Here is a 57,671-nt window from a genome sequence, read left to right on the forward strand (position 1 = left end):
ATACGTGAGCAAAACGGCCTGAAAACCGTTGTTTGCAACCATAGAATCTCCCACAGGTCAGGCGTCTGGCCGAAGCCCGGTGACGTCCGCAGGTTTGCTTGTTGGAGCGAGCTTGCTCGCGAGGAGGTCGGTACCTCCAACACATAGTTGTCGCCTGTACCCGAGGGTCGCGAGCAAGCTCCACCTGTTTCGCGGGCTGACACACTCTGGCGAAACACCACAAAACGGGTGGGAGCGAGCTTGCTCGCGATGGCTGATGACGCTGCAACTCCATAGCCTGTACCGGTTTTCCCCGGCTAAAGCCGGTCCTACAAATGCTGCAAGTTTGTCGTAGGACCGGCTTTAGCCGGGAAGGCGTCGGATGTTATGCCGTTGATCGCAGGTGGGTTTATAGAAAGTTGGCTCACGTCTCCAGGTCAGACGTCTTACCGGAGCCGCGTGTGAGTACTGCATTTGTGGCTGGTTTGAATCAGTGGCTCTGGACCTTCTGCAGGGCCTGTTGGGTCAACGAAACACATTCCCTGGCGCCGTCATCGTTATGCCGGGCGAGCGCGGATTCGGCGCGGTGCACAGTGGTGTCGACGTCGCTTTTCACGGCATCGCTCAGGTTCGGATTGGCGACTTTGGCGTCCCGGATTTTGCTCAGGTTAATCTGGCACAGGCTGTTGTCATCGTTGGCAGACGCCGCGAAGGGCAGGGCGAATGCAGTCAGGAGCAGGCCGGTGAGCAGGGCGTGTTTCATGTTGTTTTCCGCAGAAAGTAGGTAAGGGGTTCGTGGTCTGTACGAACTTGCTGCATCAGACAGCAGATTTCGGATTTCTGCCATCTCATCCCGATCACCTGCCGCTCCTCCCACAGGCATTTTGCGCACGCGCCGTTCAGGGCGTGCGTTACCATGGCGCAGCCCCCACACCGCCAGAAGCCGAAACGCACCGATGGACATCGATCTCGCCCGTACCTTCCTCGAAATCGTTCGCCTGGGCAGCCTCATGGCGGCCGCCGAAAAGCTCCACGTCACCCAGACCGCCATCACCGCGCGGGTGCAAAAACTCGAAGGCCATCTGAACTGCAAGTTGTTCATCCGCAATCGCACAGGCGCCCGCCTGACCTCCGATGGCGAAGCTTTCGTGGTTTTTGCCAATCAGTTGGTGCAGACCTGGGACGCTGCGAGACGAGACCTGCCGTTGCCCGACGGCTATCGGCATGTGCTGCGCATTGGCGCGGAAATGAGCCTGTGCAACCCGCTGATGTTGAGCTGGGTGAGGGAGATCAGAGCGTCGATTCCAGACTACGCGCTGCATTCCGAAGTCCGCGAGGGCGAAGCGCTGATGAAGGATGTCGAGCGGGGCGTGCTGGACGCCGCGCTGGTCTACCAGCCCGCCTACTGGCCGGGCCTGCAGGTGGAGGAGTTGCTGGAGGAAAAGCTGATCCTGATCCGCGTGGTCGACAAGCCCGAGCCTTACGTTTACATCGATTGGGGCCCGGCCTTTCGTCAGCAACACGACGCCGCGATGCCAGAAAAATCCAAGGCGGCTGTCGCCTTTAACCTCGGCCCGCTGGCGCTGCAATACATTCTGGACAACGGCGGCTCCGGTTACTTTCGCACGCGGGTGGTGCAGTCCTACCTTGATCGCGGAATCATCGAACGAGTGCCAATGGCGCCGGAATTCAGCTATCCGACGTATCTGGTTTACGCGCGGGACAATCCCTCGCCGACACTGCCTCGGGCGTTCGAGCTGTTGCGCACGATCGCCCGGGAGAGCGAAGACTGGTCGCAGCGCTGGGATCCGTTGATCTGAGACGGCGCACCTGCGTCAGTTCACCAGACTGATGATGCCGATGACCTTGCGATCAGCGTCCAGCACCGGCAGGTGTTTGCTTCCTTGCGCGGCAAGCAGCTTCATGGCGTCTGCCATTGAATGCTCGAGGGACAGGCTGTGCGTGCTGCGGGAAATCACCTGTGCCGTGTCGATATCATCCCGGTTGCGCCGCAGCGCGTTGGCCTCGGTCTTATGCAGAATGGCCTGAAGATCGTCACGGGAAACGTCGACGAACGCTCCGATTTCATCCAGCGCTTTGTCGAGATCCGCCGCGATGAAACCTTCGACCGCCTGTGGGCCAGAAATCGACGCCGCTTTGGCCTGCGCTTTGGGATACCGCACCCGCGTCAGGTTGTTGTAGACCAGCGCGGTCAATAACAGGCAGCCCGCGTTGAGCATGACCGGCGCCAATACGTGCATGCCCATCGCTGACAGCTCGTGTTTCGAGGTGACGATGCAAATGGCGATGGCCGCGCCCGGCGGATGCAGGCAGCGACACACGCAGGTGAGCAAAATAGCCGAACACACCGCGATGCTCGCCGCGGTAATCGTGTTGCCGAACAGATGAATACATGCCAGCGCAGCGAGCGCAGAAATCAGATAACTGCCAAGAATCGACCACGGCTGGGCGAGCGCGCCGGTCGACACTGCAAACAGCAGCACTGCCGATGCACCGACGGGGCCGAGCAGATGCAGCGCCACGTCAACGCCGAACACCTGTTGGCAGACCAACGCACTGATAAAAAGGCCAAGACACGCGCCAATCGCCGCGCGCGACCATTCCGCCGGGTGAGTGTTGAGCGAGTGGGGGATGAAGCTGCGCAGAAGCGTTTTCAAACGAGACTTTCCAGGGGTGAAAAACGGAGCCCGTCCATGTGGACAAGCTCCTGCACAAGGGGCGAGTGCCAGATATTTCAAAGGTATTACGAACGGGAAGGCTGTTGCGGCAGCTTCCCATCGTGGCAAAGCTCGCCAATTGTGGTGAGAAATACGCAGGCAGGCAAATTCGAAATTTTGCAGATTCAGTGCAAAATTTTTGAGTTAAATGCCGGGGAGTCGCCGCGGCTTGTCGAGAAGATCAACCGCCGTGAATTGAGAGCGCTCGATTGAGCTGGGAAAGAGCAACAGGCCATTAACGCAGCGGGGGATCGAGCACTGGCTCGCGCTGCGTCAATGGCCTGTGATTACAGGCTGCGCGACTGACCCATTTGACGAGCTCGCTGAGCAGGTCGCGCTTCTTCAACTTCCAGCAGATGCATGGCCAACACATCAGTCAAAAAGCGGAACTGATCGTTGAAGCCCACCACCTCGTTACTGAAGTGGTTACCCGCCGACGGCATCATGAAGGCGTCGAAACGCGTGTCTTCAATCAGGCTGTGGCGAGCTTTGCGGGTGATGACATGTTGTGAGTAATAGTTATTACCAAATTTGGGAAAACTAACGTGCAAAGTGACGTCTCGGGTCATGTCGATTACTCCGCATCAAACAGAAAGTTGAACATTAAAAGATGCTGATAAGTGTCAGCTACTTGGCCTTAGTTGGCCCGTGCCATAACACGACTATCGTTTTCGTCTGCGGTAACAGGTACCGACTCCAGATCGAAAAGTTTGAGGGCGACGACGTAGCTGGTGAAAGCTGTCAGCGTCAAGCAAGTAAGGATATGTACGATCATTTTCCTGCCCTCGGTTCGTGTTTGGGTGTGAGGCGATATTACGCTCCTGAATTTTGAGCGAAAGGCAAAAGCAGGAATGTTGGATATCGACAGGAATGATGATTAGCCGCGGAACGTTTCATTCGGGCCGTCTGGCAGCACGCCAGACCGTGATGATGCGGGCATGGCGCCTGACGCGGCGCCATGCCGATAGCGCGTCTGGGTTACGCGCGGATGGTTTCGCCGTAGCGATAAGTCGCCAGGCACGCCAGCAAAAGGCCGCTGATGGCGACCAGCCCGCCCACCAGTCCGACGTTGGCGATGCCCAACTGGCTGATGACCATGCTGCCCAGCAACGCACCGCCGCCAATGCCGATATTGTAGATGCCCGAGTGCAGCGACATCGCAACGTCCGTCGCATCCGGCGCCATCGCCAACACTTTGGCTTGCATCACTAGGCCAAAGCACATGATCGCCATGCCCCAGACAATGCTCAGCGTGGCGATCCAGGATGCCTTTCCGGACAGCGGCAGCAACAGAATCAGACACAGCGCCAGCGCGCCGACGGCGGTAATCAGCAGCCCGCGCGGATAACGGTTGTTGTAACGGCTGAACACGATCGAGCCCAGAATCCCGGCGCCGCCGAACAGCAGCAGCACGATGGTGGTCATCTCGCCGCTCATCTTCGCGACGACCTGCGCAAACGGTTCGATGTAGCTGTAAGCCGTGAACTGCGCGGTGATCACCAGCGCCGTCAGGACATACAGCGACACCAACGCCGGACGCTTGAACAGAATCGGCAGACTGCGCAGCGAACCCGAGTTCTGGCTGGGCAGCAGCGGCAGGGACTTGATCAGCACCAGCACGGTCAGGCCCGAGGCCACCGCAATTGCCAGAAACGTCGTGCGCCAGCCCAGAGCCTCGCCCAACACGCGACCCAGCGGAATGCCCAACACCATCGCCAGCGACGTGCCGGTCGCCAGCAATCCCAGCGCCTGAACCTGCTTGCCCGCCGGTGCGACACGCACCGCCAGCGACGCCGTGATCGACCAGAACACTGCATGCGCCAGCGCGATACCGACCCGGCTGACCAGCAGCATCCCGAAACTCGACGCCATGCTGGACATCACATGGCTGACAATGAACAGCAGGAACACGAACGTCAGCAACTTGCGCCGCTCGATATTGCGCGTCATCAGCATCATCGGCAGCGACGTCAGCGACACGATCCACGCATACACCGTCAGCATCAGACCGACCTGCGCCGTGGTCATGTCGAAGCTGTGCCCGATGGCGCTCAGCAGCCCCACAGGCACGAACTCGGTGGTGTTGAAAATGAAGGCCGCCAGGGCCAGCGCAATGACGCTGAGCCAACTACCAGTGCGAGCATCGGTTGTGTTCATTGAATGACGCATCAGCCTCAAAAGGAGATAAAGCGGTAAGAGCCACGCCTTCCCCATAAAACGCCGACAAGCAGAAACGCCGCACAAGGCTCGGCGCCAGGGCGGTGCATGCGATCAGCAAACTATTATGAGTATGGGGAGGTACGGCCAGATGCCGCGGATTCTACGCCGCTGATAACGTTGTGACAACCGAGGTCAAGGGGGGCGCATGCCCTCAAAAACACCTCATCGGCTTTCTGGTCTGGGCATCGTGCTTGATACCAATGGGCGCGCAGTTAACTTGTCCTTGAAAGGCGGTTATTCGACGGCTGTCTCCGAGCGTTGGTCTTCGTCCGCGACGTTGGCGCCGGCGTGGGGTGGCAGGAGTTTTTGAGAGCTTCAGCCTTTTCCTGGAGGCCGATTACGACATCCACCTCGACAGCGAACCGCTCGAAGGCCGCCGTGGCACGGTCGGGGTTCGGGAGAGCTGCTTACTCGCCGTCCGTCTGGTCCCGGGCACTCACCACCCGCCATGGCTTCGAACCTCCATCAGCAGGTATTTTTTTGTTTGAGAATGGAGGTTAATCCCATGGCAACTGATCCATCAACCACTGAAAAACCAACGCCCGAGAACGAAGATGAGCTGGGCTTTGATCCGGATTCACCCGATCTTGACGACCCACAAGTCGACCCGACCCATCCAGCCCGCACCAGCAACGATCCCGAGCCCACGCCGCAGATCAGGGGTGGGGAGAATGATGTGACTAAGCGGGGGAATGGGGTGGTTTAGTTGGCAGGAATTTAGGGGGCGTTTTGGACCGCAGAGAGTGTGATACACAATTCCAGCCGCAAAAAAGAAGACGTTCTAGGACGTCTTTTTTTGTGAGCGTCGGCCGGGATAATTGAATTGGTAGGCTAAGCCTCGCTTTTGGCTGAAAAGTTTTTTCGAAAAGTAATTGTGGAATACCAAATGGAATTCCGAAAGCCAGATTTCACGACATGCGGGCTCATCTAAGGCTGTGATGATGATATTTCACCTTGAAGCTTTGAGTCTCAGATGCTGTGCCACAAGGTGCTGACGGTCAGGATCAGAGAATATGCTGCCTAGTGTTGAGTGCTGGTAAAGACGCAGTTACACACTGCGGAACTCGCATGAACTGTCTCGACCTCAGCGAACCTATTCCTGCCGGACGGCGTAACCCTCTTGCAATAGACACGTTCAGTGAGAATCGGGTAGAGTCGCAGGCGAATTTGCTGCCGCGTTTGATCGAGCAACAATGGCAGCTCATCTCCACGCTGAAAGCCTCAGCCTAGATACGGATAGCCAAAGGAACAAGGAATGTTATATACCACGTCCGCCTGGAAAGTTGTGCACCACTTAATGTATATCAAGAGTTACCTGTTCATGAAAAGTAAGGAGCATTGATGGATATCTTATGGTGGGAAAAGACAGTTGAGTACTTTTTCGTTCAAAAGTATGTGGATCTCAATATGTTTATTGCGCCATTGGACGGGGATCACGAAAAAGCTGGTGATGCTATCTTCGCTAACGTAAATAAATGGGTTTTGATAGAGTTTAAGCGTGACAAAAGCACCATTGCGGATGAAGTTGGGAAATTTACAAATTATGAGTCAGCTAAGAGTGCGTTGGAGTCAATTGGAAGTCATCATTTAATTATTTATGGTGTTGCCGAAAACAATAATTTCCTTTTGAGGTGTAGGCAGTATTTTTCTGGAAAGGACGTGGCGATTGAGCAAGCTCTTGTTTCAGGAGCAACAAAAGATAGCTTTATTAACTATCTTAGAAAATTTGTGGAGTTTAAAAAAACGTCAAAATCTGGTGCGGGTGGCTATTCGTTCGTTGCTGGTATAAGTCGTGATGGGACTGTGACAAAATGTATGAAGGTATCTGAGTTTGCGGAGGCCTTGCAGCTTGAAAAAGCTTTACAGCAAAAACTTCAACAAAAGCAGGGGCAAAGCTATTCGGGCCCCAGCAGGGGCATGTAAAACAGCAAGCAAGCTGTTGCGCGCAAAAAAAATTACTCGTTGCATTAATAATTTGCCGATAAGTAAGGCCCTGTAGTAATTAATCGGACTTCGGTGAAGCGGCTTGACTATATGTGTTGTAATTATGCTAATCCTGTCAATCGCTAGTGGGTTTATTTCCGCGGGAAGTTGGTTGTACGCAAGCATTGTAAAAGTCAGCCATGAAAAAGAGCTGGAGCGCCGTCGGAGAAAAGCTGAAAGGAAAGGCGTAAAACCAAATTATGCCTCCGTAAGCTTGGATGGGTGGGATATGTCTGCAACTTTTTCTGCGCAATCTCGATGGAATGCGATCGGCGCTATATTTGCTGCTATTTCAATATTGCTGCAAACACTAATTCAGTTCCTTGATTTTCTATAACAATTTGGTTGAAATCGTCGCTTCGCTCACTTCGATGGGCTAAAGCCCGCCCCTTAACCAAACATTAGGCCTCCTTCACATGACCGCATTCATATTCGCACTTCAACCCGATCAAGTTTGCGTCGCGATGGACACTTTGGTGGTCGGAGCTGATGACCGCATGCCACTGGCCTTTCAACGTAAGTTCCTGTCCGTCCCGGACTCTGATCTGTTGGTCGCGGGAACCGGCCACGCCGAGTTCGTAACTGGATGGTTGATTACCTGAAAACCCTGACATGTTTAGAAGATGGTGATAACGTCGGATCCATCGCGCCAATTGTGCTCAATGCATCAGCAGATGCATCTGTCGTACTCGGCTCCATTACCACAACGATCTATCACTTTGGCTACTCACGAGCAGAGGGGCAATACGTTGGATATGCTTATAGATCAATCGCCAACTTCCAACCGGAGCGTCTTCCTTACGCGCTTGGATATCTGGGTTGGCGTTAGGCGTCGGTTGTTCTCGGAACGTGTGTTGGGCGTAGCGACTGACTGCTGCAAAGCTCTTATGCTTCTTAGTGCTAAGGATGGCGTACATTTCAATTCCAGCTCATACCATCATAGTCTTTACAGGCTTTTCGATTTACTGATGTGCTGGAGTGTGGGTTGGGGAGTGAGTAGTTTTATTGGTGCCTCTAACATGGCTAATATTAGGTCAAACAGCGATGCGTTTATTAGTATGGCTGAATCGTCCGCCTCTAATTCCGCCATCCTCCAGTCTTTGATGCCTGTTATGCTATTCCATATGTTCTCGGAGGGGGTATTTCTTAGCACTCTATAATATTCGCCTTTGCCATCCAGTGGAGGGGCGAATTTTATAATCTGATCAATCTCGTCTTTCAGTTCGATATTTGATGGGAGTGAGTCAAGCGAATTGAGAAATTTTAGTTTGGGGGGCAGGCAGGTCAATATTTTGTACTTCACACGCTCTCCAATGATTCCGTATTTATATTTTGGCTTTGGAGACGAACGGTGTGCAAGGTTGTTAATGAATAGTCTTAGAGGTGTAACTCACTACACATTGTTCCAATGTTACTTTCGCTAGCACGCTGGCAAGATCAAAATCGCGCCCCTCCGGCGCCCCACGCCTAGGGATCGCCCTAGATGCGAAGGGCATGGTAGTCCGCTTGGTTGTGCGCGAGTGCGTTGGAACTGACCCTGAATTGACCCAATTGTCGAGATGGCTCTGACCAGCCTGACTGGAGTTGCGCCAGTTAGAGGAGGGGCTGTTTTGAGCCGGCGAGCGGCTCAATTCGACATAGGCCTCAACAGCCGTCGATCATTTGGTGTTGAAATGAGCGTGCAAGTTTTCGAGCGAACCCGCTGCGATTCACTCCGTTATGTATCGAATCGTATATTTTTTCGATGGGCGCGTAGACAGGGCAATCTAGGGAGTAACTTAGATAGCTCCTCCGGATCAGACCAAGCAGCCTCGTTATTGCAGCCTCATAGCGGTAAAGATTACACCACCTTAATGCCGCGTCGATCGGACGGTAAAAAATTTTGGACTGAGCGTTGAAAGTACCAGACATTTGGCGTTGGACCTCCATTCCTTATGAGTAGGCAGCCTCTAGCTTTGCATGCGGATTTCTACGTGATTTACAGCCGATAACTCTAACTCGGCCGTACTATAAAATAGGGTTAGCTTCCATCTGAAGTATCTTGCAAGGCATGAGGGCTACCATAAAGGAACGAGTCGATCAGCCGCTCTATTAGCCCATCAATATCATCGGTAATGGGAAGGTCATAAATCCATTTCCTAACGCCGATATAAAAAATGCTTGCGTGAAGACTCCAAATCAATTCGAGATCAGTCTCACGGTTCGCCGCGTCGTTCGCGGGGGGAAGACCATGGGAGTGTCTAATCTCGTCGATGACCGGAAGGAACACGCGTTCGCGAAGTTTAGCCAGGTATTTGTTATTGATACCCTCACGCGTAAGACCGGCGAAGATGAAGATCCGGATCCACTCGCGACGCAAGATGACCGATGCGTAGGATGTGTAGAAGCTCACCAGTCTGGGCTTCAGTTCTATGGAACGGTCCTTGATCAGCTCTTCCCATCTCGAGTCCCACTGATAAACTTCATCATACACGCGGTCGATTAACGCTTCCTTGTTGGGGAAATATCGATAAAGCAATGGCTGGGTCACACCTAACTGGCGTGCGAGTTCCCTCGTGCTCCCTGAAAACCCATGGGTGGCGAAATGCTGTATCGCCTTAATCACGATCTGTTTTTCACGGGCCTGCGGTGTTAATCGTTTACCGGGGGTCTCAAGGGATTCGGTTTCCGCGGCTACGTCATTGGGAGCAGCAGTTCTCGGACTCGTTTTCATCGCTTTTGAAGTGGGCATGATTGATCGCAGGGTCATCAGGGAGCTCATCATACAAAACCTGGGGGCACCTGGCGAACCGGCCTCCAATGACACCGGATTGGTCACCATGCGATAACTGCGAGAATCTTAGGCATCTTGGCGACTAGCAATCACGCGTCCTGATGCAACCCAGTTCTGGTGCCCTGGATCCTGCTTTTGTGGCTGACCTTCCACTTCACCAATATGGAGACAGCAGGAATGACGATGGGTACTGTCAGCATGCCTGTCACCTGCAGCAGGTTCCAGCCGGAGCCAAGCAATTGTGCACCGACGAATCCGCTAAGGATGGCACCGAATCTGCCGACTCCACTCATCCAACTTATGCCTGTCGCGCGCATCGCTGTTGGGTAACTCATGGCCGCCAGCGCGAATATCCCTGAGTTGGCTCCCGCGATGCAAAAACCTGCAAGACCGGCGTAGGCCATAAGCAATATGAGATGGCTGCCGGCTCCTCCCAACAGGAAGATCAGCAGGGCGCTGCCAATATACGCTCCCGCCAGCACGCAGTGGGCGTTCCACCGATCCATCGCACGACCTTGCAGGATTACCCCGATAGCGCCGCCCGTTTGGAACACACCCGCCGTCATCGCTGCATCAGCGACGTTGAATCCTGCATCGGTGACTAGCATTGGCAGCCAACCGATCAAGATATAAACCGCGAAAGAAGCCATGAAGAACGCGCACCACAGTGCAATGGTCGACAGTCGATACGTGGTCGAGATGATTGCCGCCACCGGATTACTGGATAGAGCGAATTGATAACTGTCTGACTTGATCTGCTGCGTCGCAACCTCTGGAGCAAAACGCCCGAGAATAGAGCGGATGCGCGTGGCTGAGTTGCCTTTTTTGATGAGGAAATGCAGTGACTCCGGCATTTGTGCCATGAGTAGTGGTACCAACAGTAACGCAGCGCCGCCGCAGGTGAACAGGACGCCTTGCCACCCCCAATAGCGGAGTACCCAGGACGAGGCGAACCCACCCGCTGCCGAACCAATCGTGAAGCCACACAATACCGTAGTGACGATCGCCGCCCGATGTTTGTGGGGGGCGTACTCCGAGGCTAGCGTGCAGGCATTGGGGATAGTCGCCCCTAGACCCAGACCTGTTAACAGCCTGAGTACGCTCATCCAGTAAAGGTCCGCAGCGAATGGGGTTGCCAGCGTCATGACTGCGAACAACAGGACTCCTCCGACCAACACCACTTTGCGACCATAACGATCGGCGATGGGGCCGGCGGCAAATGATCCGAGAGCGATGCCCAGCAGGGCAGCGCTGACTACGGGGCCAAGAGCGTGGCGATCAATATGCCAGTCCAAAACCAGGGCTGGTGCGATAAAACCGATTAGCGTGGTATCGAAGCCATCGAGAAAGATGATCAGAAAACACAAGGCAATCACTTTGAGGTGGAATCTGCCTATGGGTTTAGCCTCGATCAGGTCGGTCAGTTGTATGGGGTTTCCGGATCGTTGGCTGGAAATGGATACGCTCATTTATTTTCCCCCGGATAGGGTGTCGGGCTGGGAAAGGCTCGGCACCCAATTCCTGTTTTTGTTGTTCTGGCTTGCTATCGCGCTGTTCGCTGATTATTGTTTATCGATCGATAATTAACAAGCCCGGCTTAGCGTTCACTAGCCGATCGATCAACAGGGAGCCCGCATGACTATAAAAACCAAGAATGTTCAGCTCAGCGATTCAGCTGCGTCGCAGATGCTGATCGAATGGGATGTTCCCATCGAGATGGACGACGGTGTCGTGCTTAGGGCAGATATTTTTCGCCCGGCAGGTGACGGGCCATTCCCGATCATTCTCAGCTATGGCCCGTACGGGAAGGGGTTGGCGTTTCAAGATGGCTACCCGAGTGCGTGGAAGATTTTGGAAGAAAAATTTCCTGATGCAGTGGCCGGCTCCTCAAACAGTTATCAGTGTTGGGAGGTGGTCGACCCCGAGAAATGGATTCCTAAAGGGTATTCTTGCATCCGTGTGGATTCTCGTGGTGCAGGACGTTCCGAGGGACTTGTAGATTTGCATGCTCCACGCGAAACCCAAGACCTGTATGAATGCGTCGAGTGGGCGGGGAGCCTCGCTTGGAGCAACGGCAAAGTCGGATTGGCCGGAGTTTCTTATTTTGCGACCAATCAATGGCGTGTGGCCGGAATGCAACCTCCATCCTTAGCGGCCATTTGCGTGTGGGAGGGCTATGCGGATCGCTACCGTGATTCCAGTTACCACGGTGGCATTCGCTGTACGTTCACGCGCAATTGGCAGGACATGCAGGTTAAGACCGTGCAGAACGGCCGGGGAGAGCGAGGGCCCCGAAGCCCGTTCAATGGCCTGCTGATCTGTGGAGACGATACCTTGAGTGATGACGAACTGGCAGATCGTCGTGTCGATATCTGGTCGACGATCAGCTCAACGCCACTGGACGGTCCTTATTATCGGGAACGCTCACCAGACTTCTCCCGGATCCAGGTTCCCCTGCTGTCTTGCGGGAATTGGGGAGGGCACGGCCTTCATCTGCGTGGGAATATCGAAGGTTATATGCGGGCTGCGTCCAGCCATAAGTGGTTGGAAGTGCACGATGGTGAACATTGGGCTGAGTTCTACACCGACTACGGTGTGCAATTGCAGCAGGCGTTCTTTGGGCGTTTCCTCAGGGGGGAGGAGAACGGTTGGGACGCCAGAGCTAATGTGCAAGTGCGTGTGCGCCATCTTGATGGCACAACTAGCGTTCGCTCTGACTCGCACTGGCCACTCAGTACAACCGAATGGACATTGCTTTATCTTGATCTGGAAAATGGCAGTCTTGTGGATCACGACCCCGCACAAAAAGCAGAATGTTCTTTCGACGCGCTGGGTGAAGGCCTTGATTTTCTAAGCGCGCCGTTGTCCTCCCCTATCGAACTGACAGGGCCTCTTGCTGTTTCGCTCAGCGTGTCATCGTCTACAGAAGATGCCGATCTATTCGTGGTGATTCGGGTTTATGATCCTGATGGCGAAGAAGTGACCTTTCAGGGTGCGCTTGATCCACGCATGCCGCTTGCATTCGGTTGGCTGCGCGCCTCTCACCGCCACATAGATGAGACATTGAGTACACCCTACAGGCCCTATCATTCACATGATCGCAAGCAACTGCTCACACCCGGTATTCCTGTAAAGGTGCAAATAGAAATATGGCCGACCTCAATGGTCATTCCTGCAGGGTATCGGCTCGGCTTAACCGTACGGGGGCGGGACTATGAGCACAGTGGGGAAGCGGCCAGTCTGTCGAACATGAAAAACCCCATGCGAGGTTGCGGACCTTTTGTGCACGACGATGAGACGGACCGGCCACGATCGGTATTTGGCGGTAAGACCACCTTGCATGCCGACAACGGAAGTGTTCCACAACTGCTGTTACCGCTTCAGCGCGGTCTACTTGAGGATAGATAATCCTCTTGAGAAATGACGATGCCGCTGGAAAAAATCCAGCGGTATCGCACTGGGCAGAGGCTGATGGCATCAGAACAGAGCGAGCTGATAGCTCAGGATAACGCGGTATTCGTCCTGCTCCCGCACAGTCGGCAGGTTACTGTTGCGCACCATCGCATTGCGTAGCATCAGTCCGACACCTTTTAACGGTCCTCCCTGGACCACATAGGCGAGAGTGATGTCGCGCTCCCATTCGCTGGCATTGCTGGTGTCCGGCGTGTTGATACCGTCACCCTTCAAATACACGACGCTTGCTGTCGCTCCCGGCAGGCCCATGGCAGCAAAGTCATAGGCGTATCGAGCTTGCCAGGTTTTTTCTCCCGGGCGGCCAAACTTCTGAATCAGGCTATCGGTGATGAGATAAGTTGAGCCACCATCCCCCTGATTCAACCATGGAAAGTCGCTGTCCCCGTGACTCGCTTGATAACCCGCTCCCAGCGTATGCCCCCCCCAGAGTGTACAGAAACATGCTGCTATAGAGATTGTTGTCCACTTTGCCTTTGGTGGTTGTACCACCGTAGTAGCCGGTCGTGAAATAGGCGGGGTCGTTGGAATTGCGACCATCGTCTCGGCTGTTGAAATAGCGAAAATCGCTTTTCAATACGCCAGGGCCAACTGCCCAATTATAAGTAAGTCCCAAAAAGTGCTGTGCGTAAAAGTTTTCCAGATTCCCGTAGTAGTATTGAGCTGTCAGATCTTTGGTCAGCCTGTAGTCACCACCTGCATAAAGAAATTTATTACTGAAACGGCCGGTTTGAGGATTATTGGCGCCGGTGATAGACATGTTTTCATTGTTGCTTGAGTTGCGGCCTTTGACTTGGTCTATCTGGCCCGCTACAAGAGCCAGGTCCTTGATCTCGGCTGACGTGATCTGCCCACCTTGCCACGTTTGTGGCAGCAGCCGACCGTCATTGGAGAAGATAACGGGCAATTTCGGTATCAACGTTCCTAATTTCAGCTCTGTCGCGGACAGTTTGACTTTGGCGGTTAGACCCAGGCTGGAAAAATCATCCACTGCGTGGTCGCCTTCGCTCGGGAACATGATCCCTCCGTAAGCGCCGCCTGTAGGATTTCCATGTTTGATACTGCTGGAGTCAAGCCTCACACCTAACATGCCGATGGCATCAATGCCAACGCCGATGACGCCCTCGGTATAACCGGAAGTGAAGTCCAGGATAAATCCCTGGCCCCATTCCGCTTGGTAGTTATTGTTATTGGGCGCACCGCTGTCTCTGTTATCTTGATTGATGTAAAAGTTACGGGCTTTTAGTGTGGCTTTGCTGTCCTCAATAAAACCCGCCGCACAGACGTAGGGATTCAGCATGGCGATTGCTACCGCCAGGGTTGTTTTGTGCATGGCGTTATCTCTGCCTTTGAGTCGTTGTTATTATGTGGGCTGCCGTGCAGCCATTTTTTGAACGCATGAACCTGCTACGATGGACAAGACGCCGCGAGCAATTTTTTACAACCGACAGATTGCGAGTGCTGTTGCTCTTTTGGGTTAAGTATTTACAGGTGGCCCGACCACATCGTTATTTTTGAGGAAAGACGTATCAACTAAGTTATGTTTTGGATGATTGCCAGTTGATGGCGTTACCCAACTCCGAGTCCACCAACTGATTATCGAAACGGTTGCGTTCGGTGGTTGCCTGGGCAGAGCGGTCAGTCATCGAAAATAGGAATATGCCGAGGAATCCGATAGTCATGGAAAACAAGGCCGGATATTCGTAAGGGAACCAGGCTTGTGGGTGATGTAGGATCTTTACCCAAACGGTTGGGCTCAGCACTGACAACGTGATCGCCGATACAAGCCCCAGAGATCCTCCAATGACGGCACCCCGGGTTGTCAGCCCGCGCCAATAGATCGAGAGCAGTAACACGGGGAAGTTAGAGCTAGCGGCGATAGAGAATGTCAGGCTTACGATGAAGGCGATACTTTGCGATTCGAATGCTAGCGCCAACAGAATCGAGAGTCCGCCAAGGACGATCGTAGTGATTCGTGAGACTTTCATTTCATCGCTATCGCTGGCTTCTCCCCGGCGTATGACATGGGCATAAAGGTCGTGGGAAACCGCCGATGAACCGGCCAGGGTCAGCCCGGCAACGACCGCCAGGATCGTAGAAAAAGACACCGCGCACATGAATCCCAGGAATACATCACCTCCGACTGTGTGTGCCAAATGGATCGCGACCATGTTGATTCCGCCCAGTATGGCCCCAGACGTGTCTTGATAAGAGGGGTTTGTGGCGACCAGTGCTATCGTGCCAAAACCGATGATCACGATGAGGGCATAACCCGCACCGACAATACCCGTCGCGTACAAAATGCTCTGCCGAGCTGCGCGTACGTTACCCACCGTGAAGAAACGCATGAGGATGTGGGGCAGTCCTGCGGTACCGAATATCAGCGCAAGTCCCAGCGAAATCGCGGACACAGGGTCGGAGACGAGTCCGCCGGGACTCATAATGGCACCGTGTGCGGGATGGCTCGCCACGGCTTGGGTGAATAGCTGATTGAGGCTGAAGTCAAAACGCGAAAGCACCATGAATGCCATGAACGCGCAGCCCGCCAACAGGAGCACGGCCTTGATGATCTGAATCCAAGTGGTGGCGAGCATCCCGCCGAAAAACACGTAAATGACCATTAAAGTCCCGACGATGAGCACCGCAGCGGTGTAGTCGAAGCCGAACAGTAACTCGACAAGCTTACCTGCCCCCACCAGTTGGGAAACCAGATATAGCAGAACAATGACGATCGAACTCGATGCAGAGAAAGCGCGGATGGGGCCTTGTTTCAGGCGGTACGACAACACATCGGCCAAGGTGTAGCGGCCAAGATTGCGTAAGGGTTCGGCGATAAGAAAGAGGATGATCGGCCAACTGGCAAGGAACCCGATTGAGTAGATCAGGCCATCGAACCCGCTGGTGAATACCATCGCCGAAATACCGAGTAAGGAGGCGGCTGACATGTAGTCCCCAGCGATAGCCCAGCCGTTCTGCATCCCGGTGATTTTTCCGCCAGCAGCGTAATGGTCGGAAACACTGTTGTTTTTGCGTGCTGCCCACCGAGTGACGAACAGAGTAAACACCACGAAGATGAAAAACATGCTGATGGCGATCGGATTTTGTGGGCGAGCGCTGCCTATAGGACCTGAGTCGGCCATCGCTGTGAATGAGCACATCAGACCACCGAATATGTACATAAGGGGTTTCATGGCTGCGCATCCTCGATGATTGCTTTGATACGCTGGTCGTAGCAGGCATTCGCACGCCAGACGTAAACGGCGACCAGTAGCGTGGTAAACGCGAGCATGCCGAAACCTAGTGGTATGCCCCATGTCATCGGAAGACCCTCATTGATTGGGGTGCCAATGGCTTTGGGCTTGAAAGCCAGTGCGAGGATAAAACCGAAATAAACCACGAGCATGACTGCAGTCAGACTCCAGGCAAACGTGCGGCGCTGGTGCACCAATTTGCAAAAATCAGGGTTGTTCAGAATCGGGTTGCGGGTCGTCAAGGGGGGCGAGTTACCGGGTACGGCTGTACCTTGGGCTTGCGCGTACGTGCGTTCCATCGTTGTCTCCTGCGAATTCATCGCTGGTTATTGTTTTTATAATTGGAAGGGTGCTGCTGTTTCACGCATGACGGCTTCGGGGGTGCGATAGAGTTCGGCCATCTCCCTTTGTTTGTCGTCCAGTTGAGCCTGCATGTAGGCGCCAAGGTGGCGAGCATGCTGAATAACGGCGGTGCCAAACCGGCAGCGCACCTCGCTGTAGTCAGCGAGTGCTTGCTCGACTGTTTCATTCGAATCCAGTGCCTCGACCAAAGCCCTGGCATCGCCCGCTGCCTTGGTCACCCCCATACCGCAGTGAGGACGAGCAACAAACGCCGCGTCTCCAAGTAGAGCCACGCGTCCGAAGTTCATCCTTGGAACCTCTAGATCGAAGATGGGCTGGAACAAAGGTTCAGCAGCTTTTGTGACCACTTCTGCAAATTGAGGGGCTAACAGGTTATGGGCTGCTTCATACATCGTGGCAAGTACGTCTTCGCGTATGAACGTGGGCGGAATGCCGCCCTCGAAGACTTTGCCGCTGGCATCTGTCAGCAGATCCTTCAGTGCTTCGTTATCGCACGTGCGATACCAAACGAAGTTGTAACGGCGCTCGCCTGGCTGCGTGCTGTTGGAGTGGCCGGCTACCGGGTAGCCGAGAATCTGCTCATGTGGCGGCAAGCAGAACGCGAACTTGTCGAACAGCGTCTTGTGAGTCGAGGCAGACAAGAGGTTTTCTTGCACCAAGCCACGCCAGGCAATGTAGCCGGCGTACTTCAATTCAACCTCGGGAAGGAAGTGTTGGCGGATGGTTGAGCGGAACCCATCTGCAGCGATGACCACATCGGCTTCATGCCTTGAACCCCCTGCCAACGTGACGGCGGCGTGAGTTTCCAGGTTCTCAACAGCCACAACATTGCCGCCCGAATGGTAGTTGCTGTTCGGTATCGCGGCTCTCAGAGCGTGGTACATCTTGCCCCATGCCGTCAGCGTTTGAGGAAGAGCTCCCTCCATAATCAGCTTGCCATCCTGGGCGAGCGTGATGCGCGAACTCACCTGGATGCCGATGGATGAATCGATTGCAATACCAGCAGCAGTCATTGCATCGAACAATTCGGGATGCGTCACGATACCCGCGCCCCGACCCGCGAGCTCAACCGGGACCCGTTCAAATACATCGACCTGCCAGCCTTGCTTGAGCAACAGGTTGGCGGCAAACAATCCACCCAGTGAACCGCCTACGACGATGGCGCGACGTTGTGCAGGTGACTTATTCATGGGAGCGCCCTCCTGCAGAGCCTGACACACCAAAACCCGCTTGCTCTGCTTCCAGTGCCGGGAAATTGAGTTCAATCGTGACGCCGGAGGGGTCTTCGATGAACACTTGGTGCAGCCCCAGACTGGGAACGGTGCGGTCACGCCACTCGATACCTTCGCGGCGCAAGGTGTCCCAGAACTCGGTCAGTCCTGTCACGAGAAAGGCAATATGGTCCACGGTCCCCGTTCCACTCACTGGAATCTCCTTGTCGCCAAGATATCGTTTCAAGCCTTCGGGATTCAGTGGGTCGACACCAATGATGTGCACAGTGCCGAAGTCGGCTTCGTCTCCGCCCATATAGAGCCAGATGCCAGGGAAATCGAAGGGCGGCCTGTAACCCGCCTTGAAACCCAGCACTGCCTGGTAAAAGCGGGAAGATTTTTGCAGGTCGAACGACCTGATCGAATAGTGGGCGAGTTTGGTGATGGGCATAACCGTCTCCGTATATTCTTGTATTTATCGATCGATAAATAAATAGTAGAGCCGCTCACGTCGTGAGTAAAGTACTTGGGAAGCGAAAATTTCCGCTACAGCTGTCACTGGACGGAGAGCAGAAGGTAAATTGTTATTTTTAAAGGATTTTTTATGTGAATGGTTTACGACGAGAGGGTGTAAGCATGAGGCCGCTTGTGCCCGGCGGCCAGGTAAGAAAGGAAAGACGTTTGCTAATCGGAGGGTGAACCGCTTGACGTCTTGCTCGCTCCAGGAAGAGACGAACAGCTCAATGATTGCCAGGACGAGTGCTTAGTCGCTGCTCGATATCCGCTTTGAATTTCAGCGGCCGCGTCAAATAGTGTCCAAGCGGCAAGGTCTCGATCTTTCCGTCGATTTCCAGGCCGAAAGCCGGAAAGCCTTTTGCGCCAAGCTGCTTCAGCATTTCGTTGCTGGCATTCAGGTGCTGAGTGATTTCGGAATCCGATACCTGGAGATATCGCGTCTGAAAAACGTCAGGCTCGTAGCCTAGACCGTGGGCGACTTGCGTAATTACGCTGTCGTCAGCAATCGCTTTGCCCGATTGGTAATAAGCAATTTGCAGCGCTTTGAGCATCTGCACACCACGTTCGTCGATTTGCTCCGCGGCTAACATTGCGGCGCTGGGGGGAGAGGAGTCGAGCAGTACATCTTGATGCTCCAACACTCCATCTACATAGGCCGAGCCAAATATCTGTTTGCTGTAAAAGCTGATTCGCGCCTCATGGGGGCGCACAAAGTCGCGCCATTGAGCCGACATTAACTGCTTTTTGTCTCCGGATAGCATTCCAACGCTATGCGGCAGCACATGAAGTTCCGAAATCTCTAGGGCAGCGCTGATCATCGGCGCCGCCCCGTAACACCACCCGCAAAAAGGGTCGTAGATATAGTGAAGGGTTGCCTTGTGCATCATTCACTCCTGCGCGTCTTCTGCCTGTACTCGGCGCAGAATGTCAGAAAAGATGGTAGTTGGTTGAGCACCGCTAAGGGTGTGTTCGGCGATGTTTATGCTAGGAACCGAACGAACGCCCCTTCGCTGAGCATCCTTTGCCATTTGCAACACCTCTTCTCGACCCTCATCTGACTTCAGGAATACCAGCGTAGACGCGCGGTCTTGGCCCATATCACCAGTAATGTTAGCGAGGGTCTCAAGATCACCTATGTCTTTTCCATCGCGGAAATATGCCTCAAAGATGGCGTTGACCAGCCGCGTTGCGTCATTGCCGCTGGCTTGCTCACGCCAGATCAGACGATGGGCGGCCACGGTATTGGGTGTCTTGTCGATAATGTCGTAATTGAAAATTCGCCCACTTGCTTTCCCCGTGACCGTAACTTGCGCATCCATGGCTTGGCTGCGAGTCCAGCTACCAAACTTTTCAGTGCGATAGATTTTGCGATTCTTTCCTTCAACGGGCATATCAGGATTGAGCAGGTAGGGAACAAATAGCAACCGAGTGGTTTCATGCATTTCCGATGTTTGAAGCGCTTGTTCAAGGTTTGCTTCGCCGATCCAGCACCAAGGGCAAATAAAGTCGGAAGTGATCTGGATATCCAGGTTTTTCATGATGCTCTCCAAATAGTATTCGATAGAGCCAGACTTAGCTCAGTCGGGCGCTGTGATAATCAGTTGACCCTGCAACGCTCTTAGCATTCGGTGCAACATAAGAAGTCACGCCGAGAGAATGGCCTCAATGTCGAGCTTGAATACGTCGGGTTTTCCGAGGTAGTGGCCAAGCGGCATGGAATGAAAGCCGCTGTTTTTTTCGACGATCAGAAATGGGACGCCTCTACCACCCAAGATACTTAGCATGCTATTGCTGTCAGCTATATGGCCCTCAAGATTTTCCTGTAACACTGCCTGATATGTCGTTGTAAACAGCTCGCGGTCGAACCCCGCTTCAACGGCTACTTCGAAGATAATGCGCGGGTCGGCGATTGCTCGGCCTTCCTGGTAATAAGCGATTTGCAGTCTCTTGAGCATCTCAACGCCACGACCGCCGATTTTTTGAGCGGTCAACATTGCAGCCGTCGGCGGGGAAGAGTCGAGTCGCACTGTGGTTTTATCCAGCACCTGTTCTAAATAGGCATCTGAAAAAAGTTGCTGACTCAAGGCGCTGATTCGTAGTTCGTGCGGCCGTACGAAGTCTCGCCATTCCGCGGAAACCATTTTACTTCGCTCATTCGACAGCATTCCGATTCCATGCACTTCGATCTTGAGTCCTGCTATCTCCGATGCGCTTGTGACAAGGGGCGCCGCTCCATAGCACCAACCGCAAAAAGGGTCGTAGAAGTAGTGCAAAGTTGCTAAGTTCATTTGATGTCTTCCTTATTTTTGGGGTTGATACTCATAATTCGATTGCCCATGTCAATTCCCCATTCGCTCATGCTAATCCCCAACTGCAATTGATCCCTTTCCCACGCTGCAAGGCTTTTATCGAGATCACTGCTGTTGGCGATGTGCTGAGCGAGCGTTACTGCATTCGTGGCCGCTTTGGCAGTACTGCCTGCGGTATGGGGTCGAGGTATGAATGCGGCATCACCCAATAACAACACCCGATTGAAGACCATCTTCGGCGTTTTGAGATCCAGAATGGACTGAACGAAAATGTCGTCGGTGCGACGAACCAACTCCAGAAAAGCGGGATTGAGTGCTTCTTCCGCTTTTTTGCGGAACGCAGCCTCCGGCTGAGCGCCCAACGCCCCCGGTGGGACTGAGTTCTTACGACGAAACCCGGTGTTATCGGTGAGCAATTGATCAAGCTCTCCTGCTTCGGCTGCTTTCAAATACCAGAGCCAATTGAATCTGCGCTCGCCTGGCTTTATCGAACCATCGACGCCCGGGATCATGTATTCGAGAATTAGAGATTCGGCATCTTGCTGGAATACAAAGTCTTCATATATCTGCTCTTTGGCAAATTGTGGAAGATCTGGCTCATTAACCAGCCCGCGCCATACTACGTAACCCGAGTAGGTGGGGTGTGTGTTTGGGAGCACCAGGCCTCTTACCGTTGAGCTGCCTCCGTCCGCGCCGATCAATATGTCGCCATGGGCCATTGATCCATCTGCAAAATATGCAGTTACTCCATTGTCTTTTTGGTCAAGTGTGACGAGCTCTCGGCCCTTGTGATAGTTATCTTCAGGAAATACTGATATGAGATTACTGTAAAGGGTATTCCAGGATGTTTGTGTTTGTGGCGAATAATGTTTATGTCTAATATCACCGGTGCGCGTCAGATAAGTTCGATTATTTGACTTTACCCCCAGAGCATTTGAATTGTTGATTCCCGAAAACCTGAAAGCTTCCAGAACTTCAGGCTGCAATACAATTCCACCGCCACGGCTATCCAGAGTCGCAGCCGAACGTTCATAAATTTCTACCTCCCAGCCTGTCGAACGAAGCGCTGTGGCAGCGAACAACCCTCCAAGCGAGCCTCCAATGACTAATGCTTTCTTGTTCGTACCTTTATCGGACATGATTTAAGGTTCCTATTTGATATTGTTCCAAGGCATATAAAATCAGCCGAGCTGACAAGCACTGCTAACTTGAACTCGAGCCAGAGCCGTTGCGGCTCAAAAAGGCTTCTAATCCAGAAGTTTGCGTTTACCAGTTGTTCGGGTTGAGAAGAGAAAAGTTCATGTTTTTTTCCTTAAGAGGCGTGTCGAGGTCTTAAGATAAACTTCAGAGTGGAAAGCTGGAATGGGTTGGTCACGCAACGCCTCGTTGCAGCAATTGCAATGATCAGCTCATCTGGTATCAGGTGCCGTTTTTTAGCACATGAGAGAGGAACGAGATGAAAGCATTCACACGACGAGATCCGCGCTGGTTGGGTAAAAATAGCGCTGAAATGGAGTCGCTTGCACTGTCAGGATTGACTACATAACGCTCGAACAAAGGAGTAAGTTTTCCTGAGAGGATGTCGTCCTGGACAATCCAGTCTGGTAGCAGGGCGATTCCTGCTCCAGCTAAAGCAAGCTCACGTAAGACTTCTGCATTGTTGCTCTTGAACCTTCCTGTCGCAGTAATTTTCGATACGGCGTCGTCACCGTCTATAAAACACCACGTCTGATGAGATGGCCCATAGTTGAATCGTAGGCATTGGTGACGCTCCAGATCACTCACGATCTCCGGGAAACCGTGGCGTTGAATATAATCCGGGCTACACACGACCTTTCTTCTGAACCTGCCGATGACGCGACAAACAACGCCGTCCAGAATCGCAGGAGATCCTAGCCTGATAGACAGATCGACCCTGTCGATGACCATGTCCAGAATGCTATCGGTCAGGGTGATGTCTAGTTCCAGTTTTGGATACGTGGACATAAACATCCCCAAATCGGGAGAAATAATGCACCGACCGAAGGCCGAGGGCACGGATATGCGTAACGGGCCACTGGCCTCTTCCGCATTATCGCCGATGGCTGCATCTGCATCCGCTAAATCTTCCAGGACTCTCCTAGCCCGTAGGTAATAAGCGGCGCCTGCATCAGTGACAGTTATCTGTCGGGTCGATCTGTTGACGAGTGCAGTACCCAGTTCCGCCTCTAGCGAATCGACCATTCTGGTCACAGTCGAAGTCGCCAGCGCCAGTTTTCTGGCAGCGGCAGAGAAACCATTGGCATCCACCGTTTCGACGAACATTTTGAGCGCGAGAAGTTTGTCCATCCGGGGCTCCGTTGTGGAGGGATTGAGACGGCCTTGAGCACGGCTATCCAAATTATGGGAAGTTGACGAAAATATTCCGCGCGGCTTACGCTCATTGAGCCCCATCAACGCACGTATATTTGGCGCCTTCGAAGCTACGCCTGGATAAACAGGAGAATTCAGGTTTGAGCCAAATGTTGGTGTACGAAGGCCACGGCCATGGCGCCTTCCCCGACGGCGGTTGCAACTCTTTTAATCGAGCCGTGGCGCACATCCCCGACGGCGAAAGAGCCAGGAACGCTCGTTTCCAGATGAAATGGGAGTCGACTCAGGGGCCATGTATCAGGCAGCTTTCCATCCCTGAGCAAATCGTTTCCCGTGACAAGATAGCCGTGGGGATCACGCAAAATATGTGTATGTAAAGCCCAGCTGGTATTGGGATGACCGCCTATGCATGCGAATACATGGTGCGTCTCGACGTCATTTGTCTCGGCTGTCAGATTATTCCGGACAGTGATCGACTCAACCCGACTCCCGCCCTCGAGGGTAACGACTTCTGAATTCGTCTTGACTTGAATGTTATGCGTCGCCCTGATTTTTTTTACCAGGTAATCAGAAAGTTGTTCGCCCAAGTCACTGCGGCGCACGAGCATAATGACGTCTCGGGCATATTGGGAAAAATGGACTGCGGCCTGTCCTGCCGAGTTTCCTCCTCCTATGACGAAGACACGCTCACCCGCACACATGGGGGCTTCGCTGAATCCCGCGCCATAGAATAAACCGCATCCCAAGAATCGGGTTTCATCCGGGATATTCAGGCGACGCCATTCGACTCCTGTGGCACAGATGTTGGATTTCGCGATGATACGGCCACCGTCTTCGAGATCGACAACGATTTTATCGTCCACAAAATTGGCATTTACACCTTCTTTAAGATGCAGTATCTCTGCACCGAATCGCACAGCCTGTTGCCGGGCCCGCTCGGCCAGTTCGCGCCCACCGATTCCATTGGGAAAGCCCATGTAGTTTTCAATTAAGGAGGAACTTCCCGCTTGGCCACCCACGGCGTGACGTTCTATCAGCACTGTTTTTAAACCTTCAGATGCGGCATATACAGCGGCGCTCAGGCCTGCAGGTCCGGCACCGTAGATAGAAACGTCATATTCTTTGCGTTTCGGAGATCTTACCCAGCCAAGTTTGTGCGCCACGTCGTGTAGATTCGCCGAAAACAGCCAGCTTCCGTCGGGAAACTCACAAGCAGGTAACCGCGGATCATTGAGCGTGTCGATACCTGGGACTGTTTGGGCTGATGAGGCATTTAACTCAATCCAGTCATATTCGACAACACTCCGGCTTAGAAAATCTCTGATTTCGTAAGCTTTAGCCGAACTTGCGACACCGTGTACACGTAGGTGAGGCGTTCCGTTTGTTATGCTGTGAGCCATCTCTAACTCTCCAGGATCTTGGCGCCGCCCTGCGGCGTCAAGCAATGGGATATCAAGAGTCCAGTAGTTCCGTAACAACGTCAGGGGGTGTAGCCCCAACTGAATGACTGTATAAGTAACGCATGAAATTAAACCGGTGTTCCGGGCTCGATGTTGTAAGCCTTGTCTACAAGCTCATGCCTGTGACCCAACCCGTCAGTGGTTTTGCGCTCCCACACCGCTTCAATCTGGCGACGCTGTCCATCGACAATCTCTTTGGGCTCGACATTGCGGTAGCTGTCGACCTCTCCGGTGATGACCCTAAAGGTAGTTTGATACACGGGTTCGGGGTCGTATTGTTCGTGAGGGAACGCTAATTGGCTGTAGTCGAACAAGCGTTCAGATGGATCGTCCTGCCAAGTTTTCCACGTCTCGAACATACGGTCATTGAAGCCCGTCAGGAAGGGACCAGGATTGACAGTGGCGACTTCGACCCCAAACTCCTGCAGTTCCTGGCGCAACGCCTCTGCTATTGCTTCAATAGCGTGTTTAGATGACGAATAGGCCCCTGCGAATGGATCTGTAGTCAGGCCTGCAACAGAAGACATAAAGACGATCTTGCCCTTCTTTTTCAACACCATCTTCTTGGCGATCGCCTGAGTCAACAACACGGGCCCGATGACGTTTACCTCATACTGACGACGCAGGTTTTGCTCAGGGATATCAACCACCGACCCGCCTTCTGAAATCCCGGCATTGTTTAACAATACATCGACCCCCCATTGCGCGGCCCTGAGCCGGTCGCGTTCATCTGTGACGTCAAGCTTCTCGATGCGCAAAATCACTCCACGACTTTGGGCTTCCTGAGACAGGCTGTATATCTGTGCGGTAATTTCAACACCGGCGATGACATCCAGACCGTCAGCGGCCAACCGCAGCGCAACCTCTCGGCCGAATCCGCTACCCGCTCCTGTTATAAGTACGGTTGTCATAGGTTCTCCTCTTTAGAAATTTAGACTTGCGGCTTACTGGAATGTATGAGGCATTTAAAGCACCGCTTCTGCCGCCTCGGCCACCTCGCGGTCCTGTTCTGCAGTTCCACCGCTCACGCCGACCGCTCCTACGAGGTCATGACCGAACTTCAGCGGAATACCTCCTGCAAAGGTGATAATGCGTCCCTCGACGGTATTGGAAACTCCGTAAAGCTGGCCGCCCGGTTGGGCATCTTGACCGAGTACATGGGTTGGAAGTTTGCAAGCCAGGCTCGTGAATGCCTTATTGATCGAGTGACTGATGCTTGCGATTTGCGCACCGTCCATCCGTACATGCGCCAAGAGGTTACCGCCAGCGTCGACGACCGCAATATTGCTGGGTGAGCCTATCGCCTTCGCCTTGGCTTCTGCGGCACAAATTAAGCGTTTCGCGTCTTCGAGAGACAAAGATGTAAGTTTCAACATGACTGGTAATCTCCTCGTCAGGGTGTGAAAGGTATGAGCCGTGGTGGTCTTGTCGTATCGCAAACACATATCCACCACTGTCCCCCATCAGAAGGCATGAACGATGTGTTACCGGTCTTTCAAAAATGCCAGCAGATCAGCATTGAGCTTCTCGGCATGAGTGGCCGCCAAGCCATGAGGTGCATCCTTGTATATTTTCAGCGTGGCATTTTTGATGATGTTGGCTGAGAGTTTCCCCGAGGCATCAATTGGCACAATCTGGTCGGCATCTCCATGAATGACGAGGGTGGGTACGTCGATCTTCAGCAAGTCTTGGGTGTAGTCGACTTCTGAAAATTCGTGAATACACAGATAGTGAGCCAAAATCCCGCCTGTCATTCCTTGAGCCCAGAAGGCATCTCGCATGCCTTGAGAAGCTATAGAGTCCGGAAGATTTGCGCCGAAAAATGGCCCTGACAGATCCTTGAAGAATTGCGAGCGATCTTTGGCGAGACCCTCGCGAATCCCGTCGAACACTGAGAGGGGCAGACCATTCGGATTGCTATCCGATTTGAGCATGATGGGGGGGACCGCACCCACGAGCACCGCTTTATCAATGCGCTCGGTCCCGTGGCGTCCGATGTAGCGAGCCACTTCGCCACCGCCTGTGGAATGGCCGACCAGCATGGCCCCTTTCAGGTCGAGATGATTGATGACGGCAGCGAGATCATCGGCATAGGTGTCCATGTCATTGCCTGTCGCCGTCTGACTTGAACGGCCATGTCCACGGCGGTCATGGGCAATGACCCGATAACCCTGCCGGACAAGGAACAGCATCTGGGGATCCCATGCATCCGCGTTCAGTGGCCAGCCATGGGAGAACACAACCGGAATGCCAGAGCCCCAGTCTTTGTAGAAGATTTGAGCGCCATCTTGGGTATTGACTACGGGCATCGTGCCACCTCTTTCAACGGTCGTTCATAAAGGTTTTCAACGCAGAAAGCTCAATGCTCGCCAGGTGAGGGCCTGTGCGCCTGTCGGCTCCTGTTTTTTACCATATACTAATTATCGGATGATAAACAACCTGTGGTCGCCGTCCATTACTAGCACTTCAGTACCCATTAGGATTGACCGAAAGTAGCAGCCCCCAGGGTGCGCTCTTGACGTACAACCAGTGATCATCTGCGAAAGTGCGCCAGGGTTTGGGCTCATGCGACCGTCCAGGCTGCATTACCGCAGCGCGGCAATTGACGTTACAACGCCATATCGTTTGCAGGCTTGCTTTCGGCCGGTTTGCTCGGTGCAGCCGCTGGAGCAGTGCCCGTGCCGACCGACAGGTCCAGTACCGGCGGCTTGTCCAGTTGCAGGACTTCGGCGGTGTAGTTCCACTCTTGCTGCACGGCAGCCGGCGAGTCGTTCAGCTTGGTGCCGTAGCTCGGCACGATCTGGCGGATCTTCGCTTGCCATTCAGGCGTCGCGACTTTGTCCTTGAAGACCTTTTCCATCACGTTGAGCATGATCGGCGCGGCGGTCGAAGCACCTGGCGATGCGCCCAACAGTGCGGCGATGCTGCCGTCCTGTGAGGAAACGACTTCGGTACCCAGTTTCAGCACGCCGCCTTTCTCGGCATCACGCTTGATGATTTGCACGCGCTGACCGGCTTGCCACAGACGCCAGTCTTCTTTCTTCGCGTGCGGGAAGTATTCCTGCAGCGCCTTGAAGCGATCGTCGTCGGACAGCATCAGTTGGCCGGCGAGGTACTCCACCAGCGGGTACTGCTCGATGCCCACTTTGGTCATCGGCCAGAAGTTGTGGGTGGTCATGCTGCTGAACAGGTCCAGGTAAGAACCTTCTTTCAGGAACTTGGTGGAGAAGGTCGCGAACGGGCCAAACAGGATCACGCGCTTGCCGTCGAGCACGCGGGTGTCCAGGTGCGGAACCGACATGGGCGGCGCGCCGGTGGAGGCGATGCCGTAGGCCTTGGCCATGTGTTGCAGGGCAACGTCCTGATTCTCGGTGACCAGGAACGAACCGCCGACCGGGAAGCCTGCGTAGTCACGGCCTTCCGGAATGCCGGATTTCTGCAACAGCTTCAGTGCGCCGCCGCCTGCGCCGATAAACAGGAACTTGGCGTCGGTCGCGCTGCTGGTGCCGTCCTTCAGATTCTTGTACTCGACGTGCCAGCTGCCATCGGCATTGCGGGTGATGTCGTTGACTTCGCTCGACAGCTTCAAGTTGAAGTTCGGGCGAGTCTGGAGCGCCGAGACGTACTGACGGGTGACTTCACCCCAGTTGACGTCGGTGCCGATCGGCGTCCAGGTGGTGGCCAGCTTCTGGTTCGGGTCACGCCCTTCCATCATCAGCGGGACCCACTTGGCGATCTGCGCGTGGTCTTCGGAGAACTGCATCGGGCGGAACAGCGGGCTCGCCTGCAGGGCTTCGTAACGCTTTTTCAGGAACTTGATGTTGTCATCGCCCCACACGAAGCTCATGTGCGGCGTGGAGTTAATGAACGAATGCGGGTTTTTCAGAACGGTCTGGCGAACCTGCCAGGCGAGGAACTGACGGGTCACCTGGAAGGCTTCGTTGATCTCGATGGCCTTGGCGATGTTGACCTTGCCGTCTTTGTCTTCCGGCGTGTAGTTGAGCTCGGCGAGACCGGAGTGGCCGGTACCGGCGTTGTTCCAGCCGTTGGAGCTTTCTTCGGCGACTTTGTCCAGACGCTCGACCATTTCCATGGTCCAGCCTGGCTCCAGCTCGTTGAGCCAGATACCCAGAGTCGAACTCATGATGCCGCCGCCGATCAGCAGCACGTCCACTTTTTTGCTTTCTGCGGCGTGTGCTTGAAGCATACCCACCGAAATCGCCAGACCCAGCAGGGCCTTGCCAGTCGTTTTGATCATTGCACGCAATCCAATTGATAGAACGTTATCCGCCTGCCGCTTGGGTCGAGGCGACACCGGTCTTGCTCACGTTAGGTTTGATATGATCCGATAGTGGGATTTGCTTGGCCTCCTGAGCATGTCGCTTCGTCGCGTCTCCGAAGTTAGTCCTGATAACGGCACGGCACGGCACGCCACGCCGTAAGCTTGTCATTTTGAAAAGGTCACGCTGATTATGTGTTACTCCCTACTTGCAGTACTTCCGGGTACTGCAAGTGAGCCATAGGATGCAGACACCCCTATAGATAGATAACGCCACGGTCTTGCCTGATCCCACCAGAATGACCTTGAAGGGTAAAAGTTGCCTGCTTGTGTGCCGACGTGCTTGATGCTCCAATAGATCAATGGATCAGATAACCGAACTACGCGATTTGATTTCTCGCCACGCTGTATACCCTGACTATCATCAAGCATTTCCATGCCTCATGGTTGCCCGACGTACTCAGCCGACACCTATAACCGGTTATACTGCCGAGCCTATTTTCGCGTTGCTTGCACAGGGGACCAAGCGTGTCGCTTGGGGGGACACGCTGCGCGAATACACGTCTGGCGAGTATTTTATTGCTGGCATCGAGATGCCGGTAATCGGTTACGTAATCGAGGCCAGCGAAAGTGAACCGTTTTTGGGTATTGGTCTGAGGCTAGACCGCAAGACCATCGCCAGGCTAATGGTTGAATCAGGTATTAAGTTGCAGTCGCAGACCGGCCCAGCCATCGCCGTAAGTCGAGCTAAACCTGATTTGATCGATGCAATTATTCGGATGCTCAGGCTACTCGATAATCCAGGCGATCTCCCAATCCTGGGGCCAGCCATCGAACGTGAAGTCTTCTGGCGAATCATGAATTGCGAGCAAGGAGCGATGGTGCGGCAATTAGGTTGCGCTGACAGCCGACTTACGCAGGTAACCCGCGCAGTTCAATGGATTAGGGAACATTACGAGAAGCCATTGCGCATCGAGGATATTGCTCAAGTCGCTAGCATGAGCGTGAACACTTTTTTCCGTCATTTTAAGGCCGCAACCTCATTGACTCCGATTCAATATCAAAAGCACGTTCGCCTGCATCAAGCCCGTATCATTCTCATGGGGGTTTCAGGTGACGTGGCGGCAGCAGGATATGCCGTAGGCTACCAGAGCCCATCTCAATTCAGCCGCGATTATCGAAAGCTGTTCGGCCATCCTCCAGGGGAAGATCTGGCGAACCTTGCGCGTGGCTGAGTGCTGAAGCGTTCATCGCTAACATATTTTTGCGTCGACGGAGCATCGCGTGATCTGCAACGCAACGTTGCAGGGCAGAGGTATTCTGCCGTTCGAAGTTCGCAGTTACCTTGCAAGCCTGAACACTCACTCAGGCCTTAAAGGTCTTTCTGCAAAAGGTATCGATCATGAATCTGTTCACTCCAATCAAAATCGGTCACAAAACCCTCAAGCATCGCGTAGCGATGGCGCCGCTGACGCGTTCCCGTGCCGGGCAACCCGGGAACGTCCCAACAGCTCTTAACGTTAAGTATTACCGTCAGCGAGGTAGCGCCGCACTGATCATTTCCGAGGCTTCCCAGATATCCCAGCAAGGGCAGGGCTATGCCTGGACGCCTGGTATCCATACTTCAGAGCAGGTGCAAGGCTGGAAAGCTGTGAGCGACGCGGTGCATGGCGAGGGCGGGGTAATTTTCCTACAGCTTTGGCATGTCGGTCGAATCTCTCATCCCGTTTTTCAGCCCGACGGTGGTCTGCCCGTCGGACCGAGCGCGTTAGCCGTGCCTGATGGAAAAACCTTCATCGCCGATAAGGATGGCAATGGTATGTGGGCGCCGGTACCAGTTCCTCAGGCGCTCACATTTGAAGGTATCCAGTTGATCATTTCGGATTATCGCGCTGCGGCACGCAACGCCATGTTGGCAGGTATGGACGGGGTGGAAATCCACGCTGGCAATGGTTATCTGCTGGACCAATTCATTGACTCCAATAGCAACAAGCGCGATGACAGCTATGGGGGCAGCATTGAAAATCGTGCGCGTTTTTTATTGGAGGTGACCAAGGCCGTTATTGAGGAAGTCGGTGCTGATCGGGTATCCGTCAGGCTCACGCCAATGGGGCGCTTCATGGGTATGGGCGACGAAACTCCAGAGGAAACATTTGGCTACATCGTGCGACAGCTGGACAAAATGAATCTTGCTTATCTTCACTTGGTAGAGCCAGCAATCGTGGGTATCGTACGAGACGAAAACTATGATCCGCGGTGGGACTCGATTATTAGGCACTTGAGGGCCCAATACACGGGAGTTGTGATGCTGGCAGGCGGTTATGATGAGCAAACAGCGGAAGCTGCTCTGGCCAGTGGGAGAGGGGATATCATTGCATTTGGTCGCCCGTTTCTTGCCAACCCGGATCTGCCTGCTCGCTTTAAATCGGGTGCGCCATTGAATTTAGCCGATCCCACTACATTCTTTGGTGGTGGCGAATCCGGTTACATCGATTATCCAGCTTTGGCGTGACTGCACTTATGCTGTCAGTTTCCCTTGAGCGAGTCGCTCGTTAATAATGTCACTGAAATACGACTTACTGATCATGGTCCAATCTTTTGGATTCAAAGCATGATTCTTTCGCCATTGCTTCTTAGGTGCCTAGCGATGGGAGTTTTGTGGCGAGAGTCGCAAGCCTTATGGCCATGCTGTATGCAACGGGCCGCCGAGGATTCCGCCGTCGATAGCCTATCACTTAGGTAGTGAGAAAACGTCGCCCGCCTTGGTTTGGTTGATCGCAGATGCCGACAAACTGCCGGTCGCTGCTTTCTGGACGTGATCGCTCCACCACGCCATCATCGGGCGACGGCGTTCGATGTAGTCCGCCCTGTTGTATGCGCTACGAACTTCGTCCTTGTCGACATGCGCCAGCGCGACCTCGATCAGCTCCGGATCCCAGCCATGCTCATTCAGGATGGTGCTCGCCATCGAGCGTAAGCCGTGGCTGACTAAGCGGTCCTGAAAACCCATGCGCTTCAGCGCCATGTTCGCGGTCTGGCTATTGGCATGGGTGCGGGGATTTCTATCGGAGGGGAACACGTACTCTCTGTTACCACTGAGTTGCTTGAGCGTCTCTAGTAACGAAAGTGCCTGATCGGTAAGAGGAATTGAGTGAGGGCGACGCTTTTTCATGCGCTCTGCTGGAATGGTCCAAATGCGCTTGTCGAAGTCGATGTCTGCCCATCGGGTGGTCGCCGCCTCGGCAGGACGAGTCATCGTGTGCAGTTGCCATTCGATCAGGCAGCGAGTCGTGCGCTTGATGCTGGCGTTCGCGATTTCCATCATAAGCTCGGGCAGCTCTTCAGGTGGTAGCGCGGCCATGTTCTCTTTCTTGGGCTTCTTGAACACTGCCCGAATTCCATTGAGGGGGTTCGCGAATATCAGCCCGGAGTTGACCCCGTAGGTCATGATCTCGTTGAGCCGTTGGCTCAACCGCTTCACCGTTTCGAGACTGCCTTTGGCCTCAATTGGACGTAGGATCTTGATGACCATCGGGGCGCTGACTTGCGAGAGCGGCGTTGTTTTCATACTTGGGAAAACATGAAGCGTCAGCGATCGCCAAATGTCTTCGGCGTAGGCTTTGGTTACGGAGTCTTTCTTCAACTCGAACCAGGCAGTGGCTACCTTCTCGAACGTGTGTTCAGTTTCAGCGAGCTTGGCTTGCCGTACCTCATCGCGTTTGGTTTTAGGATCAATTCCTTGAGCGAGCAACTCGCGTGCCTCTACGGCTTTCTTTCGGGCATTGGCTAACGAGAGGTCTGGGTATGGCCCGAGCGCCATATTGATACGGCTTCTGGTTAATGGCTCGCGATAATTGAAATTCCACATCATCGAACCGCTGGCGCGTACTCGAAGCTGCAAGCCATCGCCGTCGCTGAGGACGAAGTCTTTACCAGTTGCCTTGACTGCCTTGAGCCGGCGATCGGAGAGGGGGGGTGCGTTAGTAGGCATAGGGCTACCTCCAGCACCGTTTTGGTATCCTGAAAATAGCACCTGATAGCCCGGGATACCACCTGGGATACTAAAGCGCTTGGAACTCCAAAAACCTCGAAAGCTCCCCATAGCCCAGAAAGCCTTGTATTTACCGGATTTCAGGCACAAAAAAAGACGTCCGTGGACGTCTTTAGATGTCGAAGTGGTGGAGCCGGGGGGATTTGAACCCCCGTCCGCCAGTACTCCGCTTTCGGGCCTACATGCTTAGCCGTGTCTATTAAGTTAACCCTCAGCGACCCGACGGGCAGGGTGCTTTGGGCGAGCTGTGTAAGTTTTAGCCGATTCGTCCACAGCGTACTGCACGGCGATCCTGTTCTGTATGACAATCATTTCGGGTTTACAGGCATCCCCTGATGATTGCTGGAGCCGAAGCTACCAGAAGGAAGGCTAGCGCCGCTTACGCAGCGAGAGCTTGTTCCCCGTAGGTTTCGTCATTGGCAACTATAGAAAGTTGCAACAGTGGATTTACGACTTCTGTTACCAAGTCGGCATGCCCCTAGAGTTTCATCACCGGCGTCGAATCCTAATCGGCCCCAATTCTGCTGCTCTAGCAGTCAGGCCGCGGAGTGTACCCGAATCAATGAGATACGTCGACTCCGCGCCTCGTGTCGCGTCACCCAGCCAGCCCGGAGGCTGGCTATCGTGTCTGCGGCACTTACTTGGCGTTGCCGCCGTCGGAACCGTCACCGCCGGTTTTCAGCGAGGTGATTTCCTTGGTGGTCAGCTCGATGCATTCCTTGTCATTGCCAGCCTTCTGTGCAGCGGTGGCGCTGGCGATGGTCTTCTCCAGCTCCTCTTTGGAGTCTGCACTCATGTTGGTGCTGGTCGAAGTGTGAGCATCCTTCAGCGTCTGCAGGTTTGCACCGCACAGGTCATCAGCGGCGAATACCGGGGAACCCAACAGTGCAGCGGTAAGAAACAGTCCAGTCAGTGCTGTGCGCTTCATGTGTATCTCCTTGAGCCTGTGGACTCGGTAGGGCCGGGGTGTCAGGCCGATGTCCGAGATAGAGGAATAAGCGCCAGCGAGTTGTGGCGCTTAAAGAGATGGACTGTTCGCTACCGCAGGGGTTCTATTTATTTTGCGAATGGTGGGAAAAAGCCATGTTGCAGTATGTTTCGGCGAAATGGGGCAATTATTGCCCCATTTGTGTGCATCAAGCGGTTCTTGGTCGAGTGACCCGGTCTACCAGATAGACCAGTCCATGGTAGTCGATGCCACCATGCTGGGTGAGGCCGATCTCACACGTTCTGCTGGTTGAAATGCCTTCGCTGCAGTACTGCACGGCGTCTTTAAGCGCGCGCAGCGAGTGAGCGTTCAGCTCCGGCGTGGTGAAACCTTTATCTCCGGCAAACCCACAGCAATGGATGCCTTCGGGAATGACCACGTTGACGCTGCACAGCCTCGCCAGCTCGATCAGCGCCTGGCTTTCGCCCAGGTGCTGAGTGCTGCAGGTGACGTGCACGGCGATGGCCTCCTGTTGCGGCGTGAACACGAGTTTGTCGAGCAGGTGCGTGCGTATGAATCGCACCGGATCGTAGAGATCCAGCTGCGACGGTTTGAGGTCCTGAACCAGCCGCAACGTACAAGGGCTGGTGTCGCAGTAGATCGGATCGAGCCCGCCGCGACTGGCTTTGGTCAGTGCTGCCAGCAGTTGCTGGCGCTTTTCTTCGGCATGCTCGGCGTAGCCTTTGGACGCGAACGGCTGGCCGCAGCAGAGGCTGTCCTGGTCGTCGGGAAACACTACCTGATAGCCCGCTTTTTCCAGCAAGCCTCGGGTTTTGTCCATCAGCGACATCTGTTCATGATCACCCGCGGCAGGCCCCATCACGCGCGACACGCAGGCCGCCAGGTACACCACCCGCGGGCGCTGATCTTCGATAGGCGGGGTGAAGCGAATCGCGTTTTCCGGCTGAGGCATGGCTGGCGTCCACTGCGGCACTCGACCCGATGAAGCTTTGCTGAGCGCTGCGGAAATTCGCGTCAGCCTTGGAGCGCCCAGCAGCATGCGCGCGCCGTTGGCGGCGTGCAGGGTAAAGCGCGCGCCTTGTAACGCAGTCGTGAAGTGGTGCGCGAGCCAGCCTGCGGTTTTGCCATGAGTCGCTTCCTGGCCACGCAGTTTTTTCACCAGTTCGCCGGTGTTGATGCCCACCGGACAACGCTGCGCGCACAGCCCGGTGGCCGCGCAGGTTTCGATGCCCTGGTAGTGATAGTCGCGCTCCAGCTCGCGGGTATCCTCGCCTGCGCGTTTCTTCGCCTGAATGTCCCGCCAGATCACGATGCGCTGGCGCGGGCTCAGTGTCAGGCCTTTGGAAGGGCACACCGGCTCGCAGAAACCGCACTCGATGCACTTGTCGACAATCGCGTCGGCGGCGGGCAGCGGTTTCAGGTGCTTGAGGTGGATGTGCGGATCTTCGCTCAGCACCACATCGGGATTGAGAATGCCGCTGGGATCGAGCAGCCGTTTGAGGGCCCACATCAATTGATACGCATCGCGGCCCCATTCCAGTTCAACGAAAGGCGCCATGTTGCGGCCTGTGCCGTGTTCGGCCTTGAGCGAGCCATTGAACTCGACCGCCACCAGTTGAGTGACGTCGTCAATGAACGCTGAATAGCGAGCGATTTCCGTCGGGTCATTGAAGCCCTGCGTGAAGACGAAGTGCAGATTGCCCTCCAGCGCGTGGCCGAACAGGATGGCTTCGTCATAGTGATGTTTTTCGAACAGTTGAATCAGGCGCCGCACGCCGATCGCCAGCTGCTCGATGGGGAACAGCACGTCTTCGATGATCACCGTCGTGCCGGTTTCCCGGACCGCGCCCACGGCCGGGAACATGTCTTTGCGGATGGCCCAGAGGCGGGCGTTCTCGGTGGAGGCTTCAGTGAAATCGATCCGCTGATCGACCGGGAAGTGCGCAATCGACGCCATGATCTGCGCCAGTTGCTCGTGCAGTAACGGCTGACTGGCGGCGCGGGCTTCGATCAGCAGCGCGCAGGCGTTGTCCGACAGCTCGCGCACGAACGACGGCATGCCGGGCTTGTTCTCCACCGAGCGCATGCTGCGGCGGTCGAGCAGTTCGACAGCGGCGACGGGCTGGCTTTTCAGGACGGTCACGGCATTGCAGCAGGTCTCGACATCAGGAAACACGATCAGCGCCGAGGCTTTGTTGGCGTGGTCCAGCACGGTGTCATAGGTGACGGCGCTGATGAAACCGAGCGTGCCTTCGGAGCCGACGAGCAGGTGGCTGAGGATGTCCAGCGGATCATCGAAATCGACCAGGGCGTTGAGAGACAACCCGGTGGTGTTTTTCAGACGGTATTTGTGGCGAATCTTTGCGGCCAGTTCGGCATTGGCGCGCGTCTCGTGTCCCAGTTGCGCCAGTTGATCAAGCAGCGGCCCATGGCTTTTTCGGAAGGCGGCGACGCTGCCTGCATCTTCTGTGTCGATGCGCGTGCCGTCGGCCAGCACGATGCGCATCCCCGCGAGGGTGTGATACGTGTTTTGCGCGGTTCCGCAACACATGCCGCTCGAGTTGTTGGCCACGATGCCGCCGATCTTCGCGGCGTTGATCGACGCCGGATCCGGCCCCAGTTTGCGACCGAAAGGCGCGAGCCAGACGTTCGCCTGAGCGCCGATTACGCCCGGTTGCAGGCGAATTTGCGTGCCGTGCTCGCGAATCTCGCGGCCGTTCCAGTTATCCCCCAGCACGATCAGCACCGAATCGCTGATGGCTTGCCCCGAGAGGCTGGTGCCGGCGGCGCGGAAAGTCACCGGCACCTTGTCAGCCTGGGCGCACTTGAGCAGCGCAACGACTTCGTCTTCGGATTCGACGCGCACTACCAGCTTGGGAATCAACCGGTAAAAGCTGGCGTCGGTCCCAAACGCGAGGGTCGAGAGCGGGTCGTCGAAACGACGTTGTACGGGAATCAGACGCTTCACATCGGCCAGGAAGGAGGCGGGCAGGCTCATGCGTTCTTCCTCATCAGTGTTTCTCGGGGGCGCCGCGGCATCTGACGTGCCGCGTGCGTAACGAAGGGGCGCTTTCAGGCGCCTGTGTTGCTGGCCAACGACTCACGAACCAGCGACTCGCGGCTGATCTCGCTGATTGTCTTGGCGCCGGTCAGCACCATGGCCACGCGCATTTCTTTCTCGAACAGATCGAGCAGATTCTTCACGCCAGCCTCGCCATGGGTCGCGAGGGCATAAATGAACGCACGACCGATCAACACGGTATCGGCGCCCAGCGCAATCATGCGCACCACATCCAGACCGCTGCGGACGCCGGAGTCCGCGAGGATCTTCAGGTCGCCCTTCACCGCATCGGCGATGGCTGGCAGGGCGCGAGCACTGGACAGCACGCCGTCGAGCTGACGGCCGCCATGGTTGGACACGACGATGCCATCAGCGCCGAATTTAACCGCGTCGCGGGCGTCATCGGGGTCGAGGATGCCTTTGATCAGCATCGGTCCGTCCCAGAATTCACGAATCCACTCAAGGTCCTTCCAGGAAATGGACGGGTCGAAATTCGCGCCCAGCCAGCCGATGTAGTCCGCCAGGCCCGTGGGGTTGCCGCGATACGTGGAAATGTTGCCGAGGTCATGGGGGCGACCGTTGACGCCGACGTCCCAGGCCCATTGCGGATGGGTCATGGCCTGCAGCACGCGACGAATCGGGCCGTTCTTGCCGCTCATGCCTGAGTGGGCGTCGCGGTAACGGGCGCCGGGCACGGGCATGTCGACCGTGAAAATCAGCGTCTTCACACCCGCAGCCTTGGCGCGCTCCAGCGCATTGCGCATGAAGCCGCGATCCTTGAGCACGTACAGCTGAAACCACATCGGCCGGTCAATGGCCGGGGCGACTTCTTCGATGGGGCACAGCGAAACGGTGGACAGTGTGAACGGAATGCCTTTGGCAGACGCCGCGCGCGCCGCCTGCACTTCGCCTCTGCGCGCGTACATTCCGCATAGGCCGACGGGCGCAAGTGCGACGGGCATGCTCAGGGTTTCGTCGAACAGCCGGGTCTCCAGACTGAGCTCGGACATGTTCTTCAGGACCCGCTGGCGCAGGGCGATGCTGGCCAGGTCCGAGACGTTGTGGCGCAGCGTGTGCTCGGCGTACGCGCCACCGTCGGCGTAGTGAAACAGGAAAGGCGGCAACTTGCGTTGCGCGGCGGCGCGATAGTCGGTCGAGGAGGAAATGATCATGAGGTCTCGCAACGTAGAGTGAGCGGGGACAGCGGCCGGGCGCGCAGCGGCGCACCCGGCCCTCGTCTCGTTAGTGCACCAGCATGCCGGTGAACCAATACGCTTGTGCGTAGGTGACGCAGCCGACGATCGCGGCGAAGAAAATGCTGTGTTTGAGGGTGAAGCGGAACAGGTCGGATTCCTTGCCCACCAGACCCGTCGCAGCGCAGGCGACGGCGATCGATTGCGGCGAAATCATCTTGCCCGTCACGCCACCGCTGGAGTTCGCGGCCACCATCAGCACGTCGCTGACGCCCAGTTGATGCGCGGTGGTCGCCTGCAGCGAGCCGAACAGGGCGTTGGACGATGTGTCAGAACCGGTCAGGAATACGCCCAGCCAGCCAAGGAACGGCGAGAAGAACGGGAACGCTGAACCTGTACCGGCCAATACCAGCGCCAGCGTCGACGACATGCCCGAGTAGTTCATGACGAACGCGAAGGCCAGCACCATGCCGATGGAGACAATCGCCCAGCGCAGCTCGATCAGGGTTTCCTTGAAAGTGCTAAGACCCGTTTTGAAGCCAATTCGCAGGACGATCATCGCCAGAATCGCCGACACGAGAATCGCGCTGCCCGACGCTGCGAGCAGATCGAACTTGTAGACGGCGGGCATGGCGGTCGCGTTGGCGACAATCGGCGCGCCCTTCATCACCAGTTGATCCAGATGCGGCACCGGGAAGTTCATGGTCAGCGACTGCAAGGGCCCGCCGGCTGCGAACAGCGCCTTGAAGGGCTTCAATGTCCAGATCGTCACGATGACCGTCAGGATCAGGAAGGGCGACCAGGCTTTGATGATCGTGCCTGCGGAGTAAGGCGATTTCTTGGTCGTACGAGGCTGGCCGAAACCGCCAGGGCCGCCGCCCATCACCACTGCGCCGCCACCGGCGCTGGCCACTTGCATGTCGGCCGCACGAGCCGGTTGCCACACCTTCAGGAAGAAGGTCAGGGACAAGAGGCTGACCAGCGCCGAGGTAATGTCCGGCAGTTCCGGGCCAATGTAGTTGGACGTCAGGAACTGCACGATGGCGAAGCTGCCGCCGGCGACAAGCGCCGCAGGCCAGGTCTCTTTCACGCCCTTCACGCCATCCATCATGAACATCAGCCAGAACGGCACGAACACCGAAAGCAGCGGCAACTGCCGACCCGCCATCGCGCCGATCTTGAACGCGTCGATGCCGGACACCTGGCCGGCGACGATGATCGGAATGCCCAGCGCGCCAAACGCCACGGGCGCGGTGTTGGCAATCAGACACAGCCCTGCCGCATAAAGCGGGTTCAGCCCCAGACCGACGAGCAGCGCTGCGGTAATGGCAACCGGCGCGCCGAAGCCTGCCGCACCCTCAAGAAACGCACCGAAGCAGAAGCCGATCAGCAACACCTGAAGGCGTTGGTCGTCAGTGATCGACATGACCGAGCTGCGGATGATTTCGAACTGGCCGCTCTTTACCGTCAGTTTGTACAGGAAGACCGCCGCAATGATGATCCACGCAATGGGCCACAGCCCGTACAGAAAACCGTAGACCGCTGACGCGATGGCCATGTCGGCTGGCATCTGGAAAGCGAAGATGGCGATCAGCACAGCCAACAGCAGGGTGACAGCGCCTGCAACGTGCCCTTTGAGCCGGAATACCGCCAGTGCGAGGAAGAAGAAAACGATCGGGATGACTGCAGCGAGTGCCGAAAGGCTCAGGCTGCCCAGAGGTGTGTAGAGCTGTTGCCAGGTTTGCATGTAGGAGGCCCCTAATTGTTTTTGGTTAGGCCCGGTGTGCATGTCTTACGTGCGCTGCTCCCGCAGGGGACAACTGCTTTCCTGTCGTCCTGCCGGCGCTGACGAACGAGTCGCACAGCTCACCAGCTCAGGTATTACGCCGTCGCGAAATGCCTGCGGCGAACGCAGTGGATGACCGCCAGTCGCCGGCATCAATAAATTGGTAATACCAATTTACAATGTCTTGTCGCTAGGTTAAAAGCCTTGGCATTGGTGTGTCAATTTAAGGCGCCAAAACTTTTGTAGTACTAAGCGTCGGTTTTGCCTGAAACGGTAGTTTGTCCTCCATCTGCCGGGTGAATGTCTGACCACAATCAGCGAGAATAAGCGCCCCCGCAGCCGTGGCGGGGGAAGCCGGTTGTGGATGTGGAGCGAGGGGTATGGGCTTTGATCAGGTGCGTCAGCGCCGCTTGTCTGACGACATTGTCGAACAGCTTGAGAGGATGATCCTTGAGGGCACGCTGAGGGCTGGCGGACGTCTGCCCGCCGAGCGTGCGCTTGCCGAGCAGTTCGGTGTGTCGCGTCCTTCGTTGCGCGAAGCTATCCAGAAACTCACCGCCAAGGGGCTGTTGGTCAGTCGCCAGGGCGGCGGCAACTATGTCGTGGAAAATCTGGGCTCGACCTTCAGCGATCCATTGATGCACCTTTTGGAAAGCAGCCCCGAGGCGCAGCGCGACCTTCTGGAATTCCGTCACACCCTCGAAGCCTCCTGCGCGTATTACGCCGCCATTCGCGCAACCGACGTTGACCGCTTGCGGTTACGCGAGGCGTTCGATGCCCTGCAGGATTGCTACAGCCGGGTGGATGAAGTGAGCCGAGCGGAGGAGGGCGCGGCTGACGCGAACTTCCACCTCGCCATCGCCGAAGCCAGTCACAACGCAGTGCTCTTGCACACGATTCGCGGACTGTTCGACTTGCTGCGGCGCAACGTCGTCACCAACATCGGCGGGATGTACAAACAGCGCGCGGAGACCCGAGACATGCTGATCAATCAGCATCGTGAGCTGTATCTGGCGATCATCGAGGGGCGTGCCGATGACGCGCGTGAGGTATCCAGCCGTCATTTGCTGTACGTGCAGGAGGTGCTTGAGGAAGTGCGTCAGCAGGTACAGCGCACTGCGCGCGCCGAGCGGCGCAACGGGATCTGATCGATAACGGCTACCAGTAGAAGCGCGCTTGCCTGAGATGTTGGTGAGTCAGTGACGTATTGATCGTCTGACACCCTGCAATCGCGGGCAAGCGCGCCCCTACAGGTCTGGCGCAGACCTTAGAAGAACGAAAGAATCAGTCTTCCTTGCCCTTGTTACGCACCGCGCGTTGCAGCTCGCGATTGGAGTCGCGCTCGCGCTCGGTATCGCGCTTGTCGTATTCCTTCTTGCCTTTACCCAGAGCGATTTCGCACTTGATCAAGTGCGCCTTCCAGTAAAGCGCGAGGGCGACAGCGGTATAACCTTTCTGGGCAACGGCAGCGTTGAGCCTTTCCAGCTCGCGCTTGTTGAGCAGCAGTTTACGGGTGCGTGTCGGGTCAGCGATGACGTGGGTACTGGCTGTCGTCAACGGCGTGATATGGCTACCCATCAGCCAGGCCTCACCGTCCTTGAGCAGCACGTAACTGTCCACCAGCTGCACCTTGTTGGCACGCAGGCTTTTTACTTCCCAGCCAGCCAGGACCAGACCGGCCTCGAACTTGTGTTCGATGAAGTAATCGTGACGCGCCTTTTTATTTTGCGCGATGGTCCCTGTGGGATGTTTCTTGAGCTTAGCCATAGGCGACGCATTATAGGGATCAACGGTGCTCTCGGCTACGGGCTCGGCGATGCTTGAGCACTGTGCTTGAGCACGCAGAGTGAATCCCGGACAATGCGCGATCTTTTTTGCGTGCTGGACGTGTCGACGATGTCAACGGACAAGGTTTCGGTTCATGGGAGTTGGGCGAGTCGCTGGGTGTTCATTCTGGCGGCCACCGGCTCGGCCGTGGGCCTGGGAAGCATATGGAAATTTCCCTATATGGTCGGCGTCTATGGCGGCGGCGCGTTCGTGCTGGTGTTCCTGGCGTGCATCGCGCTGATCGGCATTCCGGTCATGATTGCCGAAACATTGATCGGTCGTCGCGCCCGGCAAAGCCCCGCCAACGCACTGAGGGCGCTTGCTGTCGAGGCCGGTCATTCGCCGAAGTGGTCCTGGGGCGCGTTCGCCGGGATGATCACGGCGCTGCTGATTCTTTCTTTTTATAGCGTCGTGGGCGGCTGGTCGCTCGAGTACATCATCGATGTCGGCAAGGGTGATTTTCAGGGCGTGACGCCCGAGGGCGTTGGCGGGTTCTTTGGCAAAATGATCGCCGATCCGTGGCGTCTGGTGGGCTGGCATACGCTGTTCATGCTGCTCTCGGCAATCACCATCGCCAAGGGCGTCAACGCGGGGCTCGAGCGCAGTCTGCGCATCCTCATGCCGCTGTTGTTCGTGCTGATGGTGATATTGCTGGGCTACAGCCTCACCACCGGGCACTTCATGGAAGGCCTGCATTTCATGTTCGACTTCACGCCGGAGAAGTTGCTCGACGGCCTGCTGCCGGCGATGGGTCATGCGTTCTTTTCGCTGAGTGTCGGCGTGGGTTCCATCATGATCTACGGCGCGTACATGACCAAAGAGGCGTCGATCAGTGCGACCGTGGTCGGCGTGGCGTTGCTCGACACCTTTGTCTCACTGCTGGCAGGGCTTGCGCTGTTTCCGATCGTCTTTGCGGCAGGCCTGAACCCGAGCGAAGGCCCTGGCCTGATGTTCGTCACCTTGCCCTATGCATTTGGTAACGTAGCGTTCGGTACAGTCATGGGTGTGGTGTTCTTCATCCTCGTCGCTGTGGCAGCGTGGAGCTCCGCGATTTCCCTGCTCGAGCCGATGGTTGCGTACCTGGTGGAGCGCACGAAAGTACGTCGCGGCTGGGTCACGTTCTGGCTGTCGTTCATCTGCTGGTTCGTGGGGCTGGGGACGGTTTTCTCGTTCAACATCTGGAAGCAGGCCAAATTTTTCGTGAACGAAGGCGGCGCGTTTCATCTCTACCAGTGGGGAGCGACGTCGGGGCTGGATTTCTTTGGCGTGATTGATTTCTTCACCTCGCGGATCATGTTGCCGCTGGGTGGATTGTGTTTTGTGATCTTCGCAGGTTGGGTGATGGGACGCGCCGCGGTACGTGACGAATTGTCCGTACGCAGTCCGGTCCTGTTCGCTTTGACGTTCTTTTTGATGCGCTATGTGGCGCCGATCGGCATCGTGATTGTCTTTGCCGCTCAGCTTTGGAAATGACGCTGACATGACTACGCATATTCAACGTTCGGCCCTGTTGCCATACCCCGCACAGGCTCTCTACGACCTGGTCAACGACGTGAGTCGCTACTCGGAGTTTCTGCCCTGGTGCTCCGGCGCCACGGTGCTGGAACAGAGCGATAACGCGATGCGCGCGCGGGTCGAGGTGGCCAAGGGTGGTTTGAGTCAGCACTTCGTCACGCGCAATACGCTGACGCCGGGCCAGACCATCGAGATGAATCTGGAGGAGGGTCCGTTCAGTCAGCTGCATGGCGTCTGGACGTTCAAGGCGTTGAACGAGAAGGCCTGTAAAATCAGCCTCGATCTCTCGTTCGATTACTCCGGACCTATCGTGCGGGCGACGCTGGGGCCGCTGTTCAACCAGGCCGCCAACACGCTGGTCGATGCATTTTGCCAGCGAGCCAAAGAGCTGCATGGCAGCTGACATGATCAGCGTCGAAGTGGTGTATGCAGCTGTGGATCGGCAGGTGCTGCTCAAGCTCGATGTGCCCACCGGGACGACTGTACGCGCAGCGGTTGAGGCCTCAGGAGTTGCCCGGCACTTCCCTGAGCTTGAACGTGCTGACTGCCCGCTGGGGATTTTCGGAAAAGTGGTGAGCGATCCGGCGCAGCGCATGCTCGAGCCGGGCGACAGGATCGAGATTTATCGTCCGTTGCTGGCAGACCCGAAAGAGGTGCGTCGCCTGCGCGCCGAAAAGGCGGCAAAGGTGCAAAAGGCGCAGAGGCCGATTTAAGTTTTTCATCGGCTCGATTGAGGAGCAACAAAAAGCCCGGCATTGCCGGGCTTTTTTGTGCAGCTCAAATGACGCGGAAACTGTCGATCAGCGCGGGCTGGTGTCCAGCGGTTCCTGGGTTGGGACCGGCACTGTTTCGACCTTGTCGACGTCATTCTGGATCTGCTCAAGCAGGGAGCCAGGCTTCGGCGGCTCTTCCCTCTGAGGCTGATCGCCTTTGTTTTCGGGCGTTGCGTTGGTATCGCTGCCTTTGCCGAGGATGGCTTCGTCACGGCTCACGCCGGGTTTGAAGTCACCGGACAGGCTGGCCAGTTGATCGCTACCATTGAAGATCAGGCTGATGCGCTCCTGCTGACGCTCACCGCCACCGGGCTGCAAGCTGTACAGGTAGTCCCAGCGTTCAGGGTGAAAAGTGTCGGTCAACAAGGGGTTGCCCATGATAAACCTTACTTGCCGACGGGTCATTCCGGGGCGTAACTGGTCTATCATGTCCTGCGTGACGACATTGCCCTGTTGGATGTCGATTTTATAAACCCCGGGGAATGAACAACCGGCGAGTGCGAGCAGTCCCACGAAGGTGAAACTGGTTAGCAAGAGCTTGGTGTTTTGCATCGGTGGGCGACTTCCACTATCTTGGCTGGGACAACGTAAACCCCGATCATACCTGCATTAAGAGAAGCTGCGAAGCAGCGTCTGCGAGAAAGCTGACCATGGTTGAAAATAGCGAACTACGCAAAGCTGGACTTAAAGTGACCCTGCCGCGGGTCAAGATCCTTCAAATGCTCGATTCTGCAGAGCAGCGCCACATGAGCGCGGAGGACGTCTACAAGGCGCTTATGGAGGCCAACGAAGACGTCGGTCTGGCAACGGTTTACCGTGTTTTGACTCAGTTCGAAGCAGCCGGGTTGGTGGTTCGCCACAACTTCGACGGCGGTCATGCCGTATTCGAACTCGCCGACGGAGGCCACCACGACCACATGGTCAATGTGGATTCCGGTGAGGTGATCGAATTCTTTCATAAAGGAATCGAAGAGCTTCAGAAACAAATTGTGGCCGAACACGGCTTCGAGCTGGTGGACCACAATCTGGTGCTCTACGTGCGCAAGAAACAGGCGTGAGTCTTTTTCTGTAGCAAGACAAAGGCGACCCTCGGGTCGCCTTTGTCGTTTCTGAAAGATGGTCAGGATTTCGCTGCCACAACCATCTTCTTCGCGTGAGCCAGGGACTCCTTGGTCAGGTCGATCCCGCCCAGCATCCGCGCCACCTCTTCGACGCGCTCGTTTTTGCTGAGTTTCGAAACAGCCGTTCGGGTCGCATCGTTTTCGCGGACCTTGTGCACGAACAGATGCTGATGCCCTTGCGCTGCTACCTGAGGCAAATGCGTCACCGTCATGACCTGGCCGCGCTCGCCAAGGCGCCGCAGCAGCTGGCCGACGATTTCGGCCGTTGGCCCGCCGATGCCGACGTCCACTTCGTCGAACACCAGTGTCGGGATGCGCGAGGTTTGGGCCGTGATGACCTGAATGGCCAGACTGATCCTCGACAGCTCACCGCCCGACGCCACTTTCGCCAATGCCTTGAGCGGCTGACCGGGGTTGGCGCTGACCAACAGTTCCACTTGCTCGAGGCCGTGCGGGGACAATTCTTTGTCGACGTTCTCCTTGAGCTCGATATTGAAGCGTCCGCCGGGCATGCCCAGTCGCTGGATTTCGTGTTCAACCGAATGCGCGAGTTCAGGCGCCGCGCGATGACGCAGATCGCTCAGCTCGCGGGCTTTTTCCTGATAATGCCGTGCGTAGGATCCCAGCTCATGCTGCAGGCGTTCGACGGCTTCATCGTTGGCGTTGAGCGTTTCGATTTCGTCGAGCAACTTCTGATGCAGCGCAGGCACTTCGCTCGGCTGCACGCGGTGTTTGCGCGCCAGCGTGTAGATGGTGTCGAGCCGTTCTTCGATCTGTTGCAGGCGGGCCGGATCTGCTTCGAAACGATCGAGGAAGCGATTGATCTCGCCCACGGCTTCCTCGACCTGAATCTGTGCGCTGGAGAGCAGATTGGTCGCCTCGTTCAGCGCATCCGGCGAGTTGTTCACGCTGGTGAGCCGGTTGAGGCTGGCCGTCAGCGCATTCAGAGCGTTGCCTGAGTCGCTTTCGCTGCACAGTTCGACGACCTGCCGGCAGATACCGAGCAAGCTTTCGGCGTTGGTCAGGGTGGTTTGCTCTTGTTCCAGATGCTCGAGTTCGTTTTCGCCCAGGCTCAGGCTTTCGAGTTCTTCGAGCTGGTAGCTCAACAGCTGATGCTTTGCGCGCTGTTCGTCGCCCGAGTTGGCCAGGCGTTCAAGCTCCTGACGCGTCTGACGCCAGCGCTGCGCGGCCAGTTGAACCTGGCGGGCCAGATCGGTGGCGCCCGCGTACTCATCCAGCAATCGCCGATGCGTATCGGTCTTGAGCAGCGACTGATGCTCGTGCTGGCTGTGAATGTCGATGATCAGCTCACCCAATGCCTTCAGATCGCCCTGCGGGCAGGGGGTACCGTTTATGTAGGCACGCGAGCGGCCCTCGGCCGTGATCACGCGACGCAATATGCACGGACCGTCTGTTTCCAGGTCGCGCTCTTTCAGCCACGCGCTGGCTTCGGGAATGTCCGACACATCGAAGGTCGCCAGAATGTCTGCCTTGTCGGCCCCCGGTCTCACCACGCCGCTGTCGGCTCTGTCGCCCAGGGTCAGGCCCAGTGCGTCGAGCATGATCGATTTACCGGCACCGGTTTCGCCGGTGATCACGCTCATGCCCCGATCGAGTTCCAGATCGAGGTGTTCAACGATGGCGTAGTTATGTATGGACAGGTGCACCAGCATAAGGGCGGCTCCCAAACGATTTGTCTGGTTATTTATACAGTGTTTCGCTCAAGCCTGACAATGCCCCGGTCTGGCTCGATTTGACGGGCGGTTGTGTGTTTTGTGTTCAAGTGCGGCGCCTGCGCCCGGCCGTGCAGGAAAATCCGGCCATGGCGGAAAATTTGTAAGGTCATTCGCCTCATCCTGCATCGAAACCCCTTGAAGCCGAAAATTACGGCCCCATATAGCCGGGCAGAAGCGTGAGTTGAGCTCACGGACGTAATTAGAAGGAGAGAACTATGGCTGACGAACAGAACCCGGACACGCAGGCTCAGGATCAGGCTGGCGACGCGGCGACCTCCGGTGAGGATTTGGCAACTCGTGTGCAAGTGCTGGAAGAGCAACTGGCTGCAGCGCAGGACCAGTCCCTGCGTGTCGCTGCGGATCTGCAGAACGTCCGCCGCCGTGCAGAACAGGACGTAGAGAAAGCCCACAAATTCGCGCTGGAGAAGTTCGCCGGCGACCTGCTGCCGATCATCGACAGCCTGGAGCGTGGTCTGGACCTGTCCAACCCGGATGACGAGAGCATCCGCCCGATGCGTGAAGGCATCGAGCTGACGCTGAAAATGTTCAACGACACCCTCAAGCGTTTCAATCTGGAAGCCATCGACCCGCACGGCCAGCCGTTCAACGCCGAGCATCACCAGGCGATGGCGATGCAGGAAAGCGCGGACGTGGAGCCGAACAGCGTTCTGAAGGTGTTTCAGAAGGGTTATCAGCTTAACGGTCGTCTGCTGCGCCCGGCCATGGTCGTGGTCAGCAAGGCACCGTCGCCTGTTACACCGTCAATTGACGAGCAGGCTTGAAATCAGCTGAGCGGGCCCCATCTAAGGGCCATGGTTTAAAGAATTACCGCAATTTGTAAACGCAGTTGCGGCAACCAAATTCAAAGTTTCGGGAGAGTCAAAACATGGGCAAGATTATCGGTATCGACCTGGGGACCACCAACTCCTGCGTCTCGGTTCTGGAAAACGGTGTAGCGAAGGTTATCGAGAACGCCGAAGGCGCGCGTACTACCCCTTCGATCATCGCGTACGCCAACGACGGCGAAACCCTGGTCGGTCAATCGGCCAAGCGTCAGGCGGTCACCAACCCGCACAACACCCTGTACGCGGTAAAGCGTCTGATCGGCCGTAAGTTCGACGAAGAAGTCGTGCAGAAAGACATCAAGATGGTGCCTTACACCATCGCCAAGGCTGACAACGGCGACGCATGGGTTTCGGTCAACGACAAGAAGATGTCGCCTCCTCAGATTTCCGCCGAAATCCTGAAGAAAATGAAAAAGACCGCCGAAGACTATCTCGGTGAGCCTGTGACTGAAGCGGTCATCACCGTTCCGGCCTACTTCAACGACAGCCAGCGTCAGGCCACCAAAGACGCCGGCCGCATCGCCGGTCTGGACGTAAAACGTATCATCAACGAACCGACCGCAGCCGCACTGGCCTACGGTATGGACAAAGCCAAAGGCGACCACACTGTCATCGTTTATGACCTGGGTGGCGGTACTTTCGACGTTTCGGTCATCGAAATCGCCGAAGTCGACGGCGAGCACCAGTTCGAAGTGTTGGCCACCAACGGCGACACCTTCCTGGGTGGTGAAGACTTCGACATTCGTCTGATCGACTACCTCGTTGACGAATTCAAGAAAGAAAGCGGCATGAACCTCAAAGGTGACCCGCTGGCGATGCAGCGTCTGAAAGAAGCTGCTGAAAAAGCCAAGATCGAGCTGTCTTCCAGCCAGTCCACCGACGTCAACCTGCCGTACATCACTGCAGACGCCACCGGTCCGAAGCACCTGAACGTGAAGATCTCCCGCGCCAAGCTGGAATCGCTGGTTGAAGACCTGGTTGCCCGCACCATCGAGCCTTGCCGCATTGCGTTGAAAGACTCCGGTATCGACATCGGTGCGATCAACGACGTGATTCTGGTCGGCGGTCAGACCCGTATGCCGCTGGTTCAGCAGAAAGTCACCGAGTTCTTCGGTAAAGAAGCGCGCAAGGACGTCAACCCTGACGAAGCCGTTGCCATGGGTGCTGCAATTCAAGGTGCGGTACTGGCCGGCGACGTGAAAGACGTTCTGCTGCTGGACGTCAGCCCGCTGACCCTGGGTATCGAAACCATGGGTGGCGTGATGACCGCGCTGATCGAGAAAAACACCACGATTCCTACCAAGAAATCGCAGGTGTTCTCGACTGCCGACGACAACCAGAGCGCCGTGACCATTCACGTGCTGCAAGGTGAGCGCAAACAGGCGGCTTCCAACAAGTCCCTGGGCAAGTTCGACCTGGCCGAGATTCCACCAGCGCCACGTGGCGTGCCTCAGATCGAAGTGACCTTCGACATCGACGCCAACGGCATCCTGCACGTCGGCGCGAAAGACAAGGCTACTGGCAAGACTCAATCGATCGTAATCAAGGCCAACTCGGGTCTGTCGGATGAAGAAATCCAGCAGATGATCCGCGACGCTGAAGCGAACTCGGAAGCGGACAAGAAGTTCGAAGAGCTGGCGTCTGCCCGTAACCAGGGTGATGCACTGGTTCACTCGACTCGCAAGATGGTCGCTGACGCAGGTGACAAGGTCACTGAAGAAGAGAAGACCGCGATCGAAGCTGCTGTGGTTGCCCTGGAAGCTGCTGTCAAAGGCGACGACAAGGCTGCCATCGACGCCAAGGTCGAAGAGCTGTCGAAAGTCTCCGCCCCGGTCGCTCAGAAGATGTACGCCGAGCAGGCTGAAAAACCTGAAGCCGGTGCTCAGCCAGCTCAGGAAGAGCACAAGGCTGACGACGTCGTCGACGCTGAGTTCGAAGAAGTCAAAGACAACAAGTAAGCGCAGGCTCACTTGATCGCCGGTTGACCGCTTTCAAGCGGTCGCTGGTAGGATGTCGCCGCGCGGGAGCTTGCTCCCGCGTTGGCGTGTCTGGAACACCCGAATTTTCAAGCTGCGCGAAGGTGTCTTCGCGGGCTGTGTGGCAAAGGCGGATGCTCCTGCAATCCGGCTTGTTCTGCCGCTTTCCTCGGTCGATCGAAGGCCGTTGAACCAAGACCAGGATCGTTGAATTGACGTGAGTTGGGTCCGGGCCTGAAAGGGGCTCAACGAGTTCGGCAAACTCAGGAGGGTTATGCCGGGCGTCCTCAAGAGTGCAGAAAACTTATGTCAAAGCGTGACTATTACGAAGTATTGGGGGTGGAGCGCGGCTCCAGCGAGGCGGACCTTAAAAAGGCGTACCGTCGTCTCGCGATGAAGTATCACCCTGACCGCAACCCGGGCGACAAGGCCTCGGAAGATGCGTTCAAAGAAGCCAATGAAGCGTACGAAGTGCTGTCCGATGCCAGCAAACGTGCTGCTTATGATCAATATGGTCATGCCGGTGTCGATCAGGGCATGGGCGGCGGCGGTGCCGGTTTCGGCGGCGCGAACTTCTCCGACATTTTCGGCGATGTCTTCAGCGACTTCTTCGGCGGTGGCCGTGCCGGCGGCGGCGGACGTGGCGGCGCCCAGCGTGGCAGCGACCTGCGCTACACCCTGGAACTGAATCTCGAAGAAGCCGTGCGTGGCACCACCGTCAGCATTCGCGTGCCGACGCTGGTCAACTGCAAACCGTGTGACGGCAGCGGCGCCAAAAAAGGCTCTTCGCCTGTCACTTGCCCGACTTGCGGCGGCATTGGCCAGGTTCGCATGCAGCAGGGTTTCTTCTCCGTTCAGCAGACCTGCCCGCGTTGCCACGGCAACGGCAAGATCATTTCCGACCCTTGCGATTCCTGCCACGGCGAAGGCCGCGTCGAAGAATACAAGACGTTGTCGGTCAAGGTGCCGGCCGGCGTCGACACGGGTGATCGCATTCGTCTGTCGGGCGAAGGCGAGGCGGGCGTGCAGGGTGGTCCGACGGGCGACCTGTATGTCGTGATCAATGTGCGCGAGCACGCGATTTTCCAGCGCGACGGCAAGCACCTGTACTGCGAAGTGCCGATCAGCTTTACCGACGCTGCGCTGGGTGGCGAGCTTGAAGTGCCGACGCTGGACGGCCGCGTCAAACTGAAAATCCCTGAAGGCACCCAGACCGGCAAGCAATTCCGTCTGCGCGGCAAGGGCGTTGCGCCTGTGCGCGGCGGCGGTGCGGGCGACCTGATGTGCCGCGTTGCGGTGGAGACGCCAGTCAACCTGGGTCGCCGTCAGCGTGAATTGCTCGAAGAGTTCCGCGCCTCGCTGGAAGGCGACAGCTCGCATTCGCCCAAGGCCAGTGGCTGGTTCGAAGGCGTGAAGCGTTTCTTCGGCGATCTCTGAGGAGCAGGGCATGCGACGTATTGCAGTGATGGGCGCTGCCGGGCGTATGGGCAAGCATCTGATCGAAGCCGTTCAGGAGCGCGCGCCGCTGACAGGGCTGACCGCGGCGATCGTTCGTCCGGGCAGCACGATGATCGGCGCCGATGCGGGTGAGCTCGCTTCGATTGGTCGTATCGGTGTGCAGCTGACCGGCAACCTGGAGCAGGTGGCGGACGAGTTCGATGTGCTGATCGATTTCACGCTGCCGGAGGTGATGCTGAAAAACCTCGCCTTCTGCCGCAAGGCCGGCAAGGCGATGGTCATCGGTACCACGGGCCTCAGCGCTGAGCAGAAGCAACTGCTGCAGGAAGCCAGCAAAGACATCCCCGTCGTCTTCGCGTCCAATTTCAGTGTCGGTGTAAACCTGTCATTCAAGCTGCTGGAAATGGCGGCCAAGGTGATGGGTGACGACGCAGACATCGAAATCATCGAAGCGCATCACCGCAACAAGGTCGATGCGCCTTCGGGAACGGCTGTCAGCATGGGTGAAGTGATCGCGCGGACTTTGGGTCGTGATCTGGGCCAGGTAGCGGTCTATGGACGTGAAGGTCATACCGGGGTGCGCGAGCGTGACACCATCGGTTTTGCCACGGTGCGCGGTGGTGACGTGGTGGGGGATCACACGGTGCTGTTCGCCGCAGAAGGCGAGCGCCTGGAGATCACCCACAAGGCCTCCAGCCGGATGACCTTTGCCAAGGGCGCCGTGCGCGCTGCGCTGTGGCTCGATGCCAAATCCCCCGGTCTTTACGACATGCGGGACGTGCTCGAGCTTCACTGATTGGTGTAGTTGAACCCGTAACAATGCGGGCAGAACAGGTGTTTTACCTGTATCCTGCCCGCAGTTTTGACCCGCTACGCGATGTCCTGTCGCATTCCTCTGCCTTCAAGGCGTTTTAGCGGTGGATTAAAAAAGCCTTTTTCTGTAAGCTACAGCTTTAGTGTGTCCACTAAAAGCGCGCAGATAATTCGATGAAAAAAGCGGGGTGACGTGTCTATACGTCATTCCGCTTTTTTACAACCTGCGATCGCCCTTTCAGGCTTTATTACGGGAGGTCTTCTTGACTAAGCCAGCCATACTCGCCCTTGCTGATGGCAGCATTTTTCGCGGCGAAGCCATTGGAGCCGACGGCCAGACCGTTGGTGAGGTGGTGTTCAACACCGCAATGACCGGCTATCAGGAAATCCTTACCGATCCTTCCTATGCCCAGCAAATCGTCACCCTGACTTACCCTCACATCGGCAACACCGGCACCACGCCGGAAGACGCCGAGTCCGACCGCGTATGGTCGGCGGGCCTGGTCATTCGCGACCTGCCTCTGGTGGCGAGCAACTGGCGCAACAAGATGTCCCTGGATGATTATCTGAAAGCCAACAATGTCGTCGCCATCGCTGGCATCGACACGCGCCGCCTGACCCGCATTCTGCGTGAGAAAGGCGCGCAGAACGGCTGCATCATGGCCGGTGACGACATTTCGGAAGAAGCGGCCATCGCCGCAGCACGCGGCTTCCCGGGCCTGAAAGGCATGGACCTCGCCAAAGAAGTCAGCACCAAGGAAACCTACGAGTGGCGCTCCAGCGTCTGGAGCCTGAAGACCGACAGTCATCCGGAATTGGCGGCGGGCGATCTGCCGTACAACGTCGTGGCCTACGACTACGGCGTCAAGACCAACATCCTGCGCATGCTCGTCGAGCGCGGCTGCCGCGTGACCGTGGTGCCCGCCCAGACGCCGGCCAGTGAAGTGCTCGCCCTCAACCCTGACGGCGTGTTCCTGTCCAACGGCCCTGGCGATCCGGAGCCTTGCGACTACGCGATCCAGGCGATCAAGGACGTGCTGCAGACCGAGATTCCGGTCTTCGGCATTTGCCTGGGTCATCAACTGCTGGCCCTCGCGTCCGGCGCCAAGACCGTCAAGATGGGTCATGGTCACCACGGTGCCAACCACCCGGTGCAGGATCTGGATTCCGGCGTCGTCATGATCACCAGCCAGAACCACGGTTTTGCGGTCGACGAAGCAACCCTGCCAGGCAACGTGCGCGCGATCCACAAATCGCTGTTCGACGGTACCCTGCAAGGCATCGAGCGTACCGACAAGGACGCGTTCAGCTTCCAGGGTCACCCTGAGGCGAGCCCGGGCCCCAACGACGTCGCGCCGCTGTTTGATCGCTTCATCACAGCCATGGCCAAGCGCCGCTGATCGGCGACTTGCGACTGTAGCGAGCAGGTGCACGAGGCGCGCCGGACACGTCCGGCCGCGCGCCCGGCACCTCAGAGAATGTTCAAGACGGCTTGCCGACTGACATAGGATTCGAGTGACAACCCATGCCAAAACGTACAGACATTAAAAGCATCCTGATTCTCGGCGCTGGCCCGATCGTGATCGGCCAGGCCTGTGAATTCGACTACTCCGGCGCCCAGGCCTGTAAAGCCCTGCGCGAAGAGGGCTACCGCGTCATCCTGGTCAACTCCAACCCGGCCACCATCATGACCGACCCGGCCATGGCGGACGCGACCTACATCGAGCCGATCAAATGGGCGACCGTCGCCAAGATCATCGAAAAGGAACGCCCGGACGCGCTGCTGCCTACCATGGGTGGCCAGACGGCTCTGAATTGCGCGCTGGACCTGGAGCGCGAAGGCGTTCTGGAGAAGTTCGGCGTCGAAATGATCGGCGCCAACGCCGACACCATCGACAAGGCTGAAGACCGCTCGCGTTTCGACAAGGCCATGAAGGCTATCGGCCTGGAGTGCCCGCGTTCGGGTATCGCCCATAGCATGGAAGAGGCCAACGCGGTCCTCGAAAAGCTGGGCTTCCCGTGCATCATCCGTCCGTCCTTCACCATGGGCGGCACCGGTGGCGGCATCGCTTACAACCGTGAAGAGTTCGAAGAAATCTGCGCCCGCGGTCTGGATCTGTCGCCGACCAAAGAGCTGCTGATCGACGAATCGCTGATCGGCTGGAAAGAATATGAAATGGAAGTTGTCCGCGACAAAAAGGACAACTGCATCATCGTCTGCTCCATCGAAAACTTCGACCCGATGGGCGTGCACACCGGTGACTCGATCACTGTCGCGCCTGCGCAGACCCTGACTGACAAGGAATACCAGATCCTGCGGAACGCCTCGCTGGCGGTCCTGCGCGAGATCGGCGTTGAAACCGGCGGCTCGAACGTGCAGTTCGGTATCTGCCCGGACACCGGCCGCATGGTCGTCATCGAGATGAACCCGCGCGTTTCCCGTTCCTCGGCGCTGGCCTCCAAGGCCACGGGCTTCCCGATCGCCAAGGTCGCGGCCAAGCTGGCAGTGGGTTACACCCTGGACGAACTGCAGAACGACATCACCGGCGGCAAGACCCCGGCGTCCTTCGAGCCGTCCATCGACTACGTCGTCACCAAACTGCCTCGCTTCGCGTTCGAGAAATTCTCGAAGGCCGACGCGCGCCTGACCACGCAAATGAAGTCGGTCGGCGAAGTCATGGCGATCGGCCGCACCTTCCAGGAATCGCTGCAGAAAGCCCTGCGTGGCCTGGAAGTGGGCGTCAGCGGTCTTGATCCGAAGCTGGATCTGGGCAGCTCGGAAAGCATGAGCATCCTCAAGCGCGAGCTGACCGTTCCGGGCGCCGAGCGCATCTGGTACGTCGCCGACGCATTCCGCGCCGGCATGACGGTCGAGCAGATTTTCGACATGAACATGATCGACCCTTGGTTCCTGGTGCAGATCGAAGATCTGATCAAGGAAGAAGAGAAGGTCAAGACCCTCGGCCTGTCGGCAATCGACCGCGACCTGATGTTCCGCCTCAAGCGCAAGGGCTTCTCCGATGCGCGTCTGGCCAAGCTGCTGGGCGTCACCGAGAAAAACCTGCGCACGCACCGTCACAAGCTTGAGATCTACCCGGTCTACAAGCGTGTCGACACCTGCGCTGCAGAGTTCGCGACCGATACCGCGTACATGTACTCGACGTACGAAGAAGAGTGCGAAGCCAACCCTTCGACGCGCGACAAGATCATGATCCTGGGCGGCGGTCCTAACCGGATCGGCCAGGGCATCGAGTTCGACTACTGCTGCGTTCATGCCGCGCTGGCGCTGCGTGACGACGGGTACGAGACCATCATGGTCAACTGCAACCCGGAAACCGTATCGACCGACTACGACACCTCCGACCGTCTGTACTTCGAGCCGGTGACGCTTGAAGACGTACTGGAGATCGTTCGCGTCGAGAAGCCGAAGGGCGTGATCGTCCAGTACGGCGGCCAGACGCCTCTGAAACTGGCGCGTGCGCTTGAAGCGGCCGGCGTGCCGATCATCGGCACCAGCCCTGATGCCATCGACCGTGCCGAAGACCGTGAGCGTTTCCAGCAAATGGTCGAGCGCTTGAACCTGCGTCAGCCGCCTAACGCCACCGTGCGCAGCGAAGACGAAGCCATTCGCGCTGCAGCGAAAATCGGTTACCCGCTGGTGGTTCGTCCGTCCTACGTACTGGGCGGCCGTGCGATGGAAATCGTCTACGAAGAAGAAGAGCTCAAGCGCTACCTGCGCGAAGCGGTTCAAGTGTCCAACGACAGCCCGGTGCTGCTGGACCACTTCCTCAACTGCGCGATCGAAATGGACGTGGATGCCGTATGTGACGGCACTGACGTCGTCATTGGCGCGATCATGCAGCACATCGAGCAGGCAGGCGTTCACTCCGGTGACTCCGCATGCTCGCTGCCACCGTACTCGCTGCCGGCGCACATCCAGGACGAGATGCGTGAGCAGGTCAAGAAAATGGCCCTCGAGCTCGGCGTCGTCGGCCTGATGAACGTGCAGCTGGCCCTGCAGGGTGAAGACATCTACGTCATCGAAGTGAACCCGCGTGCCTCGCGCACCGTGCCGTTCGTTTCCAAGTGCATCGGTGTCTCTCTGGCCATGATCGCAGCACGCGTCATGGCGGGTAAAACCCTGAAAGAGCTTGGCTTCACCAAAGAAATCATTCCGAATTTCTACAGCGTGAAAGAGGCGGTCTTCCCGTTCGCCAAGTTCCCTGGCGTCGACCCGATCCTCGGCCCGGAGATGAAGTCCACCGGTGAAGTCATGGGTGTCGGCGATACCTTCGGCGAAGCCTTTGCCAAAGCCCAGATGGGCGCCAGCGAAGTGCTGCCGACCGGCGGAACCGCTTTCATCAGCGTGCGTGACGACGACAAGCCGCTGGTGGCTGGCGTTGCCCGCAACCTGATCGAGCTGGGTTTCGAAATCGTTGCAACCGCAGGTACCGCGCGCCTCATCGAGGCAGCCGGCCTGAAAGTGCGTCGCGTCAACAAGGTGACTGAGGGTCGCCCTCACGTGGTCGACATGATCAAGAATGACGAAGTCACGCTGATCATCAACACCACCGAAGGTCGCCAGTCGATCGCGGATTCCTACTCCATCCGTCGCAACGCCTTGCAGCACAAGATCTACTGCACCACGACCATTGCTGCGGGCGAGGCCATCTGTGAAGCGCTGAAGTTCGGCCCTGAAAAGACCGTGCGCCGCTTGCAGGATCTACATGCAGGATTGAAGGCATGAGTATTACCAAATATCCAATGACCGTTCAGGGCGCTCGCGCCCTGGAAGAAGAACTGCACCACCTGAGCAAGGTCGAGCGTCCGCGCTTGAGTCAGGCAATCGGTGAAGCGCGTGAGCTGGGTGATTTGAAGGAGAACGCCGAATACCATGCTGCCCGCGAGGAGCAAGGCATGGTCGAGGCGCGTATCCGCGACATCGAAGGCCGCATGCAGAATGCTGTGATCATCGACGTCACCACGATTCCGCACACCGGCAAGGTGATTTTCGGGTCCACGGTAGAGATCGCCAACGTCGAAACCGACGAAAGCGTGACCTATCAAATCGTTGGCGAAGATGAAGCGGACATCAAGTCGGGCAAGATCTCCGTCGGCTCGCCGATCGCTCGCGCGCTGATCGCCAAAGAAGAAGGCGATGTCGTGGCTGTGAAAACGCCAAGCGGTGTGATCGAGTACGAGATTGTCGAGGTCAAGCACATCTGATCGATGTGTCGGAGGTCGTCCCTTGGGATGGCTTCCGGCGACCCGGTTCGGCGGGAAGGGGCGGCAGTGATGCTTCTTGTCGTCGGTCGGTTCCTGTCAGGGCGCGTAAACCGCGCCGCTGACGGGTATCGTCATTATTTGTAGCGGTGTATGTTGGACAGCTGTTTGTTCGGCTGTGGGTTTTTGCGGTAGATCAGCGCCATCTTGCCGATGGTCTGCACCAGTTCCGCACGCCCTTGCTTGCACAGTTCTTCGATCACGGCGCGGCGCTCGTCGCGGTCTTCCAGCTTGATCTGAACCTTGATCAGTTCATGATCCACCAAAGCGCGGTCCAGCTCGGCCAGAACGCCTTCGCTCAGGCCATTGCCAGCTACCATCAGGACCGGCTTCAGGTCATGTCCAATGGATTTGTATTGTTTCTTCTGCTCGTTATTGA

47 protein-coding genes, 1 other RNA gene and 1 pseudogene (1 of these 49 running past the window's edge) are annotated in these 57,671 nt (G+C 56.4%); 18 read left to right on the forward strand and 31 right to left on the reverse strand.

Annotated features, from left to right (window positions below; all coding sequences use genetic code 11):
• Window positions 1-469 precede the first annotated feature (469 nt).
• The gene (locus QRN36_RS04255; RefSeq protein ID WP_093464573.1) at window positions 470-742 is read right to left on the reverse strand and encodes a hypothetical protein; all 273 of its coding nucleotides are present in this window, start codon (window positions 740-742) and stop codon (window positions 470-472) included.
• 193 nt (window positions 743-935) lie between these two features.
• Between QRN36_RS04255 and QRN36_RS04260 the strand changes: the two genes are divergently transcribed.
• Entirely contained in the window at window positions 936-1,799 is an 864-nt protein-coding gene (locus QRN36_RS04260) for a LysR family transcriptional regulator (RefSeq protein WP_093464570.1), read from the forward strand.
• A gap of 15 nt (window positions 1,800-1,814) precedes the next feature.
• On the opposite strand, the gene QRN36_RS04265 is transcribed toward QRN36_RS04260, so the two are convergent.
• The 3 genes from QRN36_RS04265 to QRN36_RS04275 form a co-directional block, all read right to left on the reverse strand.
• The gene (locus QRN36_RS04265) at window positions 1,815-2,657 is read right to left on the reverse strand and encodes an HPP family protein (RefSeq protein WP_285422949.1); all 843 of its coding nucleotides are present in this window, start codon (window positions 2,655-2,657) and stop codon (window positions 1,815-1,817) included.
• Window positions 2,658-3,004: 347 nt separating this feature from the next.
• Complete coding sequence (locus tag QRN36_RS04270) at window positions 3,005-3,286, reverse strand: hypothetical protein (protein WP_285422950.1); 282 nt, start codon at window positions 3,284-3,286, stop codon at window positions 3,005-3,007.
• Window positions 3,287-3,695: 409 nt separating this feature from the next.
• A complete protein-coding gene (locus QRN36_RS04275; protein ID WP_285422951.1) occupies window positions 3,696-4,874 on the reverse strand; it encodes a sugar transporter in 1,179 nt (392 codons plus the stop codon).
• 568 nt (window positions 4,875-5,442) lie between these two features.
• Here QRN36_RS04275 and QRN36_RS04280 point away from each other — a divergent pair.
• Window positions 5,443-5,643: a DUF6021 family protein gene (locus QRN36_RS04280; protein ID WP_285422952.1), complete on the forward strand. Its 201-nt coding sequence runs from the start codon at window positions 5,443-5,445 to the stop codon at window positions 5,641-5,643.
• A gap of 635 nt (window positions 5,644-6,278) precedes the next feature.
• Window positions 6,279-6,860 carry a hypothetical protein gene (locus QRN36_RS04285; protein WP_285422953.1) on the forward strand — a complete coding sequence of 194 codons (582 nt, stop codon included), beginning with the start codon at window positions 6,279-6,281 and terminating at the stop codon, window positions 6,858-6,860.
• Window positions 6,861-8,940: 2,080 nt separating this feature from the next.
• Here QRN36_RS04285 and QRN36_RS04290 read toward each other — a convergent pair.
• Together QRN36_RS04290 and QRN36_RS04295 are read right to left on the reverse strand one after the other, a co-directional pair.
• Entirely contained in the window at window positions 8,941-9,681 is a 741-nt protein-coding gene (locus tag QRN36_RS04290) for a TetR/AcrR family transcriptional regulator (RefSeq protein WP_285422954.1), read from the reverse strand.
• A 101-nt stretch (window positions 9,682-9,782) separates the two neighbouring features.
• Entirely contained in the window at window positions 9,783-11,162 is a 1,380-nt protein-coding gene (locus tag QRN36_RS04295; protein WP_285422955.1) for an MFS transporter, read from the reverse strand.
• Window positions 11,163-11,328: 166 nt separating this feature from the next.
• Between QRN36_RS04295 and QRN36_RS04300 the strand changes: the two genes are divergently transcribed.
• Window positions 11,329-13,101 carry a CocE/NonD family hydrolase gene (locus QRN36_RS04300; RefSeq protein ID WP_285422956.1) on the forward strand — a complete coding sequence of 591 codons (1,773 nt, stop codon included), beginning with the start codon at window positions 11,329-11,331 and terminating at the stop codon, window positions 13,099-13,101.
• 69 nt (window positions 13,102-13,170) lie between these two features.
• On the opposite strand, the pseudogene QRN36_RS04305 reads toward QRN36_RS04300, so the two are convergent.
• The 15 genes and pseudogenes from QRN36_RS04305 to mqo form a co-directional block, all read right to left on the reverse strand.
• A pseudogene (locus QRN36_RS04305) lies at window positions 13,171-14,497 on the reverse strand (OprD family porin).
• 205 nt (window positions 14,498-14,702) lie between these two features.
• Window positions 14,703-16,322 (reverse strand): cation acetate symporter, encoded by a 1,620-nt coding sequence (locus QRN36_RS04310; RefSeq protein ID WP_373568696.1) that lies wholly within the window; start codon window positions 16,320-16,322, stop codon window positions 14,703-14,705.
• 29 nt (window positions 16,323-16,351) lie between these two features.
• Window positions 16,352-16,714 carry a DUF485 domain-containing protein gene (locus tag QRN36_RS04315; protein ID WP_285422957.1) on the reverse strand — a complete coding sequence of 121 codons (363 nt, stop codon included), beginning with the start codon at window positions 16,712-16,714 and terminating at the stop codon, window positions 16,352-16,354.
• A 36-nt stretch (window positions 16,715-16,750) separates the two neighbouring features.
• Window positions 16,751-17,968 (reverse strand): FAD binding domain-containing protein, encoded by a 1,218-nt coding sequence (locus tag QRN36_RS04320; protein ID WP_285422958.1) that lies wholly within the window; start codon window positions 17,966-17,968, stop codon window positions 16,751-16,753.
• Entirely contained in the window at window positions 17,961-18,440 is a 480-nt protein-coding gene (locus QRN36_RS04325) for a VOC family protein (RefSeq protein WP_285422959.1), read from the reverse strand. The genes QRN36_RS04320 and QRN36_RS04325 overlap by 8 nt, the downstream gene beginning before the upstream one ends.
• Window positions 18,441-18,729: 289 nt before the next feature.
• Window positions 18,730-19,389 (reverse strand): DsbA family protein, encoded by a 660-nt coding sequence (locus QRN36_RS04330; protein WP_285422960.1) that lies wholly within the window; start codon window positions 19,387-19,389, stop codon window positions 18,730-18,732.
• Window positions 19,390-19,392: 3 nt separating this feature from the next.
• Complete coding sequence (locus QRN36_RS04335) at window positions 19,393-20,043, reverse strand: DsbA family oxidoreductase (protein WP_285422961.1); 651 nt, start codon at window positions 20,041-20,043, stop codon at window positions 19,393-19,395.
• 105 nt (window positions 20,044-20,148) lie between these two features.
• Window positions 20,149-20,793, reverse strand: a complete 645-nt coding sequence (locus QRN36_RS04340) for a DsbA family protein (RefSeq protein ID WP_285422962.1) — start codon at window positions 20,791-20,793, stop codon at window positions 20,149-20,151.
• On the reverse strand, window positions 20,790-21,953 hold the full coding sequence (locus tag QRN36_RS04345) for an FAD binding domain-containing protein (RefSeq protein ID WP_285422963.1): 1,164 nt from the start codon (window positions 21,951-21,953) through the stop codon (window positions 20,790-20,792). The genes QRN36_RS04340 and QRN36_RS04345 overlap by 4 nt, the downstream gene beginning before the upstream one ends.
• A 280-nt stretch (window positions 21,954-22,233) precedes the next feature.
• A complete protein-coding gene (locus QRN36_RS04350) occupies window positions 22,234-23,142 on the reverse strand; it encodes a LysR family transcriptional regulator (protein WP_285422964.1) in 909 nt (302 codons plus the stop codon).
• 158 nt (window positions 23,143-23,300) lie between these two features.
• Entirely contained in the window at window positions 23,301-24,566 is a 1,266-nt protein-coding gene (locus tag QRN36_RS04355) for an NAD(P)/FAD-dependent oxidoreductase (protein ID WP_285422965.1), read from the reverse strand.
• A 128-nt stretch (window positions 24,567-24,694) separates the two neighbouring features.
• Window positions 24,695-25,537, reverse strand: a complete 843-nt coding sequence (locus tag QRN36_RS04360; RefSeq protein WP_285422966.1) for an SDR family oxidoreductase — start codon at window positions 25,535-25,537, stop codon at window positions 24,695-24,697.
• A 54-nt stretch (window positions 25,538-25,591) separates the two neighbouring features.
• Window positions 25,592-26,002, reverse strand: a complete 411-nt coding sequence (locus QRN36_RS04365; RefSeq protein ID WP_285422967.1) for a heme-binding protein — start codon at window positions 26,000-26,002, stop codon at window positions 25,592-25,594.
• 108 nt (window positions 26,003-26,110) lie between these two features.
• Window positions 26,111-26,935: an alpha/beta fold hydrolase gene (locus QRN36_RS04370; RefSeq protein WP_285422968.1), complete on the reverse strand. Its 825-nt coding sequence runs from the start codon at window positions 26,933-26,935 to the stop codon at window positions 26,111-26,113.
• A 299-nt stretch (window positions 26,936-27,234) separates the two neighbouring features.
• On the reverse strand, window positions 27,235-28,884 hold the full coding sequence (mqo, locus tag QRN36_RS04375; protein ID WP_285422969.1) for a malate dehydrogenase (quinone): 1,650 nt from the start codon (window positions 28,882-28,884) through the stop codon (window positions 27,235-27,237).
• Between the two features lie 383 nt (window positions 28,885-29,267).
• Between mqo and QRN36_RS04380 the strand changes: the two genes are divergently transcribed.
• Both QRN36_RS04380 and QRN36_RS04385 read left to right on the forward strand, forming a co-directional pair.
• Window positions 29,268-30,140: an AraC family transcriptional regulator gene (locus tag QRN36_RS04380; protein ID WP_285422970.1), complete on the forward strand. Its 873-nt coding sequence runs from the start codon at window positions 29,268-29,270 to the stop codon at window positions 30,138-30,140.
• 167 nt (window positions 30,141-30,307) lie between these two features.
• Window positions 30,308-31,417 carry an alkene reductase gene (locus QRN36_RS04385; protein ID WP_285422971.1) on the forward strand — a complete coding sequence of 370 codons (1,110 nt, stop codon included), beginning with the start codon at window positions 30,308-30,310 and terminating at the stop codon, window positions 31,415-31,417.
• 219 nt (window positions 31,418-31,636) lie between these two features.
• Here QRN36_RS04385 and QRN36_RS04390 read toward each other — a convergent pair whose 3' ends face one another.
• From QRN36_RS04390 to QRN36_RS04415, 6 genes are all read right to left on the reverse strand, one after another.
• Complete coding sequence (locus QRN36_RS04390; protein ID WP_285422972.1) at window positions 31,637-32,896, reverse strand: integrase domain-containing protein; 1,260 nt, start codon at window positions 32,894-32,896, stop codon at window positions 31,637-31,639.
• Between the two features lie 185 nt (window positions 32,897-33,081).
• Window positions 33,082-33,473, reverse strand: a transfer-messenger RNA (tmRNA) gene (gene ssrA, locus QRN36_RS04395).
• Between the two features lie 120 nt (window positions 33,474-33,593).
• The gene (locus QRN36_RS04400; RefSeq protein ID WP_093464370.1) at window positions 33,594-33,884 is read right to left on the reverse strand and encodes a hypothetical protein; all 291 of its coding nucleotides are present in this window, start codon (window positions 33,882-33,884) and stop codon (window positions 33,594-33,596) included.
• Between the two features lie 208 nt (window positions 33,885-34,092).
• Window positions 34,093-36,903: an FAD-binding and (Fe-S)-binding domain-containing protein gene (locus QRN36_RS04405; RefSeq protein WP_285422973.1), complete on the reverse strand. Its 2,811-nt coding sequence runs from the start codon at window positions 36,901-36,903 to the stop codon at window positions 34,093-34,095.
• A gap of 74 nt (window positions 36,904-36,977) precedes the next feature.
• Window positions 36,978-38,138 carry an FMN-dependent L-lactate dehydrogenase LldD gene (gene lldD, locus QRN36_RS04410; protein ID WP_285422974.1) on the reverse strand — a complete coding sequence of 387 codons (1,161 nt, stop codon included), beginning with the start codon at window positions 38,136-38,138 and terminating at the stop codon, window positions 36,978-36,980.
• Window positions 38,139-38,208: 70 nt separating this feature from the next.
• Window positions 38,209-39,906, reverse strand: a complete 1,698-nt coding sequence (locus QRN36_RS04415; RefSeq protein WP_285422975.1) for a lactate permease LctP family transporter — start codon at window positions 39,904-39,906, stop codon at window positions 38,209-38,211.
• 419 nt (window positions 39,907-40,325) lie between these two features.
• On the opposite strand from QRN36_RS04415, the gene QRN36_RS04420 reads away from it, so the two are divergent.
• The gene (locus QRN36_RS04420) at window positions 40,326-41,093 is read left to right on the forward strand and encodes a GntR family transcriptional regulator (protein WP_285422976.1); all 768 of its coding nucleotides are present in this window, start codon (window positions 40,326-40,328) and stop codon (window positions 41,091-41,093) included.
• 136 nt (window positions 41,094-41,229) lie between these two features.
• Here the strand turns inward: QRN36_RS04420 and smpB are convergent, their stop codons facing one another.
• Entirely contained in the window at window positions 41,230-41,712 is a 483-nt protein-coding gene (gene smpB / locus QRN36_RS04425; protein WP_062389795.1) for an SsrA-binding protein SmpB, read from the reverse strand.
• Window positions 41,713-41,841: 129 nt separating this feature from the next.
• On the opposite strand from smpB, the gene QRN36_RS04430 reads away from it, so the two are divergent.
• Genes QRN36_RS04430 through QRN36_RS04440 form a run of 3 tightly spaced genes read left to right on the forward strand, consistent with a single transcriptional unit; the run spans window position 41,842 to window position 44,000 of the window.
• Window positions 41,842-43,245, forward strand: coding sequence for a sodium-dependent transporter (locus QRN36_RS04430; protein ID WP_285423034.1), 1,404 nt, complete (start codon window positions 41,842-41,844; stop codon window positions 43,243-43,245).
• Between the two features lie 7 nt (window positions 43,246-43,252).
• Window positions 43,253-43,690 carry a type II toxin-antitoxin system RatA family toxin gene (locus QRN36_RS04435; protein ID WP_093464361.1) on the forward strand — a complete coding sequence of 146 codons (438 nt, stop codon included), beginning with the start codon at window positions 43,253-43,255 and terminating at the stop codon, window positions 43,688-43,690.
• Window positions 43,680-44,000: an RnfH family protein gene (locus QRN36_RS04440; RefSeq protein ID WP_285422977.1), complete on the forward strand. Its 321-nt coding sequence runs from the start codon at window positions 43,680-43,682 to the stop codon at window positions 43,998-44,000. The genes QRN36_RS04435 and QRN36_RS04440 overlap by 11 nt, the downstream gene beginning before the upstream one ends.
• A gap of 87 nt (window positions 44,001-44,087) precedes the next feature.
• On the opposite strand, the gene QRN36_RS04445 is transcribed toward QRN36_RS04440, so the two are convergent.
• Window positions 44,088-44,612, reverse strand: a complete 525-nt coding sequence (locus QRN36_RS04445; RefSeq protein ID WP_285422978.1) for an outer membrane protein assembly factor BamE — start codon at window positions 44,610-44,612, stop codon at window positions 44,088-44,090.
• 98 nt (window positions 44,613-44,710) lie between these two features.
• Between QRN36_RS04445 and fur the strand changes: the two genes are divergently transcribed.
• Window positions 44,711-45,118: a ferric iron uptake transcriptional regulator gene (fur, locus tag QRN36_RS04450; RefSeq protein ID WP_093464352.1), complete on the forward strand. Its 408-nt coding sequence runs from the start codon at window positions 44,711-44,713 to the stop codon at window positions 45,116-45,118.
• Window positions 45,119-45,180: 62 nt separating this feature from the next.
• On the opposite strand, the gene recN is transcribed toward fur, so the two are convergent.
• Window positions 45,181-46,854 carry a DNA repair protein RecN gene (recN, locus tag QRN36_RS04455; protein WP_285422979.1) on the reverse strand — a complete coding sequence of 558 codons (1,674 nt, stop codon included), beginning with the start codon at window positions 46,852-46,854 and terminating at the stop codon, window positions 45,181-45,183.
• A 278-nt stretch (window positions 46,855-47,132) separates the two neighbouring features.
• Between recN and grpE the strand changes: the two genes are divergently transcribed.
• From grpE to greA, 7 genes are all read left to right on the forward strand, one after another.
• Window positions 47,133-47,699: a nucleotide exchange factor GrpE gene (gene grpE, locus QRN36_RS04460; protein WP_093464346.1), complete on the forward strand. Its 567-nt coding sequence runs from the start codon at window positions 47,133-47,135 to the stop codon at window positions 47,697-47,699.
• A 65-nt stretch (window positions 47,700-47,764) separates the two neighbouring features.
• The gene (dnaK, locus tag QRN36_RS04465; protein ID WP_285422980.1) at window positions 47,765-49,720 is read left to right on the forward strand and encodes a molecular chaperone DnaK; all 1,956 of its coding nucleotides are present in this window, start codon (window positions 47,765-47,767) and stop codon (window positions 49,718-49,720) included.
• Window positions 49,721-50,044: 324 nt separating this feature from the next.
• Window positions 50,045-51,175, forward strand: a complete 1,131-nt coding sequence (dnaJ, locus tag QRN36_RS04470) for a molecular chaperone DnaJ (protein WP_074756386.1) — start codon at window positions 50,045-50,047, stop codon at window positions 51,173-51,175.
• Window positions 51,176-51,185: 10 nt separating this feature from the next.
• Entirely contained in the window at window positions 51,186-51,992 is an 807-nt protein-coding gene (gene dapB, locus QRN36_RS04475) for a 4-hydroxy-tetrahydrodipicolinate reductase (protein ID WP_285422981.1), read from the forward strand.
• A gap of 280 nt (window positions 51,993-52,272) precedes the next feature.
• Window positions 52,273-53,409 (forward strand): glutamine-hydrolyzing carbamoyl-phosphate synthase small subunit, encoded by a 1,137-nt coding sequence (gene carA / locus QRN36_RS04480; RefSeq protein ID WP_093464335.1) that lies wholly within the window; start codon window positions 52,273-52,275, stop codon window positions 53,407-53,409.
• Window positions 53,410-53,534: 125 nt separating this feature from the next.
• Entirely contained in the window at window positions 53,535-56,756 is a 3,222-nt protein-coding gene (gene carB, locus QRN36_RS04485; protein ID WP_093464332.1) for a carbamoyl-phosphate synthase large subunit, read from the forward strand.
• 2 nt (window positions 56,757-56,758) lie between these two features.
• Entirely contained in the window at window positions 56,759-57,235 is a 477-nt protein-coding gene (gene greA / locus QRN36_RS04490) for a transcription elongation factor GreA (protein WP_093465547.1), read from the forward strand.
• A gap of 134 nt (window positions 57,236-57,369) precedes the next feature.
• On the opposite strand, the gene yhbY is transcribed toward greA, so the two are convergent.
• On the reverse strand, window positions 57,370-57,671 hold the 3' portion of the coding sequence (yhbY, locus tag QRN36_RS04495; RefSeq protein ID WP_093465544.1) for a ribosome assembly RNA-binding protein YhbY. It continues 7 nt past the right edge of the window; the window shows 302 of its 309 coding nt (coding positions 8-309); its start codon lies beyond the right edge, outside the window; it ends in the stop codon at window positions 57,370-57,372.

Source organism: Pseudomonas sp. efr-133-TYG-103a, from assembly GCF_030209235.1.
In the GTDB taxonomy this organism is placed as follows: Bacteria; Pseudomonadota; Gammaproteobacteria; order Pseudomonadales; family Pseudomonadaceae; genus Aquipseudomonas.

What these genes read in the sequence shown, in the direction of transcription:
- QRN36_RS04255 (WP_093464573.1), bottom strand. Translation starts at nt 742, where the DNA reads ATGAAACACGCCCTGCTCACCGGCCTGCTCCTGACTGCATTCGCCCTG.
- QRN36_RS04445 (WP_285422978.1), bottom strand. Translation starts at nt 44,612, where the DNA reads ATGCAAAACACCAAGCTCTTGCTAACCAGTTTCACCTTCGTGGGACTG.
- QRN36_RS04435 (WP_093464361.1), top strand. Translation starts at nt 43,253, where the DNA reads ATGACTACGCATATTCAACGTTCGGCCCTGTTGCCATACCCCGCACAG.
- QRN36_RS04340 (WP_285422962.1), bottom strand. Translation starts at nt 20,793, where the DNA reads ATGAACTTAGCAACTTTGCACTACTTCTACGACCCTTTTTGCGGTTGG.
- QRN36_RS04270 (WP_285422950.1), bottom strand. Translation starts at nt 3,286, where the DNA reads ATGACCCGAGACGTCACTTTGCACGTTAGTTTTCCCAAATTTGGTAAT.
- QRN36_RS04295 (WP_285422955.1), bottom strand. Translation starts at nt 11,162, where the DNA reads ATGAGCGTATCCATTTCCAGCCAACGATCCGGAAACCCCATACAACTG.
- lldD (WP_285422974.1), bottom strand. Translation starts at nt 38,138, where the DNA reads ATGATCATTTCCTCCTCGACCGACTATCGCGCCGCCGCGCAACGCAAG.
- QRN36_RS04320 (WP_285422958.1), bottom strand. Translation starts at nt 17,968, where the DNA reads ATGAATAAGTCACCTGCACAACGTCGCGCCATCGTCGTAGGCGGTTCA.
- QRN36_RS04300 (WP_285422956.1), top strand. Translation starts at nt 11,329, where the DNA reads ATGACTATAAAAACCAAGAATGTTCAGCTCAGCGATTCAGCTGCGTCG.
- dapB (WP_285422981.1), top strand. Translation starts at nt 51,186, where the DNA reads ATGCGACGTATTGCAGTGATGGGCGCTGCCGGGCGTATGGGCAAGCAT.
- QRN36_RS04280 (WP_285422952.1), top strand. Translation starts at nt 5,443, where the DNA reads ATGGCAACTGATCCATCAACCACTGAAAAACCAACGCCCGAGAACGAA.
- dnaJ (WP_074756386.1), top strand. Translation starts at nt 50,045, where the DNA reads ATGTCAAAGCGTGACTATTACGAAGTATTGGGGGTGGAGCGCGGCTCC.
- QRN36_RS04415 (WP_285422975.1), bottom strand. Translation starts at nt 39,906, where the DNA reads ATGCAAACCTGGCAACAGCTCTACACACCTCTGGGCAGCCTGAGCCTT.
- QRN36_RS04330 (WP_285422960.1), bottom strand. Translation starts at nt 19,389, where the DNA reads ATGCACAAGGCAACCCTTCACTATATCTACGACCCTTTTTGCGGGTGG.
- mqo (WP_285422969.1), bottom strand. Translation starts at nt 28,884, where the DNA reads ATGATCAAAACGACTGGCAAGGCCCTGCTGGGTCTGGCGATTTCGGTG.
- QRN36_RS04345 (WP_285422963.1), bottom strand. Translation starts at nt 21,953, where the DNA reads ATGTCCGATAAAGGTACGAACAAGAAAGCATTAGTCATTGGAGGCTCG.
- QRN36_RS04310 (WP_373568696.1), bottom strand. Translation starts at nt 16,322, where the DNA reads ATGTGCTCATTCACAGCGATGGCCGACTCAGGTCCTATAGGCAGCGCT.
- QRN36_RS04440 (WP_285422977.1), top strand. Translation starts at nt 43,680, where the DNA reads ATGGCAGCTGACATGATCAGCGTCGAAGTGGTGTATGCAGCTGTGGAT.
- QRN36_RS04390 (WP_285422972.1), bottom strand. Translation starts at nt 32,896, where the DNA reads ATGCCTACTAACGCACCCCCCCTCTCCGATCGCCGGCTCAAGGCAGTC.
- fur (WP_093464352.1), top strand. Translation starts at nt 44,711, where the DNA reads ATGGTTGAAAATAGCGAACTACGCAAAGCTGGACTTAAAGTGACCCTG.
- QRN36_RS04290 (WP_285422954.1), bottom strand. Translation starts at nt 9,681, where the DNA reads ATGAGCTCCCTGATGACCCTGCGATCAATCATGCCCACTTCAAAAGCG.
- QRN36_RS04405 (WP_285422973.1), bottom strand. Translation starts at nt 36,903, where the DNA reads ATGAGCCTGCCCGCCTCCTTCCTGGCCGATGTGAAGCGTCTGATTCCC.
- QRN36_RS04385 (WP_285422971.1), top strand. Translation starts at nt 30,308, where the DNA reads ATGAATCTGTTCACTCCAATCAAAATCGGTCACAAAACCCTCAAGCAT.
- QRN36_RS04360 (WP_285422966.1), bottom strand. Translation starts at nt 25,537, where the DNA reads ATGACAACCGTACTTATAACAGGAGCGGGTAGCGGATTCGGCCGAGAG.
- QRN36_RS04355 (WP_285422965.1), bottom strand. Translation starts at nt 24,566, where the DNA reads ATGGCTCACAGCATAACAAACGGAACGCCTCACCTACGTGTACACGGT.
- QRN36_RS04325 (WP_285422959.1), bottom strand. Translation starts at nt 18,440, where the DNA reads ATGCCCATCACCAAACTCGCCCACTATTCGATCAGGTCGTTCGACCTG.
- QRN36_RS04370 (WP_285422968.1), bottom strand. Translation starts at nt 26,935, where the DNA reads ATGCCCGTAGTCAATACCCAAGATGGCGCTCAAATCTTCTACAAAGAC.
- recN (WP_285422979.1), bottom strand. Translation starts at nt 46,854, where the DNA reads ATGCTGGTGCACCTGTCCATACATAACTACGCCATCGTTGAACACCTC.
- QRN36_RS04285 (WP_285422953.1), top strand. Translation starts at nt 6,279, where the DNA reads ATGGATATCTTATGGTGGGAAAAGACAGTTGAGTACTTTTTCGTTCAA.
- smpB (WP_062389795.1), bottom strand. Translation starts at nt 41,712, where the DNA reads ATGGCTAAGCTCAAGAAACATCCCACAGGGACCATCGCGCAAAATAAA.
- QRN36_RS04315 (WP_285422957.1), bottom strand. Translation starts at nt 16,714, where the DNA reads ATGGAACGCACGTACGCGCAAGCCCAAGGTACAGCCGTACCCGGTAAC.
- QRN36_RS04350 (WP_285422964.1), bottom strand. Translation starts at nt 23,142, where the DNA reads ATGGACAAACTTCTCGCGCTCAAAATGTTCGTCGAAACGGTGGATGCC.
- QRN36_RS04400 (WP_093464370.1), bottom strand. Translation starts at nt 33,884, where the DNA reads ATGAAGCGCACAGCACTGACTGGACTGTTTCTTACCGCTGCACTGTTG.
- QRN36_RS04335 (WP_285422961.1), bottom strand. Translation starts at nt 20,043, where the DNA reads ATGAAAAACCTGGATATCCAGATCACTTCCGACTTTATTTGCCCTTGG.
- QRN36_RS04275 (WP_285422951.1), bottom strand. Translation starts at nt 4,874, where the DNA reads ATGAACACAACCGATGCTCGCACTGGTAGTTGGCTCAGCGTCATTGCG.
- grpE (WP_093464346.1), top strand. Translation starts at nt 47,133, where the DNA reads ATGGCTGACGAACAGAACCCGGACACGCAGGCTCAGGATCAGGCTGGC.
- QRN36_RS04365 (WP_285422967.1), bottom strand. Translation starts at nt 26,002, where the DNA reads ATGTTGAAACTTACATCTTTGTCTCTCGAAGACGCGAAACGCTTAATT.
- QRN36_RS04380 (WP_285422970.1), top strand. Translation starts at nt 29,268, where the DNA reads ATGGATCAGATAACCGAACTACGCGATTTGATTTCTCGCCACGCTGTA.
- QRN36_RS04260 (WP_093464570.1), top strand. Translation starts at nt 936, where the DNA reads ATGGACATCGATCTCGCCCGTACCTTCCTCGAAATCGTTCGCCTGGGC.
- QRN36_RS04430 (WP_285423034.1), top strand. Translation starts at nt 41,842, where the DNA reads ATGTCAACGGACAAGGTTTCGGTTCATGGGAGTTGGGCGAGTCGCTGG.
- carB (WP_093464332.1), top strand. Translation starts at nt 53,535, where the DNA reads ATGCCAAAACGTACAGACATTAAAAGCATCCTGATTCTCGGCGCTGGC.
- QRN36_RS04420 (WP_285422976.1), top strand. Translation starts at nt 40,326, where the DNA reads ATGGGCTTTGATCAGGTGCGTCAGCGCCGCTTGTCTGACGACATTGTC.